At 38.0% G+C, this 57,671-nt stretch carries 53 protein-coding genes and 1 other annotated feature (1 of these 54 running past the window's edge); of the genes, 16 read left to right on the forward strand and 37 right to left on the reverse strand.

Features of this window, described 5'->3' with window-relative positions; genetic code table 11:
• Positions 1-322: 322 nt before the first annotated feature.
• From IGI58_RS01660 to IGI58_RS01680, 5 genes are all read right to left on the reverse strand, one after another.
• The gene (locus IGI58_RS01660; RefSeq protein ID WP_429954810.1) at positions 323-751 is read right to left on the reverse strand and encodes a hypothetical protein; all 429 of its coding nucleotides are present in this window, start codon (positions 749-751) and stop codon (positions 323-325) included.
• Between the two features lie 120 nt (positions 752-871).
• A complete protein-coding gene (locus tag IGI58_RS01665; RefSeq protein ID WP_429954808.1) occupies positions 872-1,645 on the reverse strand; it encodes a PA2928 family protein in 774 nt (257 codons plus the stop codon).
• A 19-nt stretch (positions 1,646-1,664) separates the two neighbouring features.
• Complete coding sequence (locus IGI58_RS01670; RefSeq protein ID WP_429954806.1) at positions 1,665-2,771, reverse strand: DUF7278 family profilin-like fold-containing protein; 1,107 nt, start codon at positions 2,769-2,771, stop codon at positions 1,665-1,667.
• A 225-nt stretch (positions 2,772-2,996) separates the two neighbouring features.
• Complete coding sequence (locus IGI58_RS01675) at positions 2,997-4,349, reverse strand: DEAD/DEAH box helicase (protein WP_429954804.1); 1,353 nt, start codon at positions 4,347-4,349, stop codon at positions 2,997-2,999.
• A gap of 66 nt (positions 4,350-4,415) precedes the next feature.
• Entirely contained in the window at positions 4,416-5,591 is a 1,176-nt protein-coding gene (locus IGI58_RS01680) for a VanZ family protein (RefSeq protein ID WP_429954802.1), read from the reverse strand.
• 177 nt (positions 5,592-5,768) lie between these two features.
• Between IGI58_RS01680 and IGI58_RS01685 the strand changes: the two genes are divergently transcribed.
• Positions 5,769-6,095, forward strand: a complete 327-nt coding sequence (locus tag IGI58_RS01685; protein WP_429954800.1) for a hypothetical protein — start codon at positions 5,769-5,771, stop codon at positions 6,093-6,095.
• A 212-nt stretch (positions 6,096-6,307) separates the two neighbouring features.
• On the forward strand, positions 6,308-6,442 hold the full coding sequence (locus IGI58_RS01690; protein WP_429954798.1) for a putative holin-like toxin: 135 nt from the start codon (positions 6,308-6,310) through the stop codon (positions 6,440-6,442).
• A gap of 217 nt (positions 6,443-6,659) precedes the next feature.
• Here IGI58_RS01690 and IGI58_RS01695 read toward each other — a convergent pair whose 3' ends face one another.
• From IGI58_RS01695 to IGI58_RS01710, 4 genes are all read right to left on the reverse strand, one after another.
• Entirely contained in the window at positions 6,660-7,004 is a 345-nt protein-coding gene (locus IGI58_RS01695; RefSeq protein WP_429954796.1) for a zinc ribbon domain-containing protein YjdM, read from the reverse strand.
• Between the two features lie 129 nt (positions 7,005-7,133).
• A complete protein-coding gene (locus IGI58_RS01700) occupies positions 7,134-7,976 on the reverse strand; it encodes a histidine phosphatase family protein (RefSeq protein WP_429954794.1) in 843 nt (280 codons plus the stop codon).
• Positions 7,977-8,179: 203 nt separating this feature from the next.
• Positions 8,180-9,130: a DHH family phosphoesterase gene (locus IGI58_RS01705; RefSeq protein WP_429954792.1), complete on the reverse strand. Its 951-nt coding sequence runs from the start codon at positions 9,128-9,130 to the stop codon at positions 8,180-8,182.
• Between the two features lie 11 nt (positions 9,131-9,141).
• A complete protein-coding gene (locus IGI58_RS01710) occupies positions 9,142-10,464 on the reverse strand; it encodes a DRTGG domain-containing protein (protein WP_087641362.1) in 1,323 nt (440 codons plus the stop codon).
• 388 nt (positions 10,465-10,852) lie between these two features.
• On the opposite strand from IGI58_RS01710, the gene IGI58_RS01715 reads away from it, so the two are divergent.
• The gene (locus IGI58_RS01715; protein WP_429954790.1) at positions 10,853-12,292 is read left to right on the forward strand and encodes an MFS transporter; all 1,440 of its coding nucleotides are present in this window, start codon (positions 10,853-10,855) and stop codon (positions 12,290-12,292) included.
• A gap of 45 nt (positions 12,293-12,337) precedes the next feature.
• Here IGI58_RS01715 and IGI58_RS01720 read toward each other — a convergent pair whose 3' ends face one another.
• The 3 genes from IGI58_RS01720 to IGI58_RS01730 form a co-directional block, all read right to left on the reverse strand.
• Entirely contained in the window at positions 12,338-12,721 is a 384-nt protein-coding gene (locus IGI58_RS01720; RefSeq protein ID WP_087641560.1) for a phage holin family protein, read from the reverse strand.
• Positions 12,722-12,875: 154 nt separating this feature from the next.
• Positions 12,876-13,295 (reverse strand): ArpU family phage packaging/lysis transcriptional regulator, encoded by a 420-nt coding sequence (locus IGI58_RS01725; protein ID WP_225534374.1) that lies wholly within the window; start codon positions 13,293-13,295, stop codon positions 12,876-12,878.
• Positions 13,296-13,316: 21 nt separating this feature from the next.
• Entirely contained in the window at positions 13,317-13,493 is a 177-nt protein-coding gene (locus tag IGI58_RS01730) for a hypothetical protein (protein ID WP_225534373.1), read from the reverse strand.
• 299 nt (positions 13,494-13,792) lie between these two features.
• Between IGI58_RS01730 and IGI58_RS01735 the strand changes: the two genes are divergently transcribed.
• Together IGI58_RS01735 and IGI58_RS01740 are read left to right on the forward strand one after the other, a co-directional pair.
• Positions 13,793-14,170: a helix-turn-helix domain-containing protein gene (locus IGI58_RS01735; protein WP_087641359.1), complete on the forward strand. Its 378-nt coding sequence runs from the start codon at positions 13,793-13,795 to the stop codon at positions 14,168-14,170.
• A gap of 4 nt (positions 14,171-14,174) precedes the next feature.
• Positions 14,175-14,852: an ImmA/IrrE family metallo-endopeptidase gene (locus IGI58_RS01740; protein ID WP_225534372.1), complete on the forward strand. Its 678-nt coding sequence runs from the start codon at positions 14,175-14,177 to the stop codon at positions 14,850-14,852.
• Positions 14,853-14,927: 75 nt separating this feature from the next.
• Here the strand turns inward: IGI58_RS01740 and IGI58_RS01745 are convergent, their stop codons facing one another.
• Positions 14,928-16,175 (reverse strand): acyltransferase family protein, encoded by a 1,248-nt coding sequence (locus IGI58_RS01745; protein WP_429954787.1) that lies wholly within the window; start codon positions 16,173-16,175, stop codon positions 14,928-14,930.
• Between the two features lie 522 nt (positions 16,176-16,697).
• Here IGI58_RS01745 and IGI58_RS01750 point away from each other — a divergent pair.
• Positions 16,698-17,828 (forward strand): hypothetical protein, encoded by a 1,131-nt coding sequence (locus IGI58_RS01750; protein ID WP_429954785.1) that lies wholly within the window; start codon positions 16,698-16,700, stop codon positions 17,826-17,828.
• 470 nt (positions 17,829-18,298) lie between these two features.
• On the forward strand, positions 18,299-18,499 hold the full coding sequence (locus IGI58_RS01755; protein WP_010760878.1) for a cold-shock protein: 201 nt from the start codon (positions 18,299-18,301) through the stop codon (positions 18,497-18,499).
• Positions 18,500-18,545: 46 nt separating this feature from the next.
• Here the strand turns inward: IGI58_RS01755 and icd are convergent, their stop codons facing one another.
• From icd to IGI58_RS01820, 13 genes are all read right to left on the reverse strand, one after another.
• Positions 18,546-19,823: an NADP-dependent isocitrate dehydrogenase gene (icd, locus tag IGI58_RS01760; protein WP_429954783.1), complete on the reverse strand. Its 1,278-nt coding sequence runs from the start codon at positions 19,821-19,823 to the stop codon at positions 18,546-18,548.
• Positions 19,820-20,965, reverse strand: a complete 1,146-nt coding sequence (locus IGI58_RS01765) for a citrate synthase (RefSeq protein ID WP_429954781.1) — start codon at positions 20,963-20,965, stop codon at positions 19,820-19,822. Before IGI58_RS01765 ends, icd begins: the two co-directional genes overlap by 4 nt.
• 583 nt (positions 20,966-21,548) lie before the next feature.
• The gene (gene acnA, locus IGI58_RS01770; protein ID WP_429955392.1) at positions 21,549-24,260 is read right to left on the reverse strand and encodes an aconitate hydratase AcnA; all 2,712 of its coding nucleotides are present in this window, start codon (positions 24,258-24,260) and stop codon (positions 21,549-21,551) included.
• A gap of 610 nt (positions 24,261-24,870) precedes the next feature.
• Positions 24,871-26,262 carry an oxaloacetate decarboxylase subunit alpha gene (locus IGI58_RS01775; protein ID WP_429954779.1) on the reverse strand — a complete coding sequence of 464 codons (1,392 nt, stop codon included), beginning with the start codon at positions 26,260-26,262 and terminating at the stop codon, positions 24,871-24,873.
• Positions 26,259-26,801 (reverse strand): citrate lyase holo-[acyl-carrier protein] synthase, encoded by a 543-nt coding sequence (citX, locus tag IGI58_RS01780; protein WP_429954777.1) that lies wholly within the window; start codon positions 26,799-26,801, stop codon positions 26,259-26,261. Before citX ends, IGI58_RS01775 begins: the two co-directional genes overlap by 4 nt.
• Entirely contained in the window at positions 26,794-28,323 is a 1,530-nt protein-coding gene (gene citF, locus IGI58_RS01785; RefSeq protein WP_087641351.1) for a citrate lyase subunit alpha, read from the reverse strand. The genes citX and citF overlap by 8 nt, the downstream gene beginning before the upstream one ends.
• A 1-nt stretch (position 28,324) precedes the next feature.
• Complete coding sequence (gene citE, locus IGI58_RS01790; RefSeq protein ID WP_087641350.1) at positions 28,325-29,212, reverse strand: citrate (pro-3S)-lyase subunit beta; 888 nt, start codon at positions 29,210-29,212, stop codon at positions 28,325-28,327.
• Positions 29,200-29,508, reverse strand: a complete 309-nt coding sequence (gene citD, locus IGI58_RS01795) for a citrate lyase acyl carrier protein (RefSeq protein ID WP_087641349.1) — start codon at positions 29,506-29,508, stop codon at positions 29,200-29,202. The genes citE and citD overlap by 13 nt, the downstream gene beginning before the upstream one ends.
• A 13-nt stretch (positions 29,509-29,521) precedes the next feature.
• On the reverse strand, positions 29,522-30,517 hold the full coding sequence (citC, locus tag IGI58_RS01800) for a [citrate (pro-3S)-lyase] ligase (protein WP_225534364.1): 996 nt from the start codon (positions 30,515-30,517) through the stop codon (positions 29,522-29,524).
• 13 nt (positions 30,518-30,530) lie between these two features.
• Positions 30,531-30,656, reverse strand: a complete 126-nt coding sequence (locus tag IGI58_RS01805) for an OadG-related small transporter subunit (protein WP_087641347.1) — start codon at positions 30,654-30,656, stop codon at positions 30,531-30,533.
• 33 nt (positions 30,657-30,689) lie between these two features.
• A complete protein-coding gene (locus IGI58_RS01810) occupies positions 30,690-31,805 on the reverse strand; it encodes a sodium ion-translocating decarboxylase subunit beta (RefSeq protein ID WP_087641346.1) in 1,116 nt (371 codons plus the stop codon).
• A gap of 43 nt (positions 31,806-31,848) precedes the next feature.
• Positions 31,849-32,253: an acetyl-CoA carboxylase biotin carboxyl carrier protein subunit gene (locus tag IGI58_RS01815; RefSeq protein ID WP_429954773.1), complete on the reverse strand. Its 405-nt coding sequence runs from the start codon at positions 32,251-32,253 to the stop codon at positions 31,849-31,851.
• 524 nt (positions 32,254-32,777) lie between these two features.
• Positions 32,778-33,098 (reverse strand): hypothetical protein, encoded by a 321-nt coding sequence (locus tag IGI58_RS01820; RefSeq protein ID WP_429954771.1) that lies wholly within the window; start codon positions 33,096-33,098, stop codon positions 32,778-32,780.
• Between the two features lie 394 nt (positions 33,099-33,492).
• Here IGI58_RS01820 and IGI58_RS01825 point away from each other — a divergent pair, with 394 nt between their 5' ends.
• The 3 genes from IGI58_RS01825 (at position 33,493) to citG (ending at position 36,521) form a co-directional block, all read left to right on the forward strand.
• Positions 33,493-34,836 (forward strand): CitMHS family transporter, encoded by a 1,344-nt coding sequence (locus tag IGI58_RS01825; protein ID WP_087641343.1) that lies wholly within the window; start codon positions 33,493-33,495, stop codon positions 34,834-34,836.
• Positions 34,837-34,945: 109 nt separating this feature from the next.
• Positions 34,946-35,650: a GntR family transcriptional regulator gene (locus tag IGI58_RS01830; RefSeq protein ID WP_429954769.1), complete on the forward strand. Its 705-nt coding sequence runs from the start codon at positions 34,946-34,948 to the stop codon at positions 35,648-35,650.
• On the forward strand, positions 35,634-36,521 hold the full coding sequence (gene citG / locus IGI58_RS01835) for a triphosphoribosyl-dephospho-CoA synthase CitG (protein ID WP_429954767.1): 888 nt from the start codon (positions 35,634-35,636) through the stop codon (positions 36,519-36,521). Before IGI58_RS01830 ends, citG begins: the two co-directional genes overlap by 17 nt.
• 95 nt (positions 36,522-36,616) lie before the next feature.
• Here the strand turns inward: citG and IGI58_RS01840 are convergent, their stop codons facing one another.
• Entirely contained in the window at positions 36,617-37,354 is a 738-nt protein-coding gene (locus IGI58_RS01840) for a response regulator transcription factor (RefSeq protein WP_087641340.1), read from the reverse strand.
• A 109-nt stretch (positions 37,355-37,463) separates the two neighbouring features.
• Here IGI58_RS01840 and IGI58_RS01845 point away from each other — a divergent pair, with 109 nt between their 5' ends.
• On the forward strand, positions 37,464-39,311 hold the full coding sequence (locus IGI58_RS01845) for an ATP-binding protein (RefSeq protein ID WP_429954765.1): 1,848 nt from the start codon (positions 37,464-37,466) through the stop codon (positions 39,309-39,311).
• 127 nt (positions 39,312-39,438) lie between these two features.
• Complete coding sequence (locus IGI58_RS01850) at positions 39,439-40,656, forward strand: YdcF family protein (RefSeq protein ID WP_429954763.1); 1,218 nt, start codon at positions 39,439-39,441, stop codon at positions 40,654-40,656.
• A gap of 87 nt (positions 40,657-40,743) precedes the next feature.
• Here IGI58_RS01850 and IGI58_RS01855 read toward each other — a convergent pair whose 3' ends face one another.
• From IGI58_RS01855 to IGI58_RS01865, 3 genes are all read right to left on the reverse strand, one after another.
• A complete protein-coding gene (locus tag IGI58_RS01855) occupies positions 40,744-41,085 on the reverse strand; it encodes a hypothetical protein (RefSeq protein ID WP_429954761.1) in 342 nt (113 codons plus the stop codon).
• On the reverse strand, positions 41,082-42,380 hold the full coding sequence (locus IGI58_RS01860; RefSeq protein ID WP_429954759.1) for a Y-family DNA polymerase: 1,299 nt from the start codon (positions 42,378-42,380) through the stop codon (positions 41,082-41,084). Before IGI58_RS01860 ends, IGI58_RS01855 begins: the two co-directional genes overlap by 4 nt.
• Positions 42,381-42,475: 95 nt before the next feature.
• Entirely contained in the window at positions 42,476-42,925 is a 450-nt protein-coding gene (locus IGI58_RS01865) for a MepB family protein (RefSeq protein WP_429954757.1), read from the reverse strand.
• Between the two features lie 194 nt (positions 42,926-43,119).
• Between IGI58_RS01865 and IGI58_RS01870 the strand changes: the two genes are divergently transcribed.
• Positions 43,120-44,157 (forward strand): AI-2E family transporter, encoded by a 1,038-nt coding sequence (locus tag IGI58_RS01870; RefSeq protein ID WP_087641334.1) that lies wholly within the window; start codon positions 43,120-43,122, stop codon positions 44,155-44,157.
• Between the two features lie 435 nt (positions 44,158-44,592).
• On the opposite strand, the gene IGI58_RS01875 is transcribed toward IGI58_RS01870, so the two are convergent.
• Both IGI58_RS01875 and IGI58_RS01880 read right to left on the reverse strand, forming a co-directional pair.
• Positions 44,593-45,108: a DUF5067 domain-containing protein gene (locus IGI58_RS01875; protein WP_087641333.1), complete on the reverse strand. Its 516-nt coding sequence runs from the start codon at positions 45,106-45,108 to the stop codon at positions 44,593-44,595.
• A gap of 98 nt (positions 45,109-45,206) precedes the next feature.
• Positions 45,207-46,400 carry a serine/threonine-protein kinase gene (locus tag IGI58_RS01880; RefSeq protein WP_429954755.1) on the reverse strand — a complete coding sequence of 398 codons (1,194 nt, stop codon included), beginning with the start codon at positions 46,398-46,400 and terminating at the stop codon, positions 45,207-45,209.
• Positions 46,401-46,524: 124 nt separating this feature from the next.
• On the opposite strand from IGI58_RS01880, the gene IGI58_RS01885 reads away from it, so the two are divergent.
• Entirely contained in the window at positions 46,525-46,953 is a 429-nt protein-coding gene (locus IGI58_RS01885; protein ID WP_429954753.1) for a helix-turn-helix domain-containing protein, read from the forward strand.
• 88 nt (positions 46,954-47,041) lie between these two features.
• On the opposite strand, the gene nhaC is transcribed toward IGI58_RS01885, so the two are convergent.
• The 3 genes from nhaC to tyrP form a co-directional block, all read right to left on the reverse strand.
• Complete coding sequence (gene nhaC, locus IGI58_RS01890) at positions 47,042-48,415, reverse strand: Na+/H+ antiporter NhaC (protein WP_429954751.1); 1,374 nt, start codon at positions 48,413-48,415, stop codon at positions 47,042-47,044.
• Between the two features lie 86 nt (positions 48,416-48,501).
• Positions 48,502-50,355, reverse strand: coding sequence for a tyrosine decarboxylase (gene tdc, locus IGI58_RS01895; RefSeq protein WP_429954749.1), 1,854 nt, complete (start codon positions 50,353-50,355; stop codon positions 48,502-48,504).
• 68 nt (positions 50,356-50,423) lie between these two features.
• Positions 50,424-51,827 (reverse strand): tyrosine-tyramine antiporter, encoded by a 1,404-nt coding sequence (gene tyrP / locus IGI58_RS01900; RefSeq protein ID WP_429954747.1) that lies wholly within the window; start codon positions 51,825-51,827, stop codon positions 50,424-50,426.
• Between the two features lie 365 nt (positions 51,828-52,192).
• Positions 52,193-52,395, forward strand: a binding site (T-box leader).
• 51 nt (positions 52,396-52,446) lie between these two features.
• Between tyrP and tyrS the strand changes: the two genes are divergently transcribed.
• Positions 52,447-53,715: a tyrosine--tRNA ligase gene (gene tyrS / locus IGI58_RS01905; RefSeq protein WP_429954745.1), complete on the forward strand. Its 1,269-nt coding sequence runs from the start codon at positions 52,447-52,449 to the stop codon at positions 53,713-53,715.
• 623 nt (positions 53,716-54,338) lie between these two features.
• Positions 54,339-54,653, forward strand: coding sequence for a YerC/YecD family TrpR-related protein (locus IGI58_RS01910; protein ID WP_087641326.1), 315 nt, complete (start codon positions 54,339-54,341; stop codon positions 54,651-54,653).
• A 124-nt stretch (positions 54,654-54,777) separates the two neighbouring features.
• Here the strand turns inward: IGI58_RS01910 and lpdA are convergent, their stop codons facing one another.
• Positions 54,778-56,184: a dihydrolipoyl dehydrogenase gene (gene lpdA / locus IGI58_RS01915; RefSeq protein ID WP_087641325.1), complete on the reverse strand. Its 1,407-nt coding sequence runs from the start codon at positions 56,182-56,184 to the stop codon at positions 54,778-54,780.
• A 7-nt stretch (positions 56,185-56,191) separates the two neighbouring features.
• Positions 56,192-57,671 carry the 3' portion of a dihydrolipoyllysine-residue acetyltransferase gene (locus IGI58_RS01920; protein ID WP_429954742.1) on the reverse strand. It continues 161 nt past the right edge of the window, so only the last 1,480 of its 1,641 coding nucleotides appear in the window; the start codon falls outside the window, past its right edge; its stop codon occupies positions 56,192-56,194.

Genomic DNA, 57,671 nt, shown 5'->3' on the forward strand with positions numbered 1-57,671 from the left:
AATAAAAAAGGCGCTCTCCATTGCAACACAAGGACGATAATTCGCGGTACCACCTTGTTTGCAATGAAGCCGCCTGACATTCATTACCTCTTAAACGATCCGATAACGCAGGATCTGCGGCACTGTTTCCAGCACGATTATTAAAAGAGAGCAAAATCAACACATACGGGCATTTCTTTTCAGCCAGGAGAAATGTCTCTACATCCACGTACTTTTGGTCAATCCATTCTTTTAGACACTTGAAATTATAAGGATTTTTGACTGTTTTGTCAATAAGCAGCCGGAATTATCCTTTTGCCTTTGTCTTTGCTCAAAAAAACAGCTATTTTTGTCTTTCATTATATTGATAATCATAAAGATAGAGCAGTTGCCCATTCTGTTCATCTATCTTATATTGCTTGCGTCCGGTTACAGCATAGACCGCATTATTCTCCTTGAAAAGCATCACCGGCTCTTCATCGTCGGCCTCCTGCTCCAACACAGTCCGCCAGAAAATTTGTGCTTTCTTTAAGGATACCTTAGCTACGATTTTTTTCTTTGAATTCCGCTTTGCTTTATAAACAACAAAAGCCATATCTTGTTCGTTCATGCTAGGTTCAACTTCAAGGTCAAGAAACTCAGGGTATAATTCCCCAAGTGCGGCCAACTCCTTTTGAGTATCTAATGAATTCCGATGCTCTTTCATGAAACCATTATACTGATCTACAATTTTTTCACAGTCAGGATTTTGGACGACCTCTTTCGTTTTCAAATCAACTTTATAATATCGACCATCTAGACCATAAAAATAAATCGAAGATTCATCGATGATCGCATAGTCTGTTTGCTGATAGCTTAAATTATCCTTTAGTTCTGGGATTTTTTCTATCCATTATTGTTCAGTCAGACTGACTTTTCCCGTTGTTTCATCAATAAAATAGACTCGTTCTTTTTTACTATCGACTGTAAATAGCCCTTCCTTTGTGCTGCCGATGAGATATTCCTGCCATTTAGAATGTTTTGTCCACGTCGTTTCACCCGTTTTTAAATCCACTGCGCTAATCAAAAAGTAAGTCATACTCGTAGAAATTCCAGAGCTGGATCTGCCGTTAGGAATTCGTTGTCTGATTTTATTGATGGATATCGTGTTACCTGCCTTATTTTTTGTCACGATCGTTTGAGCATCTTGTTCAAAAACGATCCCCGAAAAAGCGCCAGCAAAAACAGCCATCACAAATGTTGCTACTAGAAATTCAACAATAAAAACCATAGTATAAATTTGTATGCTTTTTTTGACCCCTGCTTTATTCTTTTTAAACAAAGAACGCAGCATGAATATAAATGTTACAACTATCACCCCATAAATGATCCCCAGCATGACATCATTAAATAACCAGCCGTTAAACTGCCACTTTTTGAAAAACGAAGGCTGTAACAAGGCTAATAGAAACGAGCCCAATAATACATTTATAATGAAAACACTGATCAGCTGAGGAATCCGCCTCTTTAAACTGACCCGTTTTAGCTTGAGATCTTTTCCTAGATCGATGAATAAACGAGTAAAATAGAAGATCGACCATCCATAAAAAAGGGTCAACAAGCCATTGTGAACGACGCTGTCGGTATATCTAAATAAATTCATCCAACTGGTCAAAAATGCCTGCATAATTTTTCCTGCCTTTCACCTATAAGTCAACGATAATACTTTTACGATAAAGGTATTTTTCCGGCTCTACTATTTGTTCCGGCAACACTAAATGTTTGGAACAATAATAAGTGGACAATGGCAGCATCTGCTCGATCAAATGACGATCATTTTTTTCTTGGATGCTCAGTTTTGAAACAGCAGGATCCTGAGTCAGTTCGTAGCGATTTCTTTGTGTATCGATCACTAGACCAAACATATTGGCCCCGCTCATTTTTTCCTTGATCTGTCTGCCTGATTCATTATTTTGTAAGAGTAATTCGTTGCCCCAGCGAAATAACCTTCTAGTCCCTGCACCGACAGCAAACTCCCATTGATCTTCTGTTAAAAGATCAAATCCTTGTTGCTGTATAGCCTCTCTTAATTGTGTATGGGTACACGTCTTATGACTATAAACAAAATAACACTCTGCATTGGGAACAAATTCCAAGTAAAAGTGGTTCTCTTCCAAGACTGTTTTGGGAAAAGACCAGATCAAGCTCTCTTGTGCTGTCAGCTTAGGAAATAGTTGTGCACAAATATCTGCTTCAAATACTGCAAATTTTTCAACTTCCCCTTCAAATGCACCTGTGATCGTATCAACGATTCCTAAAAATTCAGTTCCGGCGGGCAAAGCATATTTTTGAACAAACATTGCCGGGATCTCAGCTTTTCTTAAGGGTGACGTATGGTCATTGATATAATTCGAAATTCCTTCTAATGTACACAAATCATGTGCTGCTTCTTCCTCCAGCTGTTGAAACGCGGGATCGATCATTTCATTTGTCAAAGTTGTTTTGAACGTTTTCTTTCCAAGGTCAGCAACATCAAAATCCAGAAGCTCGTGAGGTCGTAATCCCTCAGCTCCCAGATCCCAACCGAGGATCGCTTCACTATTTTTAGGGATAAAAACAAATAATTCCCCGTCTAATTCGATCTCAAATGTTCGACACTTGATTCCGTAAAGCTCAAAATCAACCAGCTCGATCATAGTGATCTCCATTCTGGGTGGAATAAAATACATCAATAATTGCTGCAAACACGCTGTCTTTTCAGTATCATTCAATTTTTTCCATTGTGCCCATTCAATTTGTTCAAATAGCTCCAAAACGGCCCCTCCTCAGAAATAGAAAAATATCTGCTCCATCAAGTATACCATTGAAACCGATTTTCATTAACAAAAATCGACAATCCCTTACACTCGTATTTGCTCCAACAAAAAAACTGGGCCATAACTCATAGAGTTATGGCCCAGTCCTTTTAAAAAAGAATAAGCGGTAGTTTCAGAAGTAGATCCCTCTTCTTGAATACTTCTATCTCAACCTCAGTTTAACTATTTATAACTGTTTTTCTTTGCTTTTTTTGCTGTTCTCGTTTGTTGACGACGTTCAACTTTACGTTTTTGTTTATTGCTGGCAGAAATCGCACGGTCGATTTTTTTCTTGTAGCCTGGCTTGATTTTTTTCTTTTTCTTCTTGACTAAGCCAATCAACGTAGGATCTTCAAGTGCATCTTTGCTTTTCTCACGTTTTGTTCGACGGTTACGGTCATATGTTGCAACAACTTCACCATCTTTGATTTCTTTTGGATGAAATTCAATACCTAATTGCTCAACTTCGGAAATCGCTTCTTCATCTGCTGGCGAGTAAAGTGTGATCGCAGTGCCATCTAAGCCATTTCGACCTGTTCTTCCAACACGATGGATAAAGAAATCTAAATCGCTTGGTACTTCTGCATTGATTACATGAGAAACCCCTTCAATATCGATTCCGCGAGCTGCTAAATCAGTAGCAACTACATATTGAAATTCTAAGTCCTGCACTTGACGCATCACTCGTTTACGTTCTCTTGGAGAAATATCGCCGTGGATCTTCGCCACTTTTAGGCCTTGGCCTTTCAAATACTCCGTGATTTCATCCACACGCTGTTTTGTATTCGCAAAGACGATCGCTAAATAGGGATGACCTATTGTCAATAATTGATAAATCAAACGGTTCTTATCTTTGCCTTTCGTTGAAATCAACCAATTATCGATCGTTTCAGAAATGATGTTCTTCGGCTGAATATGCTCCACAACAGGATTTTCCATATACTTTTTAAGGAATGGTTTCAGTTTTTCAGGAATCGTTGCAGAAAAAACCAGCATCTGTAAATGGCTCGGCAGACGGCCGGCAATTTGATCTACATCTTCTAAAAAGCCCATATCCAATGTCATATCCGCTTCATCCACAACGAAAGCAAATGCCGTGTGTGCTTTCAAAGCCTGTTCATTAATCAAATCCAAGATTCTTCCTGGTGTTCCGATCACAACATGAGGCTGCTGATTTTTTAGTTTAGCAATCTGACGCTGTTTGTCTGTTCCCCCAACAAAATTCGTCACACGAATTTCCGGCTGGCTGAATTTTCCGATCTGGCTTGCTTCTTGATAAATCTGATTCGCCAGCTCTCGACTTGGCGCCGTGATCAAGATTTGCACCTCATCTAATTGAGGATTTATCTTATTCATCAATGGGAGTAAAAAAGTATGTGTCTTCCCGCTCCCTGTTTGAGATTGACCGATCACACTTTTGCCTTTTTTTATTACAGGGATCAACTTTTCCTGTACTTCTGTTGGCTGTTCAAACCCTTTATCTGCTAATGCTTCCATAATAAAATCATTGAGTTGAAATTGTTTAAATGAACTCATTTTCTCACCACTTTCTATCCTTGTTGTCTAAGTCCTCATGCATTATACCACAAAAATGGCAGGGCCTTAGTCATTTTCGATTTTTTTCTCTCTTTTTATCGTACTGACCGTATAGGTGTGGCTAGCCTTCTCATAAAACAAGCGCCGTTTCTTACGTAAAAGCACGTAGGTAACATTAAGAACAAATAGCAGCAACAACAGCATACAAAATAAAAAGATCATCAAGGTGACTAGTTGGAGCATCTGGTTGGTAGAATTAAGTAATTCAGCTGGTCCAGCAATGAACAAGCTGATCAAGCCATAGACAAAATATAGATATCCATAACGGATAAATAACGCATTAAAACTGATCCTCTCACGTCCTTCTTGGACGATTTTGATACGTACGATTTTTTTACCGATCGTTTCACCATTCGTAAACGTTGGCAGCACCATAAATACTAAGAAAACCATAACAAAAAACCAGCCGCGTGTTTCGATCAAAGGATAGGCTGACACTAGTTTACGATATTCTGGAATTAGCTTAAGCGAAAATATCACTATAGCTTGCACGATCGAAATAACAAACCAGTCGATCAAAAATGCTGCAAAACGTCGAAACAAGCTAACGGACTGTCCTTTTTCATACGCAGCTTCATCCAGCTCATCTCTTGTCGGAAATAAAAAGGTCAGCATCGGGGTGATCACATAGCCGATGATTCCGCCGAAGGTATTGTTGATCAAGTCATTCACATCAGCTAAGCGGTATGGTCTAGGATAAATAAAATACAAGCCACTCAATTGCGTCAACTCGAAGAATAAGGATAATAAAAAACTAGCTATCACAACTTTTTTAAACGTAAATTTATAATAGTAGCGTAAATAAACCCCAAAAGGCACCAAAAGTAACATATTAAATATTGGCTCTAAAACGACACTTTGCTTTAAGGCAGGCACAAATGTACTAGGGTCATGTATATTCAATACCGTTCCATTTAAGAAGCGTTCCACAAAATAAAAAGGTCGTAACTCCAAATATTGCCCCGTATACTGAGCAACTTCTGCTCTTGGCGGTAAGGGTAAAATAACTAAAAAATAAGCACAAAGTAGATAGAAAACAAATGAATAGAGAATAATCGCCCGCCATAATAAAAACGTCCCATATTTACGATACTCTCGAATCACCAAAACAAATGAAATGGCAAAAGCTAAAAAAGGAAAAACGATCAACGCGGTTTTGATCGGTACTGTATAAGCTGACATATTGGTTCACTTCCTCCTATTTAGTGTAGTAAAAAACGGTTCCGTTGTCATTCATAACAAGTTAATTTAATAAAAAATATATTTTGCAAATCAAAAAATTTGCAGTATGATTGAAATAAATAGTCAGCTACACTTACTTAGCTAATTCTACAAACTTTTATTTTAGGAGGTTATTGTATGTTAAATGCTTATTTTGCTTTTGGCGTTCCTGCGTTTTTAGTCTTTTTATATATCATTTTTGCTATTATTCGGAAAAAAAGCAAGATCCATTATATTGGTTTTGTCCTTTTATTGATAGCGGCTTTTATGATGGCGTTTAGTTTTCAAGTGCTTCAAGGATTGTGGACACTAGAAGACAATCATTCAGCTCAATTGGATCAATTAAACTATGCACCAGAAATGTTATGGTTACCATTAGTATTCGGCGCAATCTTAGCGATCATCAACCTATGGCGTGGAATCAAAAGGATTCTATCATTTCGAGAAGAATCAATCAATAAATAAGGAGAGAATATATGGATATACAGATTCGTGTTATTACTGAGAAACAGTCGATTTTTATATAATATAATACCAACAAAAAGAATGAAATACGCACGCATTCTTAATGTTTAGTCTGATACAATAAAAGAACAGAGAAGTTAGGGTGACTGCTTATGAAAGGTGATAGTGCTTATGGATGTAAGTGCTGAGATCTTTAGAGAGGGGAATACCTTTTGTCCGCATTAGAAGCATTTCAGCTAATTTTAAGCTTTGGCATGTTTACCATCGCCTTGATCAAACTGATCGTGGAATTGCTTAAAGACAAAAAACCGTCAGCTTTAGCTAAGCAACGGTTATTCTTAAAATAAACTGGTTACCGTCTTAAACGGTTCTGTCGAAGAGGATATGTTAGCGCCTATCCTCTTTGCGGGGTTTATTATAGAATAGAAGCGATCAATAATTATAGTTAAGCCCCTATTTACACTTATTATTAAAACATAAACTAACTTATTAAAATATCAAAAAAGAGTAACCAGATAGATATCTAATTACTCAATGAAATCTTATAAACAAATTATCCTATTTCTAATTCTTCTTCACAAATTCCGATTTCAACTTCATCGGACCAAAGCCTTCCACTTTACAATCAATATTATGTCCATCGGCTGCATCCGCAACTAAACGAATTCCTTTGACCTTCGTTCCCTGTTTGATTGCACCACTGGCACCTTTGACTTTCAGATCTTTGATGACTGTGACATTATCACCGTCTGCCAATACATTTCCATTAGCATCTTTTATTACAGCTGCGGCATCTTCAGCCGTCTCTTCTGTCGACCATTCATGCCCACATTCTGGACAAATCATCATTCCGCGATCCTCGTAAGTGTAAGTAGAGCCGCATTCAGGGCAACTTGGTAAATTTTCCATTTCATTTCTCCTTTAACTAATCAGTCAGAAAGCAATCTGTTAGCATCACCGATTGCTTTCAATCTACTTCATTCTATCGTACTTTCTAGTGAAAGGAAAGCCCTGCTAGAAGGAGGATGGACATACACCTTATTTTGTTTCTTGACCTTTTTCTACATATGAAAGATCATTCACGCTGTCGACTGTATATTTGCCATCTTTATAGGTGACTTTTGATACACTTGCATTTTTCAATCCGCCATCCGGCAAGTCAGCATTCGAATCCAGTTCACCCAATAATGTGATGATACTCATCCCGTGAGAAACGACTAAAACATTATTCGCTCCTTCTTTTTGAGCATCTTTGACTAGATCATCCAACGCATTGGTCAGTCGAGTAATGATCGTTTGGCTATCTTCTGCCGGCCAGTTGACGCCTTCTTCAACATTTTTCTTATCTAACTCAGATAATACATCTGCAAAGTCAAGAATTCCCTTATAAAAACCAACTTCCTTCATCCATTCATTGTATTCTTCAAAGGTTTTTCCTTGCTCTTTCGCAACAGCTGTCAGCATTTCCTCATTCATTAACCCTTCATAGGTACCAAAATTATATTCTCTCAAACGTTTGTCTTTCGTCATCTCTTTGATCATATCTTCTTGTCCATTATTCTGCAGAACTAACTCAGCCGTTTCGATCGCACGCCCACTATCACTGGTTACGACTTTATCAAAGCTTACATCTGATAATCCTTTACCTAAATGCTCTGCTACTTCAACTCCTGCTGGCGTCAATGGAGCATCGATCCAGCCTTGGGAACGATCGACCGTATTCAACATCGTTTTTCCATGACGAGCAAGATAGATCACGACCTCAGAATTTTCATCTTTTTTCGTATCCGCTTTCTTCTCTTCTGTTGCTGTTCCATTACTACAACCTGCTAAAACCATCGCTACTAATGCTGCTCCAACAAACAATTTTCTCAATTTCATTTTCCTGTCTCCTTTATCCTAAGCATTATTTTTTGTTGAATAGAAATAATAGTAATCCTCCCTTTAAAAAAAGAAAAAACCTAACTATGCCAAATAAAAACACTTGGTATAATCAGGTTTAGCTTGTCTACGACAATCACTATCCACTCTTCAACTAGCTTTAGTATAATGGATTAGCATCAAATTGTAAATGCTTTCATACATTATTTTTTGAATTCTTTGCACAATTGTTGGATTTCATCATAAATAACTGTCACTTCTGCTTTATCTTTAGCATTAGCACCGCTAGCTAAAGGGTGCCCACCACCATGATGTTTTTTCGCTAACTCATTGATCACAGGTCCTTTTGATCTTAAACGTACACGATAATAGCCTTCCGGCTGTTGTACAAAAATCCCCCAGGCTAGCACTTCATCGATCATCCCTGGTAAAGAGACGATAGCAGCTGTTTCTGAATCAAGGATGCCATATTCATCCAGCAAACTTTGCGGTAGAATGACCTTTCCAGCACCATTTTCGTCAACCTCAATATTTTGATATACATAGCCTGCTAATTTCGCCACTTTCATTGGCATCTGCTCCAGTTCACGATTTAAATCAACTGGTTCAAAATCATAGGTCATTAATTCCGCTGCTACCTCTAAGGTATGAGAGGTAGTCGCAGGATATAAAAAACGGCCAGTATCGCCAATGATTCCTGCATATAGTAGTCTTGCTGCTTCGTCATTCATCGTTAGCTCTGATTGATTATGATGATAGAAATCAACAATGATTTCACTACAGCTGCTCGCATTAGTATTGACCCAAACCAAATCACCATAAGGCTCGTCATTAGGATGATGGTCGATTTTGATCAATTGTTTTCCCAGCTTATAACGATCATCACTGATTCTAGGAGAATTGGCTGTATCCGTGACGATCACAAGTGCATCTTCATAATATTCGTCAGGAACTTCGTCCATTGTCGCTAAAAAATCTAGCCCTTCAACAGGTCCGCCGACTTGATAGATCTTTTTTTCCGGAAAACTGGTACGTAAAAGTTCAGCCAACCCAACTTGTGAACCAATTGCATCTGGATCAGGTCGCTGGTGGCGATGTATAATAATTGTTTCATATGCTTTGATCGTTGTTAAAATGTCTTTTAAAACATCCATCTTCATTCCTCCTATGTCCGTTCCATGACTTGGCAAACCACGATTGCTTTGGCCACTAATGCGTTTTCTAAATACACCTCGATATCAAGTTTTGCTGAACGTCGTCCAATTTCCAGTACACGTGGTCTTATATCAAGTTCACTTTCCAGTTGGATCAGACGTAGATAGTGCAGACTCATTTGTTCAATCAAAACATTTCTTCTTTGATTGGTGATCATGGTTCGCTGTGTCACATTCGAAATGATCTCGCTTAGAACACCAAAGGAAATCGTTCCTACGCTATTAACCATTTGCGGTGTCACTGTAAATCTAAATTGGCCCTCTTCATTCCTGTCAGTATCATCGACCGGCATCACTTCTCCTGAAATTTGATCTGAGATCGTGTCTGCGATTTGAGGCTGTCTTTGAACAAGCTGCATGGCTTTCATCACGTCTTGTCTGGAAACGAATCCAACCAGTGATAGGTCATCTTCAACAACCGGCATCACCTCTAGTCCATCCCAAATCATTTGATGACTAACACTTGCAACACTCATCATTTTTTTGACGATGATTGGATCTTTAGTCATCACCTTGTCCATTGTCAAAGTCTCCGCTTTTCCAAGAACATCTTTAGCTGTGACTATTCCCACTAAGCGCAGGCTCTTATTCACGACAGGAAAGCGTGAATGATGTGTTTTTTCAGATAGTTTTTGATAATCTGCGATCGTATTTGTTGAAAACAAATAATTCGTTTTTTCCAGACTTGTATAGATATCACTGACCAGCATGATATCTTTTTTGATGAGTTGATCACTCAACGCTCGATTGATCATGGTAGCCACCGTAAATGTATCATACGTCGTTCTGAGTACAGGCATTTCCAGTTCATCTGCCAGTTCAGCAATTTCTTTTTCTGTATCAAAGCCACCCGTGATCAACACTGCTGCGCCATTTTCCAACGCCAGTTTTTGCACTCCCTGGCGGTTCCCCACGATCATCAGTGAACCAGGCGTGATATAACGAGTCATCGCCTTTTCTGTCATCGCACCGATGACAAATTTATTCAGAACTTTGTCTAAGCCGGAAGATCCGCCCAGCACATCTCCTTCAATGATTCGAACTACTTCACCAAAGGTCAATTTTTCAATATGCTTTTTTAATTTCCGTTCGATCCGAATCGTTCCAACACGCTGAATGGTCGAAACTAATCCAATGTTTTCAGCATCTTTGATAGCACGATACGCGGTTCCTTCACTAACACCAAGATTTTTTGCGATACTTCGGACTGAGATTCGATCGCCGATCGGCAATCCTTCAATATATTTTAATATTTGATCGTGTTTTGTCGCCATAATATCCTCCTAAAAATCTATGTTCTTAAGCATCTATCTACTTTTCTATTTCTTCAACTCCACTTGATTGGTTCTGATAAAAAGATCCTGTTTTATTTCTTCCAAGCTCTATACTAAAACAGTCCCGACTCCTTATTTATCGACTTCTTAAAAAAAGTATAACAAAAAATGAGACTTTTTAGTACAGTTTTTCCTCATTTATTATAACAGATAACATAAATAGATAGACAAAGTGCGATCGAGCAAGTGATTTTCTTCGTTCTAATTTAAGATAGATGTTTTTTTGTTTCTCATACTTATTTATTTTTTCATTTTTACTGACATTTTTCTGAAAAAAGGAGTACTATAGTAACGGACTGTTTACAGTGTTGTTTAAGGAGATGAAGAAATGGAATCAGTGAATAGTTTTCAAGAAAATCCGATCGTTCAAAAAAATCGGTGGTGGATTTTGGTTTCGGTTGCCATGTTTACTTTCATGTCGACTTTAGACGCCAGTATTGTGAATATTGCTTTGCCTACAATATCCAAGGACATGGGCGTACCGATGAACCAGTCCGAATGGATCGTTTCGATCTATTTAATCATCGTCTGTGCTTGCTTACTGCTATTTGGCAAGATAGGCGACAGTTTCGGTAAAATCAAAGTCTACCGCATTGGAACGATCGTCTTTACAATCGGTTCTTTGTTGTGTGGATTTAATCATTCACTAGGCTTTCTTTTATTTGCTCGAATGGTTCAGGGGATCGGATCAAGTATGACGATGGCGACAAATTCAGGGATCATCACAGAAGTGTTCCCTTTGAAAGAGCGCGGCCGAGCGCTGGGTTCGATCGGTGCATTCGTTTCATTAGGTTCAATTGCAGGGCCGGGAATCGGCGGTCTGATTTTATCACAGTTTTCTTGGCCGTATATTTTTTGGATCAATGTTCCAGTAGGAATCATCACTATTTTGATTTGTGAAAAATTCTTACCAAAAGATATTACAAAAAGCGGAAAGAAAGTGGATATGCCAGGTTTTGGTTTATTCGCTGCATTTATCATGACTTTTTTTGGCGCAATCTTTATTGGGCAAGAACTTGGGTTCACCGCTATCTTGCCGATCGTCTTATTTATATTAGCATTAGTTGCTTTCATAGCTTTTTTGCGTATTGAAAAAAGAATCGAACAGCCGCTTATTTCATTTACGATTTTTCAAAATAAAGTGTTTACTATGAGTTTGATCACAGCTGTTTTGATTTTTTCTTCAAACTTCTTTGTGAATGTCGTCATTCCTTTTTATCTACAGAATGCACGAGGATTACCCGCCAGTAAAGCAGGACTTTTGATGATGGTCTTTCCTTTATTGATGGTCGTCGGCTCTCCGATCAGCGGTTATTTGACCGATAAAATCGGAACGAAATTATTGACCTTCGCCGGATTGGTCTTATTGTCCATTACTTCTTTGATGTACATGTTCCTAAATCAAGGGACACCGCTCTGGTACTATATTTTAGCAACAGGAATCATGGGTCTAGGGAACGCCTTATTTCAATCACCAAACAATACTACTGTGATGAGCAGCGTTGCTAAAGAAGATCTTGGGGTAGCCGGAAGTATGAATTCATTTGCTCGAAATCTAGGAATGGTGTTGGGGATCGCTTTAGCAACAACTATTTTGTATCATTCGATGAGCGTTGCCTACGGCTCTCGAGTCACAACTTATATCAATGAACGACCTGATATTTTTATTTTCGGTATGCGGATAACCTTTTTAGGTTCATTTATCCTCTGCTTATCAGCACTTGGATTAACATTCTATCGATCATTAAAACTAAAAAAAGGAAACTGATTGCAGAAGTTCTGCTTCAGTTTCCTTTTTTTAGTTTGTTCTCGATCATTTTTCATCTTTATCATCTTTGAAATTTTTAAGAAACTCTTCAAATAGTTCTGTACCAATCCCCATTTTTTTGTAGTTTTCCAAAATGGACTTCAATTCCATCAACAGATAGCCGATATATAACACATAGATCAAGCCTACACCTGTTCCACCTGGAATCAAGGGTGCCAACGGAACAAAAAACATGAGTAGTACCATACTCGCAATTTTCCTTAAAATTCCATTGATCCCCACTTTGCTTAAAAAATGAATATCTGGATTGATTTTTGCTGCTAAACTACCGCTTAAAAAATCAATGATCATTGCAACACAAATCAAAGCCAATACGTAAATTGCTTTGTGATCAGCATCTACTAGAAAACGATCTAAATACTCAAACATTTTCATAATTACCACCTTTTCTTTATTTTATAGGAGTACCCAATAGTCTAACGAATGTCTTATTTTTAGTCTCTTTGTCTTCATTTACTAATGAGTATCATTAGTTTACCTGTTTTTCATTTACTTCAGCTGCCGTTTTTCTCCCAAAATCATGTCACTTTTCTATCAATAATTCACCACTTTCATAAGACTCTGCAAAACGAATCATTGCTTTATCCAATTCACGATAAAACTTACTTTCGCTCATATGGTAGTTCATATATAATGCAATATTAGTGGTAAAATGGCGGTCCATATATTTGTCATAAAGTAATTGCCGATCATATCGATCTAATTGATTCATCGCATTGATGATTTTGGTCAACTCATTTGCTGCCAATTTCTTACGATCAATGATCGTTTCCGTTCGTTGTCCTGTTTTGTTCGTGCTTGGATGCACTTCAAAAACGTATGCTGCGGTGATTTTAGGAACATGCTTATCTCCAGCAATTCTCAATAAAGAGCGATAGGTGCTCAATAGCTCATGAACCTTTTTTTTCGTTTTCTTTCGATCGATTTCGGGAAACAATATCATTATTTATCCTCTCCTTTATAATTAGTCTTCAATTGCTTGTTGACTCGCTAAACTTTTCTCTGTCAGTTTTACTTCTTGCTCTTCTTTAAAAATTTCTTTTGCCAATTCTTTTGCCTGAGCTTCTGCCTGTCTATCACCTGATTCTGCCAAATTTAAAAAATGAACAAGCAACTTGCTTTTTGCTTTACGTCTTTTCATATCGTTCCTCCTCCTCTTAAAGCTTCTTAATACTTTCCCTCTTAGTAAATTTGCTAATATAAAGTAATAAATTGACAAACAATAGCTTTTACGCTATTATATAGGTATAGTTAAACAAGCTTCTCTCTACTTTGATCACTGCTTTCATTATGTTGATCGCGTAAAGAAATTGCTTGAGTAGCTGTTTACTTATAAATTAGCTTATAAGAATAGTATAATAGCTTAAAAGCTAATTGTCAATTAAAAATAGCTTAAAAGATAATTTATTTTTCATTTAAGTTTATGAAAGGTTGAAAAACATGAGTTTAACTTACAGAATCAAAGAGCTGGCTGATCAAAAGAAAGTTACTTTTGCTGAGATTGAACGAAATACAGGAATTTCTAATGGCCAAATCCGCCGTTGGGACACTTCTTCTCCTAAAATAGAAAACATTCAAAAAGTCGCTGATTATTTTGATGTTTCTACAGACTATCTGTTGGGGAGAACAAATACTCCGGCACGGGAAGAAAATCTTCCTGAAGAAGCTCTTTCTTCACAGATCATGTTTCGAATGAATACTGAAGGGCTCTCAGAAGCTGAAGTAGATGAATTGAAAGATGAAGTGGACCGTTTTCTTCGATTCAGAAGATCTGAAATCGAGCGTGAACGCGAACTAAAACAAGACGACAAGGCGTGATTGGATGACAGAGCAAATTGATGAATACCTTAGTTTTTCAGATCAAATCAACGATTATATCTCCGCTGTAATGGTTGCTAATAATATCGGCTATGAACACTATAACTGTTCCTATCTTTGGGATTATGTTAAATCAAAAGGGGTCTTCATGCGAGGATTTCCTTTCGATGGTGTAGCAAAAGACCGCATTTCCGGCATGATCGTCCAAGATGCTTTAGAGACAACTATTGGGTATAATCAAAATATGAGTGAGAAGAGAAAGAATTTTACGATCAGTCATGAAATCACTCATTATTTATTTCATATGAGTGATGGTAAAACGATTTTTACAGATACTGAACGTAGTTTACACTATTCTTATAACGAAGAGCTTCATGAATTTCAAGCAAATATAGGTGCTTCAGCCATTCTTATTCCTGATGTGGTCTTATTTCGCTTTTTAAAAGAAGGCTGGAATTTAGTTCAGTTGTCACAGCATTTCGGCATTTCTGAGAGTGCTTTATATGTCCGCTTGATCCAAACCATGCAAGCAAATTTCGGGGTCTCTTTTGTAGCGGCAAAAATGAACGCTGATACGATCCGTTATAAATTTAGTGGAAAAGGGCAACGGGCAGCAATAGAACTTGGCACCAATCTGGAAACAAGACTATTCAAAACAAATCGGTTTATTGAGGCTTTATAGCAAAATGAGGTCAAAGTAAAAGTAAGCAATACTTTTACTTTGACCTCATTTCTATTTGTGTATGATGAATTGATTTTATCTTAAACTTCTTTTTAACGCGTTTAAATCTTTAGAGAAAATCAATCTGAATCCCCTATTGATCATTTGCAATAAGAACTCGAAAAACACTCCTACAATAAAAATAGTAATGGTCAATAGAATCATATACATAAGACCAATTTTAACTCCTCTTTCTTGAAAAACCTGACTAATATTCAGAAAATCCTTCAATGACTGCCAACTTTCCGGATCATCTAAAGGAACAATGATCTCTTTCGTTGGATCTTCGGCAATGACCTTAGTTGAAACAGTTCTCAGCAACCTTAAACGATTAGGCAATGGATTACCTTTAAATTGGAGTGATTTAAAAAAATGAGACTCATGGAAAAGATAGACTGTAAATGTTGCTGCAGATAATGTATTGATCACACGAATGTTTCCTATTTTGATCCGTCTAAATAATTCAAAGATCGACACGCTGCAAATTAAAAACAAAATGCTTGGTGATCTTAGAACATTGTTGAACGGTGAATTAACATACATACTATTACCATTTTGGTAAAACTGACGAATATTTACATTCAAATTTAATTTATATTGAATTACCTGAATCAACATAAAAATTATGATAAACAATAGTAACGTCAATGTCTTAACATTTTTTAAAGGATTATATAACCGAATAAAACCACCAATTGCGTATACAGAAATTCCAATAGCAAAATTTTGAATTTTTAAGTTAGTAAGTATGTTAAATATTTCCGAAAAACTCAACAATACAAGCATGATCACAATAAAATTCAAATATCCTTGTTTATCCAGTTTATTCAAATACTCATTAAGAAAAAATTTTGCAAAAACAATAATAAAGATATAGTACCCAATAAACCACCAACCATTAAGTGGCATATGCATATTTGCACTTGTAGAAACTGGCATATGAAATCTGCCCAATAGATAAGCAACACATAATAATACAATACTTAATAAATAAGAGCGGTTTAGTAACTTACCCCCTGGTTTTACAACGTTTACAGTGGATTTTTTAATTAAAAAGTATCCTGTAATCAAAATAAACAACGTATTTCCAATTTGACCAAATGTGTAAATAATCTGAATTGTTTCTAAATGATAATAGTTAGAACCTTTATCCAAATTTACTAAAGCAAAGCGACTATAATCAATATAGTGCAAAACCAAGTGATACATGATTATTCCAAGCATCGCAACTATTCTCAAAAGTTCGAAATTGGATTCACGCTGTGTAACTCCCTTTGTTTTCATATGTTTCCTCCCTTTTAAAAAAACAAACCCGCTTGCTATTTTAGCACATAAGAAGTAAAACATCTATCTCTTATTGGTTTTCATCTTACTCATCTAAAAACAAAAAAAACCACCACGACCGTCGTCTGTGGTGGAAATGAAGGTTGTTATTTACTCTTGGTAGGAGTAAGTATGAAAAACCAATTCGGGATAATTGGCATGAAGGTATATTAACATCTTCACCTAAAAAAATTATGAATAGCTATTTTGTATTTCATAAAAAAACTATTAGTAAATACTCATATAAAACATTTCTTAACTTTTGCTTTCATTTATGTTTGGCAAACCATATTAGTTCCAACATTTTTAAGGCTGTGCTACACTTTTAATAGAAGTAGTTACGGGTTTCAATGTCACTAGCTCCATGAACCAGTTTTGCTGAAAATGTAAATGATTACGCGGAGATCCGCTTTTTATTTTACTTTTAAGCCAGCTTAAACTGAACTAGCTCATTCAGCTTTTAAATTTTAGGAGGAATGTATTATGGTAGATCAAGAAAAAGACACACTTTCTGTTTTATTCTCTGATGATGTTCACGGTCCCTTTGTAACGTTTATTTTAAACACACACGTTGCACATCAAGATGTTGAAAAAGATTCTTTAGCGTTCAAAAACTTTGGAAAAGCTGCAAAAGTCCGCTTTGAAAAAAAATACAAGACACTTTCATGGGCACCGTTCCAAGATAAGATCGATGCTTTACTTGCGGATGCCTCATTTTGGCGTAACGCAACGAAAAGTGTCTCAATCATTTTCACTGAAAATGATGTTTTTATCCATCGTTTAGATGTTCCTGTTAACGACCAATATTATATTGACGATCGCCCTTATCTTTTAGGGATCATCAAAAACAATCAATTCAATTATCGTTATTATCTAATGGCGCTAAATCGTGATTCTATGCAACTTTACCTAGTTGAAAATAGTCGTGTGACAAAAGTTGATTTGCCTGACGATGCTCCGACAGACTTGGTTGGCACATTAGGTGATGAATTGACAGGTGGAAATTTAAATTACTCAACAAAAGCAGGCTCAGGTTATAATGGCTCTTCTAAAGAAGGAGTTGCTTATCACGGTGTCAACACAAAAGATCAAGAGGTGCAGATCGACTGGACAAACTATTATCAAGCTATCGATAATTACTTAAAAGATACCTTTGTTAACCCTGATCAGCTGCCGATTCGTTTGTATGCATTGCCTGAAAATCAAACATTATTCAAAAAAATTGCCAAAAATACTTGTTTAAAAACAGATACAGCTGTCTCTTCTTCTCCAGCCCAAGTTTCAATCAGTGAAATTGAAAAAGCAGCGGAAAAAATCAATCAAGAATTGGAGAAAAATGAAACAGCGACCTATAATCTTTTATTGGATAAAAAATACGTAGATCAGCTTGCTGACATCGCTCCTGCTGCAGAAGAGGGAAAAATCTCACACTTCTTTATTTCAACAGCAAACCTCGTTGATGAAACGACAGAAATGTCCAATGAAGAATTTGACCGTAGAAAAGTCTTGAATCAAGTGACAAATAAAATTCTAAACACCGGCGGTAAAGTGTTCATCCTAGATCAACAAGCTTCACCCGATGAAAAATCCTTAGTCGCCATTTTACGCTATTAACGGATAAATGGACAAGAGCCGCTCAACTAATCAGTTGAGCGGCTCTTTAATTAAGTTGATTAAATACTTTGTTAGCTATAAACCAAGTGAAACTATCTATTAGTAAGGATAACCTTATTCTCATCTAAACAATTTGAACCCTTCCTACTTTCAAATCTATGCAGTTCCAAGACTGCGCCTTCGGAATAGATTTCTGCGATATAACTCTATCATTACTTTCATATTTAACGCTTAATACCTCTATACTATAACAGAACTAAGTTTTTTTTGACAATTAATCTTTATTTCTTAACAAATTTTTACAATTTAAAAGAGATATCACTAGTCAAGAACAAGGAAATATGCTATTATAAGAGTGTAGTTTTTGGTCGGTAATATATGTGTAGCTGTTTCAAATAAACATCTTCCACATTTTCACCTTTCAAGTAATTGCAAAATACGTGTATACACACATAGGAGGATTTTTTATTATGGAAACAGGTACAGTAAAATGGTTTAACTCAGACAAAGGTTTTGGATTTATCACTGCAGAAAACGGTAACGATGTATTCGTACATTTCTCAGCTATCCAAGGCGATGGATTCAAAACTTTAGAAGAAGGTCAAGCAGTGACTTTCGACGTTGAAGAAGGCCAACGTGGACCTCAAGCTACTAACGTTAACAAAGCATAATTAACCTTAGTAAACTCAAAAGCTGACGAGTAATCGTCAGCTTTTTTTATGTTGTCTGAATGAACCGAACCAATTCTTCGCCAAATGCGGAGCAGCTCAACAGCGTTGCTTGATCCATTTGATCAGCGAAATCTTTTGTTACAGTTTTGTTCACCAGTGCCTGTTCAATGCTTTCAGTGATCAATCGACTGACCTCATCCCAGCCAAGATATTCAAACATCAACGCACCTGATAATAGTAACGAAGAAGGATTTAACTGATTCAAACCAGCAAATTCAGGTGCTGTCCCATGGGTTGCTTCGAAAATGCCATGACCTGTCTGCAAGTTTAAGTTTGCACCAGGTGCGATCCCAATTCCGCCAACCTGAGCAGCCAAAGCATCCGAGATGTAATCTCCGTTTAAATTCAAGGTAGCGATCACGTCATATTTATCTGGATGCAATAAAATATCTTGTAAGAAAATATCTGCGATCCGATCTTTAATAATCAATTTTCCTGCCTTTTCAGCTTCCAACAATTGATGGTCAGCTTCTGTCTTTCCCAGTTCTTTTTTGACTTTCTCATATGTCTGCCAAGTAAAAACTTGATTGCCGAACTCCCTTTCAGCTAACGTATAGCCCCATTTTTTAAATCCACCCTCAGTAAATTTCATGATGTTGCCTTTATGCACAAGTGTTACTGATTTGCGTTGATGTTTCAACGCGTGCTCAATGGCACCCCGAACCAAACGTTCTGTTCCTTCTTTGGAAACAGGTTTGATTCCAATCGCTGATGTTTTAGGGAAACGAATCTTTTCGACTCCAAATTCTGTTCTTAAATAGCTAATCAATTTTTTCACATCTGAACTTTCAGCAGGAAATTCAATTCCTGCATAAATATCCTCCGTATTTTCTCTAAAAATCATCATATCTGTAAGTTCCGGATGCTTTAGTGGAGAAGGCACACCAGTAAAGTAACGTACAGGCCTGTAGCATATATACAGATCCAATTCTTGTCTTAGTGTGACATTCAAAGAACGAAAACCACCGCCAATCGGTGTTGTAAGTGGACCTTTGATCGCAACTAAATGTGTTTTGATCGTCTCTAACGTTTCTTCCGGCAGCCAATCTCCCGTCTGATCAAACGCTTTTTCTCCAGCCAATACCTCTTGCCAAACAACTTTCCTTTTCCCTTGATATGCCTTATCTACTGCGGCATCAAATACAGTTTTAGCCGCCTGCCAGATTTCAGGTCCAATGCCGTCCCCTTCTATAAATGGAATGATTGGATAATTTGAAACGACAAGTTGGCCGTTACTGAAAACAAGTTTTTCTCCTTTGGTCATGCTTCAATTCCTCCTGAACGTAATTCTTCATCAAATGCCCGATAAGTCAAATGCTTTGGTCCTACATAGTGAGAGCGCGGACGGATCAAACAATCCTCTTGCTTTTGCTCGTAAATATGACCTAACCAACCAGATACTCGGCTCATCGCAAAAATCAATGTGAACAGATCACTTTCAATATCTAAACAATGATAAACGGTTGCTGAGTAAAAATCGACATTAGGGATCAACCCCTTTGTTTCTTTTAAATAGCGCTCAACCTGACAAGATAAAAAGTACCACTGTTCTTTTTGCGTCAATGCCGTTAGTTCTTTTGCGAGCTTTTTCAAATGTTTTTTTCTTGGATCTTCTGTTTTGTAGACACGGTGCCCAAAGCCCATCACTTTTTCTTTACGATCTAATTTTTGATTCAAATACTCTTTAACACTCAAACTACCAGAATCAATTTCCATCAACATATCAAATACTCGTTCATTTGCTCCACCATGAAGCGGTCCTTTTAAAGAACCGATCGCAGCAGTAATACAGGAGTAGACGTCGGATAATGTCGATGCACAGACTCGCGCAGTAAAAGTGCTAGCATTCAAATCATGATCTGCATGCAACACCAATGCTTGATTCATTGCGGATACCTGTACAGCATTCGCTTCTTCGCCAGTGAGCATATAAAGAAAATTCGCCGCGATCGATAAATCACTTCTAGGTGCGATTGGATCCAAGCCTTTTCTTAACCGAGCATATGCCGCAATGATCGTTGGCATTTTAGCCTGCAAAGCGATACTTTGTTGATAAGATGAAGATTCATCTGTTTCTTCTGCATTTGGATCAAACACCCCTAAAAGTGAAATAGTCGATCTAAGAACACTCATCGGATGAAGATTTTGCCGAGTCTGGATTTTCAAACACGTCACTATTGTGTCTGAGATCGGCATGGCAGCAGCTAAATCCTGTTTAAACTTGAACAGTTCTTGAGCATTTGGCACCTTAAGATACCATAAAAGATAAATCACTTCTTCAAACTGAACATTTTCAGCAACCAGATCATCAATATTAAAACCAGCAAATAACAACTGATTTTCGACGATCGAACTGATCTTTGTTTCAGAAACCACGACACCATCTAAACCTCTATGGATCTCCATCTAAATCCCTCCTTATTTTAAAGCGGAATAAATCGCTTAATCCTGTAGAAAATTAGGAAATTGGCATTGAGACGCTTTTCGTCTCACTGACAATTTATCTATTTTCCTAAGGATTGATTTATGTAGCTGGATAACAGTAAAAGCGAAACAAATCGTCTGCAGAAAATTAGGAAATTGACTTTGAGGCGCTTTTTGCCTCACAGACAATTTATCTATTTTCCTAAGGATTGATTTGTGTAGCTAGATAACGATAAAAGCGGAATAGGCTTGTTCAGCTCTGACTGAAAAATAGGAAATATTGATTGAGATGCTCTTTATCTCACTCAATATTTATCTTTTTTCCGAAGAGCTAGCCTATGCAGCTGGATAACGATAATAGCGGAACAGGCTCGTCAAGCTCTGACTGAAAAATAGGAAAAATCGATTGAGACGCTTTTTGTCTCACTCTATTTTTATCTTTTTTCCGAAGAGCTAGCCTGTGCAGCTGGATAACATCAATGATCAACACTTTCTTACAAAAATCTTGTACTGTTCATCATCAACTCAAATTCATTCTTTTACCATGAAACTAGCTATATATTTTTCAAGCCATTTGTTCCAACTTTTTACGAATGACCATCGGTAATATACCACCATGCTGATAGTACGTGATATCAACCGCAGAATCGAAACGCAATAGCGTCTCAAATTCAATCGTTTCACCCGAATCTTTTTTCGCTGTGACCTTTACTGTATCTAAAATCCCTTTGGTTTCATCGATCTCGATATCGAATTGTTCAGTTCCTGTTAAACCTAAACTCTCCGCATCTTGACCTTTTAAAAATTGTAGCGGCAACACACCCATCATCACTAAATTCGAACGATGGATTCGCTCATAGCTTTTGGCGATCACAGCCTCTACACCCAATAACTGCACACCTTTTGCTGCCCAGTCTCTAGAAGAGCCCATTCCGTAATCATCTCCAGCTAAGATCACGAGCTTGGTTCCTTCCTGCTGATATTTCATCGCTGCATCATAAATCGGCATTGTCTCTCTTGTGGGATGGAATATGGTGTATCCGCCTTCTATCTCTGGTACTAACTGATTACGAATTCGAATATTGGCTAACGTTCCCCGCATCATTACTTCGTGATGACCTCTTCTTGCGCCATAAGAATTAAATGCGCGGATGTCAACACCTTGTTCAGTCAAATACTGTCCTGCCGGGCTATTTTTTTGAATACTTCCAGCTGGTGAAATGTGATCAGTTGTCACCGAGTCTCCAAATTTAGCTAAAACTGCTAGATTCTTTAATGGTTCTCGTACGGTTCTTTCCTGAGACATTCCTTCAAAATAAGGAGGATTCGCTATATATGTTGACGCTTGATCCCAAGCATACAAGGGCTCTGCAGTCGTTTGAATTTTATTCCATTCTTCATTGTCATTGAATACTCCTGCATATTCTTGTTTATATAATTCAGGAGTGACACACTGATCGATCAAATGCTGAACTTCTTCTCTAGAAGGCCATAAATCATTGAAATAGATTGGTATGCCATTTTTATCGATCCCTATTGGTTCATTAAACACATCAATAGCTACAGTTCCTGCTAATGCATATAGTACAACAAGCGGTGGTGATGCAAGATAGTTTGCTTTGACTAAAGGATGGATCCGTCCTTCAAAGTTACGATTCCCGCTTAATACTCCAGCAGTCAATAAGTCATTTTCTTTGATTACTTCTTCCACTTCTGGTTTTAATGCTCCTGAATTCCCTATACAGGTAGTACAGCCATAGCCGACAAGATGAAATCCTAATGTCTCTAAATAAGGGAGCAGCCCAGCTTTTTCAAGGTAAGCAGTCACAACTTTAGACCCTGGCGCCAATGACGTTTTTACATAATTAGGCACTGTCAATCCCAGTTCGGCAGCTTTTTTAGCAACCAAACCAGCGCTTAACATCACAAAAGGGTTAGATGTATTCGTACAGGAAGTAATCGCTGCAATCGCCAGCGCACCTGATTTTAATTCGTGGTGTTCTCCTTCTAGATCTAAAGGAATAGATTGTTCTTGCTGCTCCTTGGACAGACCAAATCCTTGAAGTCCACTTGGTGCATTGATTGCTTCTTCAAAACTGTTTTTCATTTCTGTTAAGGGAATCAGATCTTGTGGTCGTTTTGGACCAGCTAAATTTGCTACTATCTTACTTAAGTCGATTTCGATCACTTTAGTGTAACTGGGCTCTTGATCAGTTGATGGCTCGTAAAATAGCTGATTTTCTTTTAAATAATGTTCTGCGACTTTTACGGCATGCTCTTCTCTTCCTGTCAAACGTAAATAACGAATCGTCTCGTCATCTACAGGAAAAAAGCCACAAGTAGCACCATATTCAGGTGCCATATTCGCAACAGTTGCTCGGTCTGCTAAACTCAAATTTACCAATCCGGGACCAAAGAATTCTACAAATTTACCAACGACTTTTTGTTCACGTAACACCTGTGTTACTTTTAAAGCTAAATCTGTCGCAGTCGCTCCTTGAGAAAGCTCATTGACAAACCGTACGCCGATAACCTCTGGAATCGGAAAATAAGAAGGTTCGCCTAACATACTCGCTTCGGCTTCGATACCGCCAACTCCCCAGCCTAAAACACCTAAAGCATTGACCATCGTCGTATGTGAATCTGTCCCAACAAGTGTATCAGGATATAAAAGAGTGGATTGATCCTCCATTTTCTTTTGAATCACGACAGAAGCAAGATACTCCACATTGACTTGATGAACGATCCCTGTTGCTGGTGGTACGACACGGTAGTTATCAAAAACTTTTTGCGCCCAGCTCAAAAAGCGATAACGCTCCTGATTGCGTTGAAATTCCATGCTCATATTAAGCTGCAAAGCTTGTTTTACACCTGCCACATCTACCTGGACAGAATGATCGATCACTAGATCAACAGGTACTTCTGGATTGATCGTAGTCGGATCACCGCCAAAATCTGCAATTGTTTTTCTTAATGAAGCAAGATCGACGACTGCTGGAACGCCAGTGAAATCTTGAAGAATCACACGTGCTGGTTTAAAAGGAACCTCTCCTACATTTTTTTCTTTTGCAGTCCAATTTGCTAATTGATCGATATGTTGCTGAGTGATGCCTGTCCCATTTTTCTGCCGCAGTAAAGATTCTAATAATACCCGAATACTAAAAGGTAACTTTGAAACAAAAAGATTTTGTTCTGTTTCAAGTGACGCTAACTCATAGTAATGATATTTTTGGTTGTCATAGTAAAAAAATGTTTCTGCCGATCGTTGTTTAGAAATCAAAACCATCCCTCCTAAATTTGAGCGTTGCACAATACCTCTACTTTTAAACAAAGTAAAAACTCACACTTTTTATTAATCTTTGATTAGAAGTATTTATGCATTATCTAATTTTAGCTATTATAACGGCATTATAACGGAATGTAAACCCTTAAACAAATGAGAAAAGTTAGGTTAATTAACTTTATCATGTCAGATTTACGTAATATAAAAAGATGTGTAAAACCGCTAAAAATAGATGATCTCCTTTTATTACTCCTTTTAAAATTAGCTATTTTACATGTTTTTCACATTTAATTTTAACCTTATATACATTTTATGTATCTCAGACATTTGTTTGGTTTAGTTTACATCATTTGGAATGTATTTCAGTAAGTCTTATGTATTTTTATCAATTTCATGTAAGATGGATTTTTTTTATTTTTGCAGTAAAAATAAGAGTGCATGACAAAACTAATGATCAGTTTTGTTTCGCACTCTAAAGCTTAATAAACGGCAGAAACAGAAGCAACTCCTGGTTATTTCTCGGAGTTGCTTCTGTTTCAACTTCTAAATACAAGTATCCGTTTCATATATCAAAACCAAGCACTTCTGAGCCTTGCTGGATTTTTTAAATATCCAATGTCACAGTGACTTCTTGAATCGGAATATCATAAAAACGGTCTTCTCTTCTACCTAAAAAGTCTTTTCCTTGTTGTGGGAATAAAGCATACATCAAGACATCTTCTGTTGATTTTGCATACTCCTTGATTTCTGCTTCATACGTCGACATCTCAGGTGTTAGTAAATCCGCAGGACGAACAGTAATAACTTCCTCGTCTCCAATAATCAATTTAGTCATTTCTTCAGAGATCGCTACAGGTGGTTTTCCATATAATCCTTTGACATAGTCTTTGATTTCTTTTGGTACTATTTTATAGCGTTCCCCACTAATAACATTCATCACCGCTTGCGTTCCCACCATTTGTGACAATGGCGTTACCAGTGGCGGATATCCAAGATCAGCTCGGACTTTCGGTACTTCTTTCAATACTTCCTCATATTTATCAACAAGTCCTTGCTCCGTTAACTGGCTCAACAGATTAGACAACATACCACCAGGTACTTTATAAAGTAATGTTTTAGGTTCCGTATCTTTGACCTTCGGATTTAAAAGACCTTCTTCTCTAAAGCTATCACGAATCGGATTAAAGTAATCTGCGATTTCTGCAACTTTATCCATATTTAAGTGTGTATCATAGCCTAGGTTTTCTAAAGCCAAAGCCATAGATTCTGTTGCGGGTTGGCTAGTCCCTCCTGAGAAAGAGGAAATTGCTGTATCGATAATGTCTGCACCCGCTTCAACTGCTTTCAAGTACGTCATTTCAGCGATCCCGCTTGTCGCGTGTGTATGGACTTCTAAAGGCACTTGAATGTTGCTTTTGATTTCCGTCACTAAACGGTACGCATCATTTGGTGTTAGGATTCCTGCCATGTCTTTGATGCAAATTGAGTCCGCACCCATTTTTTCAAGTTCCGTCGTTAAATTCACAAAATAATCGATTGTATGAAACTCACTTGTCGTATAAGAAATTGCAGGTTGACAATGACCACCGTATTTCTTTGTGGCTTCAATCGATGTTTGCAGATTTCTAGTATCATTCAACGCGTCAAAAACGCGAATGATATCAATACCGTTCTCGATCGATTTTTGTACGAAAGCTTCAACGACATCATCTGCATAGTTTTTATAACCTAATAAATTTTGTCCTCTTAACAACATTTGTAATTTGGTATGTTTTACGGCCTTTCTAATTGCTCGTAATCGTTCCCACGGATCTTCGTTCAAGAAGCGTATACACGCATCAAAAGTCGCGCCGCCCCACATCTCTAGTGCATGAAAACCAGCCTCATCCAAAGTTTGGATAATTGGCAACATATCACTTGTTGGCATACGTGTAGCGATTTGACTTTGTTGTCCGTCACGCAGAACGGTTTCTGTAAAAAGTACTTCTTTTGTCATTTCATCTTTCCTTTCTCAATGAGTTGACTAATTGCTTGCTGCATTTCTTCTATACTATGACGTCGTTGGCGCCCGCAAATCTTTGCTTCATCTTCACAGATAAAACAATGACGCACGGGATAACCCAACTCTGTCCGACTAATAGAAAGTAGTTGTTGCTCTTTTGGATAAAGAACATCTAAGTCCAGCAAGCGACCATAAGGATGGCTCTCTTCCAAATCGATCAGTTGTTTTTTTAATACTTCAGGTGTCTCTCTAATGACTAAATAATATTCAGGTCCTGTTTTTACGTCACGGTATTTACGTGCAACTCTTTTTTCAGGAGGAATCAGCCGATCGATTGCTTCAATGACAGTTAAAAAAGCGGCTTTGAGTTGCTCATTCGTTTTTACAGGACCAGGAATATTCATGGTTGCGCTCAACAATGTTTCATGCGGATGCTTCCCTAAAAGTTCATGCTGAATCGATACACGTTTTTCCCTTGCATTCATCATATCGATCAGTTCAACTTCTTCACCTTGAAAATAGGCTCTACACATTTCTGACCACATCGATGATCGAACCGTCACGGTATTCAATCAAAGCAACGACTTTTTCTCCATATTGAATAGCTTCTGGACGATCAACGATACTGTATGCTTTTTCCTGCAGTTCTTTTATTGTAAATTTAGGCACATCAAGTCCTTCAAAATGCTTCATTAAATCTTCCCGTTCCGGATTGATAGCAATACCGATCTCTGTTACAACAACATCAATACTGCTGCCTGGTGTAACAACCGTGTTGACTTCCTCAACAATTGTTGGGATTCTGCCGCGGATCAACGGAGCAATGACTAAGCTCATTTTACAAGCAGCACTTGTATCTGAGTGTCCGCCAGATGCCCCGCGAATCACACCGTCAGAGCCGGTGATGACATTGACATTAAAATTCGTATCGATTTCAAGCGCTGAAAGAATCGCTGTATCAAGTTGATTGATCACAGATCCTTTACTTAATGGCGATGCGTACATGTTCGCATCGATCTCATAATGATTGTCATTAGCACCCAATGAGACTGCTGATGGATGATCGAAATCTTGGACATCAATGATTTTTTCTACTAATCCGTCTTCTAACAACTCGACCATCGCATTCGTTATACCGCCTAAAGCAAAGCTTGCAGTGATCCCATCTTTGATCATCGCTTCTTTTAAAAATCTAGATACGGCCAAAGCCGCTCCACCTGTTCCTGTTTGGAATGAAAAACCATTTTTATAATAAGGTGAGTGAGTGATCACTTTAGCTGCATACTCTGCAATCAAAAGTTCTTTAGGATTCTTAGTAAAACGAGTAGCTCCTTTGGCAATCCCAGCTGGATCACCGATCGCATCAACTTCAACAACAAAATCGACATCTGTTTGCGGAATACTGATTGGTGTATTCGGATATGGCATCAAGCTATCTGTAATAATCACTACTTGATCAGCATACTTCGCATCGATCATCGCGTAACCTAAAGAACCACAAGTTGCTTTTCCTTTTGTTCCATTGACATTGCCATAAGCATCCGAGCTTGGTGCTCCTAAAAAGGCAACATCGATGTGAATGTCTCCTGCAGCAATTGCGCGGGCTCTACCACCATGAGAGCGAATAACAACTGGATTTTCCATAATACCTTCTGAAATCGCTGCTCCGACTTTATCACGTAGACCGCTTGAGGTGATATTTGTAACGACTCCATTTTTAATATGCTCGATCAATGGTTCATGAACATTGGCGATAGAGCTTGGGGCGATCGATAAGTTCTTGATCCCCATTGCTGCGATTTCCTCTAAAACCATATTCATGACAAAATCACCTTCACGGAAATGGTGATGGAATGAAATCGTCATTCCGTCTTTTAATCCTGTTTTTTCAATCGCTTCTCTTAAGCTCCCCAATAATTTTGTATCACGTGGTCTAACCGGCTGGATCGTTCGGCTGGATTCTTTATATTCATGGATATTCGTGAACTCACCGGAAAACACGCCATAATTTTCAGCATAATTATCTGGAATTTCTTTGCCTACATTATTTTTCATTCTAGACTTCCTCCTCAGAAATCAATTTTGCTGCGATCGCTAAAGCAATGACACGTTCTGCTCGTTCAACGATCGGTTTATCGACCATTTTTCCGTTGACTGAGATAACACCAGAGCCTTTTGCTTCGGCTTCGCGGATTCCCCAGATCACTTCTTTTGCTTGTTGAATCTCTTTAGCAGTTGGTTCATAAACACTATTTACTAAAGGAATTTGACGAGGGTTGATCACTGATTTTCCATCAAAGCCTAGTTGTTTGATCTGCTCAACCTCAGCTAAGAAGCCTTCTGTATTATCGACATCTGAGTAAACCGTATCGATTGCAGCGATTCCTGCAGCTCTAGCAGAATGTAAAATAAAGCTGCGGGCAAAAAAGAGCTCTTGTCCATTGGGATAGCGGTGTGTTTTCATATTCGTCACATAATCTTCTGCACCTAATGCGATACCGATCAGCCGTTCGCTAGCCTTAGCGATTTCACGCGCATTCAGCACACCTTCCGCTGATTCGATCGCTGCCATCATTTTCGTCGTACCCACTTCGATCGTGTATTTCTTTTCCATTTCAGTGATAACGTTATCTACATCTACGATATCTTGAGCCGTTTCTGTTTTAGGTAAACGAATGACATCTACGCCAGCTAAAACCATCGCCTCGATATCCTGATGCCCAACTGTATCTAATCCATTGATTCGAACCACTGTTTCCACCATTGAATAATCAAATGTTCGTAAAGCATTGTAGACAAGCAGGCGTGCACTGTCTTTTTCTTTTAACGAAACAGCATCTTCCAAATCAAACATCACAGAGTCTGCGCCGTATAATGTTGCATCCCGCAACATCGATGCGTTCGCTCCGGGTACAAACATCATTGTTCTTCTTAAGCGTTCCATGAGTGAATCACCTGCCAATCAATCGTTTCTTCATTAGCAGCTCGGTATACGGCTGCGACTGTTCTTGCTTGAATCGTACAGTCCAATGCACCTTTATCAATTGCTTGAACCTTTGCGTCAGTGACGGATAAATTAGTCAAGGTTTCCTGTATTTTTTCACGAATTTGACGGCCAAATTGTTTTTCGACACTGCTGTCCAGTTCAATTAGAATTCCGTTTCCACTATTTTTTCCAATTGTAATCATGATATCGCTTGATTCAGTTGTTCCAGCAGATGCGTTTTGTTTGATTTCCAAAGTGTACACCTCATTACTTATTATTTTGTTTGGTTATTGCTTCAAAAGTTGTAGGCGGAACAAGTGCCTTGATCGCTGCATAATTTTTCTCATCCATTAAAGCACGAACTCTAGAGGCACTGATCACTTCTTCACCACTTTTTTTTCTTGGTAAAATAACTAGCTTTAGTGCAGATCCGAAGGTCTTTTTCATCGCCTGATTATAAATTTCTGTTACTTCAGAAAATGGCTCTTCTCCAACAAATCTAGTAGAAATCGACAGAGCAGAAGCAATTTTTTCTTTAAATAGCGTGGCATCCAAAACAGCCTGTACTTGTGCAATACTAGCTTTTGCCTGATCCTTCAAAAAATAAGATGGAAAGGTCGCACTGGATACCATGTACTCTCGCGTCGGTAAAACAACAACATTTTCTAAATGCTTCGTTCCTTTTTTTACAAGTTCAAAACGTGTTTTTGCATCAAACAGCGAACGTTCCTCAGACAAAACAAACAGATAAACCGTTTCTACACTTTTAGCAGCTTCTGTAACTAAATATAAATGACCATTTGTAAATGGATTGGCATTCATTACGATTGCTGCATTATTCTTTGTCTTTCGTTGCTGCTTTTTGAGCTCCGTCAAATAGTCATTAAAATCTGGAAAGCCTTGCTCCATAAAAACTAGATCTGACGTTGCCGCGATTTCAGTAAATCCTAAAGAATGAAACAATTGACTCGTTTTTGGCTTTGTATATAAAAAATAATGTTGATAGCCGATATCCCGCAGTCGCTCTCGTAACGCCTGAACAATCTGAGTAAGCAGGTTTTCATTTTGATAAGAAGCGTCAATCGCCACACATTTTAAAATATTCCTAAAAATCGATCCTGTTCCAATCAGTTTTTCCTGATCGTAGATACCAATCGTATAATCCAACTGCTCATCAGGAAATAGTCCGGCAGTTATCAAAAAATCTGACCACTGCTGTTTGCCTAATGGATCTCGATCAAGCCAAATTCTTCTGATAGTCATTATTCATCACTTCCTACTTTTTTGGCGGAAATAATTTATTCAACATCGAAGACGCAAAGTAAATCACAAAAATGACAACAAACACGCCGCCCCAACCAAAAATCAGTAGCTCTAATGATTTTAGTAAATCAGCTGACATAAACAAACTCCTCTCCCTTTTTTCTATAAACTACTACGCAAGCAATGCTAATAATAAGCCGCCGGCGATAACAGACGCAATTTGCCCAGATACATTTGCACCTGCTGCATGCATTAAAATAAAATTCTGAGGATCTTCATCTGTTGCCATTTTTTGAATCACGCGACTTGACATTGGAAATGCTGAAATACCAGCGGCACCGATCATTGGATTGATTTTTTCTTTTCTAAACAGATTCAATAATTTTGCAAATAAAACACCGCCAACTGAATCCATCACAAAGGCCACTAAGCCAAGACCAATAACCATCAAGGTATCAACTTGTAAGAATTCCTCGTACTGCATTTTCACTGAAATTGCCAGTCCCAATACAATACTGATGATATTTACCAGCTCATTTTGCGCTGTAACAGATAAACGATCTAAAACGCCACATTCACGTAGTAAATTCCCGAACATCAAGAACCCAACTAGTGGTAGAGAAACTGGTGCTACTAAACCAGCGACGATCGTAATCACGATCGGGAATAAAATTTTCGCTGTCTGTGATACTTCACCAGCACGGTAAGTCATACGAATTTTACGTTCCTTTTTCGTTGTAACAGCTTTAATCGCTACAGGTTGAATGATTGGTACCAAGGCCATATATGAATAAGCAGCTACCATGATCGCGCCCATATATTTTGAATTCAATGTATTCGCAACAAAGATAGATGTTGGCCCATCTGCTGCTCCGATGATCCCAATAGAAGCGGCATCATTTAAATCAAACCCTAATAGTACTGCAGCAATGATCGTAAAGAAAATCCCAAATTGAGCGGCTGCACCGAACAATAATAAAAATGGATTTTGTAATAATGGTCCGAAATCGATCATAGCGCCTATTCCGATAAATAGTAACAATGGAAATAATTCCGTTGAAATCCCCATATCAAACAACACTTGAAATGGACCAGCTTCGCCACCAGCACTTAATACCCCAGTGTTGGGAAAGTTAACTAACATCGTTCCTAATCCCATTGGTACTAGCAAGGTAGGTTCGTACTCTTTTTTGATCCCTAAGTACATCAAGATGCCTCCGATCAGCATCATGACAATACGACCAGGTTCCTGTCCCATCCCTACTACACCTTCAATTAATGTTTCCACAAACGTCACTTCCTCTTTTAAAATTAAACTCTTTTTTCTCTATTTATTTGATTGTAATCAACGGCTCTCCTGGGTTGACCATATCGCCTTGTTGAACGTGGATGCCTGTGACTGTACCAGCTTTTCCAGCAACGATTTCGTTTTCCATTTTCATTGCTTCAAGAATCATCAGCGGTTGATTTTCCTGTACAGTATCTCCAACATTCACCAAAATCTTTAAGATCGTTCCCGGCATAGGTGATGGCATTGCATCACTGCCAGCTGGTGAACTTGTTGTTGGTGCAGTTTGCTCAGCAGATGCGGGTGCAGGCGTTGGTGTTGCTTCTGCTACAGGCGCAGCAGCCGGAGCTGTTGGTGCAACAACTGGCGCTTGCGGCACTCCACCAACTTCTTCCATTTCAACTAAATACTCTTTTCCATCAATAGAAATTTTAAACTTACGTAACATGTAAACTCCTCCTTAAATTTAAAGCGGAATGAGCCGTTTAGTCTCGACTAGAAAATAGGAAAACATAGCTAAGGTGTTCTTTGCCTTATTCAGGTTTTATCTTTTTCTCGAGAGACTGGCTCATGCAGCTAGATAACAATAATAGCGGAACAGGCTCATTCAGCCTTGACTGGAAAATAGGAAAAATCGATTGAGGTGCTCTTTACCTCATTCTATTTTTATCTTTTTCTCGAAAGGCTAGCCTGTGCAGCTAGATAACAATAATGGCGGAACAAGCCGTTCAGTTTTGACAGAAAAATAGGAAAAATAAAATGTGGTGCTTTTTGCCACAATTTATTTTTATCTTTTTTCCGAAAAACAGGCTTGTGCAGCTAGATAAAATAAATGATCAACACTTTCTAACGAAAGTCTTGTACTGTTCATCATCAGCTCAATTTCTTTCGCTGTGATTCCCAGCAAAAAGCGGAACAGGCTCGTTCAGCCTTGAATATAAACCTATTTTTCAAACATCCACATCAGCACAACTATTTTTTCTCTTGAATCGATCGAACAACAAATTGACTCTCTGGTTGGTCTGCTGAGGCAATACTAGAAGCAATCACTGAAACAAGTTCTGCCTCCGGATTTCTTTTCATGATGCGTTTGATCGTAAAACTACTATCTGGCTGATCACCAGCTGCAATAGCAGTAGCGATGACTGAAATGCGTTCATATTCTTCACGTTCAACAGGAATATACCCCGCTATTTTTTGCCATTCAGAATCTTCTTCAATCGGTTGAATCTGATTATGCTCTGTTTTTATTTCCTCACTTTCTTTAGTAAAAAGACGGCTAAATAACCCCATGGATTCACATCCTTTCTGCTTATGATTTCATTATAGGTAAAATCTTCGACAAAAAAACAATATCAGTGTTTTCAAATTGTTCTTTTGTTGTTTCTTAGTAGACATTTCCGTACAAACTTACAGGAAACATTGATATATAAGCGTTTCCAAGCATTTAATATTTTATTAATATCTTATTAACATCTCTTTAAGAAACCGTTATCATTCCTGTTTTTTTGGTGTTCTTTTTCTCATTGCTAACTATTTATCTCAACAGACTTGCTTTACACTAAGCTTGTTAAACGAAACAAGAAAGGGTTTTCATAATCAGTTATATTGTTATCTTATTTCAATTGCTATTCTAATTCTCTGATTGTTTCAGACAACAATTTTATTATCAAAGGAGAGAGAAAAAATGTTACTTACTGTTTTGTCTTACGTCATGATCATCGTCTTTATGTTTGTGATCATGAAAAAGAAAATGTCACCGTTTACAGCACTAGTTTTGATTCCACTGATCTTTGCACTGATCGCCATCTTCACTGGTGTTTCAAACAAAGGATCCATCGGAGACTTTGTAATGGAAGGAATCAAGACAACTTCTACTACAGGTATTATGCTCTTGTTCGCGATTCTTTATTTTTCAATCATGCTGGATGCCGGTCTATTTGATCCGATCACCAAAAAGATGATCCACATTGCCAAAGGTGATCCAATGAAAGTATTGATCGCAACCGCGGTTGTTGCTGCTGCTGTTTCTCTTAACGGAGACGGAACAACGACTACATTGATTTGCTGTTCAGCTTTTATTCCTATTTATAAAAAACTGGACATGAAATTGATGAATTTGGGTGTTTTGGTTATTTTACAAAATACGATCATGAACTTACTACCATGGGGCGGACCGACTGCTCGTGCAATGAGTGTTTTAAATGTTGGAGCAGAAATTTTAGCTTATCTGATTCCTGGTATGATCATTGCTCTTTTATATGTCATCTTCATCGTTGCTCCTTCAATGGGTCGAAAAGAACGTGCCCGCTTAGGTGTCAAACAGCTAACAGATGCTGAAATCGATGAAATGACAACTGTAACAGATGAAGAAACATTAGCGATTCGTCGTCCAAAAAATTGGCTATTCAATGCTATTATGACAATTGGCTTGATTGCTTTATTAGTAACAGATTCATTTGTTGGACTTGGTTTACCACCGTTATTCTTATTCTTGACCGGTACGGTTATTGCTTTGATGGTCAACTATCCTGTTTTAAAAGATCAGTCATCACGGATCGGTGCTAACGGCGGAGATGCTGTTCAAGTAGTTATATTAGTCTTTGCAGCTGGCGTCTTCATGGGCTTGTTCCAAGGAACTGGTATGGCAGATGCTTTAGCTCAAAGTTTCACAAAAATCATTCCGGATCAATTAGCTGGCTTCTGGGGCTTAGTGATCGCTTTGATTTCAGCACCAGGTACATTCTTTATATCAAATGATGGTTTTTACTTCGGCGTACTGCCTGTGTTAGCAGAAGCTGGACGTGCGTATGGATTTACAGATATGCAAATGGCGTTAGCATCATTGATGGGTCAAGCGTTCCACTTATTGAGTCCATTGGTTGCCTTCATTTACTTGTTGCTTCGTTTAACTGGTTTAGATATGGGACAATGGCAAAAAGAAGCAGCGAAATGGGCATTGGGAATTTTCATTATCTTTGTTGTAACAATTGTTCTAACTGGACATATGCCGTTATACATTCCTCAGTAAGGACACTGCATGCACAAAACTTTCTTAGATTTCTTAGCACTTTTTAAGGAATCTAAAGGAAAAGAAGTGTATATTTTTCCTACTATATCAGCAAAAGGAGTACTGGAAAATGAGTACAATATCAGAGGCTGTCGGAAAAAATCTAGATTTAAGTCTTAATGAGCCGCTAAAAGAGTTGGTTTACAAAGCATTTCGCAAAACAATCATTTTAGGAGAAATTCAAGCTGGACAGCGGATCAACGAAAAAGAATTTTCAGAAGTCATGAATATCAGCCGCACACCGATCCGCTATGCTCTGCAAAAACTGGTTGAAGAAGATTTAGTCGATCATGTTCCCGGTGTTGGTATCATCGTTAAAGGAATATCTATCAATGATGCACATGAAATTTATGCCATCAGAAAATCATTAGATGTATTAGCTACCTTGACTGCGATGGATGAAATGAATGAAGCGGACTTTGAAGAGCTGAGAGAATTGTTAGAGGAAACTGAACGGTTGAATGAAGCAAATGAAATCGATCAAGTGCTGCAAAAATTTTCAGACTTCAATGAATTGATCTATGAAAAAAGCCAAATGCGCCGACTCAAATCGATCGTAATGAAACTTAGAGAATATTTGATCTATTTCCGCGACATCTCTATTCGCTCAAAAGAACGTCGGGATAAAGCTTTGAAAGAACATTGGTTGATTTACTATTGTATGCTGAATCAAGAAAAAGAGCAGTTGGAATTGCTAATTACGGAGCACCTAACCTATTCACAGTCCTTTATCATCAAAGAAATGGAAAAACATTTAAATGACTCAGATAACTAATCAGGAACTCCTTAAAAAAATTAGTAATTTCGCTTTACAGTCTTTGCTTTTTGAAGCTGCTTTATATCCTAAACCTGGCCTAGTTGATCCTATCAGTTCTGGGGCTCATAAGGATATGGATTACGGAACTTTTCTTGACAGCAGCCGAGCTCTGGCACCCTTTTTCACTGATTATCTTGAACTAGGTCTAGCACATCATGGAACACCTGAAGCTTTGTTTCAAAAGGTTCGTTCAACCGGTCAGTTGGCCGAAAAAGAGATGCTCAAAAAAACCGAAGGAGTCAATACTCATAAAGGAGCTAATTTTTCTTTCGCATTGATTTTAGCCAGCATTGGAAAGCTGCTTCAAAAGGAACAACTGTCGCTCCCTTTTTCCGAAGCTGATACCAAAGCTATTTTTGACTATACGAAACAAATGACAAATAAACTTGTTGCTCAAGATTTTTCAAACCTAACAAAGAAAAAGGAACTGACGAATGGTGAAAAATTATACCTCGATCATGGTTTTACCGGTATAAGAGGCGAAGCGGCTGCTGGCTATCCTTCACTTCAGGAAACTGCTTTGCCCTTCTTGAGACAAAGGCAGTCGCTAAATGATAGAAAAACATTTCTGCTTTTACTCTTGTCTTTAATGGCAAGTGTCGAGGATTCTAACTTGATCAACCGCGGAGGGATCAATGCCTGGCAGCAGGTCAAAAAAATGGCCGCACAACAGGCACGATCTCTTTCAGAAGACTCTTCTATCGATGAATTAGAACGTAAGCTGGTCGCCTTTGATCAAGCATTGATCCGTGATCATCTGAGTCCGGGAGGCTCTGCTGATTTACTTGCATTAAGCTACTTTTTCGGTCAGCTGGAAGGACTTGTTTAAACGTTAATTAGAGGCTAAGAAAAAGGCAGACACTAAAAAAATAAAGCAGCATTCACAAAAGTGATTCGTTCATTTTTGTGAATGCTGCTTTATTCTCAAGAGTCAAAAGCTTTTGTCTCAGCCTCTTTTCCTTCTGGATTGAATAGATAACCGATACCCCACACAGTTTGGAGATACTTCGGCTTTTTAGGATCATCTTCAATTTTATTGCGTAAATAGTTAATATACACCGTGATCAAGTTCTTATCGATTTCACCATCATTCCATACATTAGCATAGATCTGCTCCTTACTGAACACTTGCTGGGGATTTTCCATAAAGAACAAAATCATCATGATCTCCTTAGAGGTCATATTGACTACTTCACCATTTTTACTAAACTGATATTGATGTTTATTGAAGGAAAAAATACCTTCCGTCAACGTTGCTTCTTCACTATGTTCTCTTAGCGTCAGTAGTTGCTCCGTTCGATTCAATGTGCTAATAACTTGAGCTCTCAACACATTTGGTGCAAACGGCTTTGAAAGGTAGACATCGCCTCCAGATTCTAAGCCGCTGATAATATCTTGTTCGCTTTTCTTCCCGCTGACAAAAATGATCGGTGTCAACGGTTGATGCTCTCGAATCAATTGAGCTAAATGATAGCCATCATTTTCGTGCTCCAAACTAACATCTAAAAGAAACAACTGGAAATCGACCCGCTTCATGATCTCGATAGTTTTTTCGATCGTATCACTTTGATAAACCAGTAATCCCGTCGACTGTAGTGATTTCCAGATCAAACGGCGAATTGCCGGATCATCATCGACCACTAAGATTTTTTCGTTTCGCACGATATACACCCCATTGTCCATTTTACATACCTATACAATAGCCGAATTGTCTTCAAATTTCAACTTGAACTTGTTATGATATGAACATACTATGAAAGGAGTTATCCAAATGAAACGTACAAATAAGATCGTGAACCTTATGATCATAGCAATGACGCTTTTTATCATCGTCTCCGTATTCTTTGCGATCCGCGGCTTCTCAGTCATTCGTAAAACAACGACTGCCAGCGGCCAAGATTTTCTTTTACAATCAACTGAGTATGTCGGCAAAGTGATCCAGCTCTCTATGAAAAACCGTCATCAAGCATTGAACTATTTGGCTATTGACGGAAATTTAAAAAATAGTGATGATCCTGCCGCCTATTTAAAAAACAGCCAATCCACCCTAACGACGTTTTTCGATTCATTGAACGGAGAAGCTGATGCTCTTTTTTACATCGATCCTAACGGAACACCGATTTACGCCTTTCATTGGGACTCAGAAAAAAAGACTGTAACGATCGCAGATACTCAAACTATTCAACCTTATATCAATCATGATTTATCTTTGAGACAGTTGTTAGATAAGCCAACAGCGCAAAATAGTGCTTCTTATTTTATTGATAAAAAAGCGTATCTTAATTTTTATCAGGAAATTAAAACAGCAGATGACAAAATCGACGGCTATCTGATTTTACCGCTGCATTTACAAACGTTCTATCAGAATTTTCTACAAGATTTTGAACTAGATTACAAAGGTTATCCGATGATCAAAGATCAGTCGATGACAGTCGTTATGCATCCTGTTGCCGAGCAGGTTGGTTTGGATATCGTCACAGACCGTGAAAAAATTTATCCTGATCTTGACTACTCTGACTTAAAAAAATTAGAAAAATACCAACTAAGTCATTCTTCTGGAAAATTGACCTATAAATCTTATTGGTGGGATGAAGACGTTCCTAAAGAAGTTTTGAAAATCAGCGCATTTGAGTGGATCGATGTCGGCTTAGCTCATTGGGTCGTCGCAATCAATGCTGATTATAATGAACGAAACGATGATATCATCAATTTTGTCATCATGCTCTCCTTGCTTTTAGTCGTCCTGCTTTTACTTGTGGGTATCTTTTCTCTATTTATTCATAATTTTAGAAAAAAAGAACGCATCGAAGAAGAAAACAAACAGCTGATCGAAAAGCAGCAACAGCAAAAATTACAGCATCAATTAGAATTAGAGCTTTATCAGCGGAATAAGATGGAAACAGTCGGTTTACTGACGACTTCTATTGTTCATGACATGAATAATTTCTTGACACCGATCATTGGAAATACGCAACTACTTTTAGAAGAATATTCAGATGATCCGGTACTAGAAGAAGATTTAGAAGATATTCTCCATTCTGCACAAAAAGGCCAACAATTGTCGGCCAATGTCCTGCGCTTTTCTAAAACACAACAAAGCGTACAAGAGTGGCTGGATGTTTCTGCTGCGATCGGTGTTGCGACACATTTGATCAAAGAGATCATCCCTAAAAATGTTCAATTATCGATCTCGATCCAAGAAAATCTTGGTACAGCTAAATTTGAAGAAATCGATGTCCAAAATCTGATCTATAACTTGATCACAAATGCATACCAAGCGACCAAAGAGCAGTCAACGATCCCTAAAATCCAGGTCACTGTTGCTCCAACGCCTAAAAAAGTTGCAGAAGAAATCAAGAAAGACAATATACGAATTCAATCAGAAGAACATTTCGTCACTCTGGAAATTACTGATAATGGTCCAGGAATTCCTTCTGACATTAGAGAAAAAATCTTCGAACCGTTCTTCACGACAAAATCAGCTGATGAAGGAACAGGTCTTGGTTTATTCGCAGTAGCTTCTATCATCGCCAAATATGAATGGTACTTGGATGTTCAGTCAGAAACAAATCAAGGAACAACTTTTTTGATCATTCTTCCTGTCCGTCCACCACAATAAAAACTATTTTTATCGCTAAAACGTTGGATCAGTTTCTTTATGCAGCTGATTCAACGTTTTTTAGTATTGTTTTTACCTGATTTTCGTTATACTAAAGAAGATATCAGTTATTAAAGGAGTTTTTATTATGGGGACTTATTTTACGATCATACTTGGCCTGATTTATTTGATCGGCGTATTCATTATTCCAAAATGGCGCAAAAACAAAGTAGACAAAGACTGGAAGTTTTTTGAAGTCCTTTGGTTTTCAATTTGTTTCATTTGTTACGTCATCTTTTTAGAGGCCCAACTGCACTCTTTTTATTTTTTGATTCCATCGCTCTTTCTTACGATCTTTCTATTTAGTTACTTTAAAGAAAAGCGACGTTTGGTCAATGGATTGTTGTTCAATTTATTTTTAGTCGTCGGGATGAGCTACTTAGGGTTCTTAGTTCTCCGAACAATTAATCCACTGCTAGTTGTCATGGCGGTAGTTACCTGGGTCTTTCTATTTTTACTATTGTTGATTGGGCTGTACGCATTGCTTGTCTTTTTATATTGGAATGCGATCATAGTCATGAAAAAAGAGGGTCGGTCGCTGGCAAATCTGCTGACTTTACTACTAGCTATCGGCTTGACTGTTTTCTTGATCTTTAGTTACTTCTCTACAAGTATTTTACCGCAATGGGCAGTCACCTTATTTGGTATTTTACCAGCTATATTGCTCTATTTTTCAGTTGTTTTTTACAACTTTTTAACGATTTCGGTCATCTATCAATTTAATCAACCTAGGTATAATCAAGATTTTATCATCGTACTTGGTTCTGGCTTGATCGATGGGAAAACAGTGCCTCCTCTTTTAGGAAATAGGATCAATAAAGCGATTCAATTTTACCAAGCTCAAAAGGCAGCAACACAACGAGCACCTAAAATCATCATGTCTGGTGGAAAAGGAGACGATGAGCATTTGGCTGAAGGAGCTGCCATGAAGGCATATGCTTTAGAAAAAGGAATACCAGAACAAGATATTCTCGTTGAAGCAAATTCTAAAAATACTTTGGAAAATATGAAATTTTCTAAAGAAATCATCGAGCAGTCTGTTGGTTCGGCCGCCTATCGAGCAATTTTTACAACGAATAATTTTCATTTATTCCGTGCAGGTATGTTTGCTAAAATGGCTAACCTAAAGGCGAATGGTGTCGGTGCTAAAACAGCCTTCTATTTTTTACCTAATGCCTTTTTACGAGAATTTATCGCAATCGTTGTCATGAGAAAACGTCGGCATATGATTATTTGCGGATTGATTGTATTGGCGATGATCGTATTGACTCTATTTGATTATTTTTATGTAGGCCCTGTTTCTTAAAAACTAGACTAAAACAAGGCTAAGGAAAAAAGCAGCTCCGAGAATCAGAAGGAGCTGCTTTTTTCTTGTGTTTATTCGCTCGCGTTTTCAACTGATCTCTACATGCCTGATTTCATCGTATCCAACTTTTTGATCAGAAATGTAGATGCCCAGTTCATCATGTCCTTTTATCAACCCTTTAATGTCTTCACCATAGTTTCCTTCACTGTCTAATTCTTCTTTTTGAATAGCTACAAGAAGCTGCTCTTGAAAAGCTTTAGCTAATACAGCATCAATTTCGATCCAGCTCATTTGTACTTTTTGTTCGGGTGGTCGTTTGTTTTGTTCTTTAGCAATAATTGCTGTGTGCTCAGATAAATAAAAGCCTGCCCACTTCTTCATTTTTCGATCTTGGTATTGTTCAAAATAATAATCTCTTTCCTTGCTCATTCTAATCCCTCCAATCCTCCAGCGTGACCGCCAACCAATGACGCTCTAGAAATTGCTGTACCACCTTTTGTCATTGAACTTGCATGAACTAAAGAAACATAGCCAAAGCGTTGACGGATATCATCGATCACATGATCCAGCTCCAACTCTTTTAACTGCTCTGTTGGTTCGTGAAATAAATCCAGTTGAACATAAGTATTGTAGTTTAGTTTGGAATAAGTGATTCCAATATGTCGGACTTCCTCACCTCTCCAATACTGCCTAAAAAGCATCAAACAGTATTCAGTCAAAAGCTTACTGCTATTGGTCAATGGTACTTTCATTTGTCTAGAGAATCCAGTATGAGGCTGTCTGGTTCCTCTAGAGGCACCGACAGATAGATGGACACATTCAGTTTGGCAATGTGCTTTTCTAAGCCTCGCTGCAACTTGATCGGCCATTTCACGAATCACCACCTCGATTTCTTCCTGTTTCAAGTAATCCCGCATCAAAATTTGAGAATTATTAAATGATCGTTCTTCTGGTATGTATTTTTCAGAGAGGCGGCTGCGGTCGATTCCATGCGCATGCGCGTAAAGCTGTTCGCCAATGATCCCCAAATTTCTTTTTAGCTTATTGATATCTGTGTGAGCAAGCTCATAGACTGAACGAATACCCAAATTATTCAAGCGTTTTTCCAGTCGATGACCTATTCCCCACATTTCTGTCATTGGTTCGATTGTCCAAACTTTTTTACGAACATCTTCATAATGCCATTCAGCTAACCGCTCATTAGTATGTTTCGCTTCGATATCCATGGCCAATTTGGCCAACAACGGATTATCTCCAATTCCGATCGTGATGTAAAGCCCGGTTTCTTTTTTGACTCGTTTTTGAATGGCTCTTGCTAATTCGACCGGCGATTGGCCAAATAATTTCCAACTGGCAGTTACATCTAAAAAAGATTCGTCGATCGAGTAGATATGCAAATCTTCATCTGCTACATATTCAGAATAAATCTCATTGATTTTCATATTTTCCTTAATGTATTCATTCATTCTAGGAGGAACAATTTCAAGCGCAGGATGATTGGGAACATCGTATTTTCTCGTTACGTTTGTAATTCCTAAGACCTCTTTCGCTTTTGGAGAAGAAGCTAGTACTAAGCCCCCAGAATTTTCAGCATGACTCATCACTACGAGCATTTTTTCAAGAGGATCATACCCACGCGCAACACATTCCACAGAAGCATAAAATGACTTGACATCTATACAAAAAATCGTTCTTCGAGGTTCTTTCTCATACTCAAAAAACATTATGATCCACTCCTTGTTTCAGTTCATCCTCTTTAGTTGACTGATTCCTTTTAGTAAATAATCGGCTGCATTTTTGTTTTTCCTTTACCTTTTTTCTATAAGTCAGTGTCTGAATAGTCTTTAAAATAATTCAATTGCCATTTTTGTGTACTCTGAGCTGTTCGATTTAATCCTGAACACCAAGGCGGATAAAACCGCATAGCCATCTTTCCAACCTGATCTTTCGTTGATAAAATTTGCCTTTCAACTGCCGCATCTTTAGGGATGATAAATAGTCCTTTTTTATTAAAATCGCGTATGACGATCACTAATTTTTCTGGGCTATTTTTAGCTTGAAAAGGTCTGTTTTTTTGTGTTTCATCCTTTTCCCAAAAGGCAACAAAATACCCAGTTTTCTTAGGTGTCTTTTTTCCTAATCTACTTCTGATCCTGATATTTGGCTCACTAATAGTAAATACTGCTCCTTCATATTCCTCATTCTGTTCTTCGTGATCACATCGTTCAAAATGGGCAAATTCTCTTTTTAAAATATCCATTGACTGCATGACGGCATCCTTCTCCTATTTAAATTGTACTACCAAACTAATTATACGAACGTACGTTCTTTTTGTAAAGGGGAACGATTCTTTAAATTTACTAATCTTATTATTTTTTTCAAATTATCGATAAAATTGCTATCTTAAAAAGAAAAAAAGCTTTATAGTTATCTTACAAAGTAGTTGCTTAAGGAGTGAAGTGTGTGTCTTTTTATGAAAAATTTGTTCAAAATATCCGTTTAAGACGTTTTTTTGTTTTAGCAGTCGTTATTTTTATTTTATTTTTAGCTAGAAGTATGATCACAATGATTTTGTTGACATTTATTTTTACTTTTTTAGCGCTTCACCTAGTGAAATGTATACAGCATTTTCTTAAAATACCATCGCTTATTCTGGTTTTGATCATCTATTCTTTGATTGTTTTTTTCGTTTATCTGATAATAACCAACTATGTGCCAATCTTAGCGAAACAAACGGTTCAAATGTACAATTCTGTTGTTCATTTTTATCAAAATCCTGATAATAATGATAATCAGTTGCTTATGATCATCGATGATTATCTGGAAAAGTCAAACCTTACTGCACAGATCCAAAATGGTGCTAGTATGCTCTTACGTTATGTTCAGGATATTGGTTCACTTGGACTGTCCGTCGTTCTTTCTTTTATCTTGAGTTTCTTTTTCATGATCGAAAAAAAACAGATGGCTGATTTTTCTAAATTATTTCTTAAAAGTGATTTTGATTGGTTCTTTCAGGACATTTACTATTTTGCAGATAAGTTCGTCAATACCTTTGGTGTGGTAATGGAAGCTCAATTCTTTATTGCCGTCGTCAATACTGTCATTACGACGATTTGTTTGGCACTGATCGGATTTTCTCAGCTTCCTAGTTTGGCGATCATGATCTTTATTTTAAGTCTGATTCCTGTAGCAGGTGTGATCGTTTCTTGTATTCCCTTGAGCTTTATCGCCTATTCTCAAGGCGGGATCAATGATGTGATTTATATTTTAGCAGTCATTCTTATCGTCCATCTATTTGAATCTTATGTCTTGAATCCAAAATTCATGTCCAGTAAAACTGATTTGCCGATTTTTTATACATTTGTCATCTTATTGATCAGTGAACGGCTTTTTGGTGTTTGGGGACTGATTGTTGGTATTCCGATTTTTACTTTCTTTTTAGATATCTTAAAGGTCAAACCGATCCATTCAGCGAATGAACAACTAGACGATTCTATATAAAAAGGGGTTGGAACAAAACTCTGTGAGTCAAATCCTAGACACCTGGAATCCGGATAAACGGTGAGATCAGAAGCAATCCCACTACGTTGCACTCCGATCTCATCAAATGCTAAGGGCTAAAGCCCTAAGCTTTGAAGGTCGGAAATAAGAAAGAATTCACAAAAATTTGGAAAACAATTTTCGTGAATTCTTTCTTATTTCTCGGGATTAGACACTTCTGTCTCAACCTCTTTTGTGGCTTTAGCAGGTTTTTGTACTTGGAAAATCAGTCAGGAAGCAAAGACTAATTGATTTCGGACTAAATAACTAGCTTGTTTCAGCTACCTGTCCAATATCCCAATACACTGCCATATATAAGGAAAATCGATCCCTTTGCTTCCTCTGAAGCGAAAACTAGACTGTTCCTTTTCAAGAACGCTAGCTGAACCACCCTTTTTATTGTAAAATAAATTCTTTAGACAACTTTTCTTTATTACTGAATAATTTCGTTGCCTCTACAGAAACAGGCGCACTTAAATCACTTAACTTATAAGGTACTTTTAAATTCAATGTTGCTCCCGGCTGAATTTCTGTCATGGAATCTACATATCCCTCTTCAGCCATGATTGCCAATTGCAATGCCGCGCCATTTTGGAAAGCTTTCGTCGTGATCGAGGTCAAAAACATTGCATTTGTATCGCTATTATTCGTAAATTCATACTCCACGACACCAACATCTGCGCCACTGTAATCTTTAGCAAAAGTAAATTCCTTGATTGCTACGTGATAATCACCTAAATCACCAGCATCCGTCACTGCAGGCGCTTCTGACTCTTTGTTTTTGACAACCGTACTTGTCGTTTCTTCTTTTTTTGCAGGCGTCTCTTTTTTTTCATCAGACCCCATATTGACTAACACTCCACCCACAACTAATACACCAATACCTATCAAAACGATTTTCTTCATGTTCATGCTTTTTGTCTCCTTTGTTATTTAGTCCGTTGATACATCTTGATCATACGGAATAACCAAAAGAAAATCTTATGCATCGAGCATAGTTAAAAAATAATTTATTGTGTTTTCAGCATATTTACAGCGACTACACACAAGAAAATCCATACAAACGAAAGCAAAACATAACCTAAAATTCTAGATGTGAGTTTCTCTGATTTGAGTAAAGGAAGTTTCGCATGGAAATTCATAAAATTAGTAAATAAAAAAATCGGCAGAATAAAAACTATAATGTCTTCAAGCGTTACTGCTAATTGAGCATTAAAGCTCTGCTTTTCACTAATATCCTGTGGTACAAAAATCACAATAAATAGATAATACACCACCGCAATCACTTTTTTCCATACAATATCCGTTCGAAATCCCGGCACATATTTTCTTACTATAGAAGAAGGATATGTTTTGGCAACTTTCTGTGGGTTATTTTGTTGCTGCTCTTTGTTCGCCGCATTTTTTGCAAGGATTTCTCTTATGCGATCTTCCTGACTCGCTTTATTTTCTACTTTTTCATCCGATAACTGATTGAATTTCAGTTTTTTCCACTGTTCTTCAACTTCCCACTTCATTTCTAAGGCTGATTGATAGCGATCGTTAGGATCTAGCTTAGTTGCTTTTAGAATCAATGGCCGTAAAAATTTATTCGTGCTTAGCTGCTCTTTCGGATATTTTTTCGTAGCGCAAACATTCATCACAACCCCTACAGAATATAGATCACTGCGCCTATCTGATTCGGCAAAACCGAACTGCTCTGGAGAGGCGAAACCAACTGTTCCCAACTGGACAGTATCCGTTTCTTTTCCGCCGTCAAAAGTCCGAACCGCATCGAAGTCGATCAATTTTAATACACCATCATTCGTCATCATGATATTTCCTGGCTTGACATCACGATGGATGATCCCTTTGCTATGTAAGGCAATTAGAGCATCCAACAATTCCAATGTCATTTTTAAGAGTGCTTCTATTTCGATCATTTCAGACCGCTGGATGATTTGCGTCAACGTCTTGCCATGAATAAATTCTTCATATAAAAAAAGCTTCCCATCTTCAACCAATACTTCTTGGATTTTTGGTAAATGGGTATGATCAAGTGCCTGAAGGGTGAGCAAATTTTCTTTTAGAAACAGCGGATAGCATTTTTTGACAAAGAATTCTTTTGTTTCCCTATTTCTAACCAGAACAGGACCATTGGGCTTGTCTGTCAAAGGCTCGATTTCTTTATATAGACTAACTCGTTCTTCTGTTACATTTTCCATCATCATTCTCCATTATTTGTTTGCTTGTTTCATTATAGCAAAGAAATCTTCTAAATGCGTTCTCACTTTGCCGAAATCGAGGTATAATAAAGAAAAAGATTTTAAGAACTGGGAGACTCACATCATGCAGGAAATAGATACAGAAAAACTGCTTCATTCGTTAAAGCAAGCAGAAAATTTTCAAACGGCTCTTGCAAAAACATCACCGCACACGATCGATCAAACAGCTAAAAAATTCCTAAACCAATGGCTTCAGGTCAAACAAACGACAAAAAGTGCCGTCTTAAAAAAAGCAGGGATCACTGAAGCTACAGGCTACCAGTACTTTGATGGCAAACGAAATCCTTCTAGAGAAAAAATGATCGCTTTAGCGATTGGTTTCTCCTTAACACTAGAAGAAACCAATGAATTATTGAAAAAAACTGGTCATGCTCAGCTCTACCCAAAACATCCTTGGGATGCTGTAGTCATCTACGGGCTCTCCCATCGACTGACGATTTTAGAAATCGATGATTATTTATATGAGGCCGGACTTAAAACATTTGGTGAATAACTGATAAAAAGTACTTAGATTTAAGTAATGATCGACGTAAAAGAGACCAAACAAAACTAAAAATCAGTTTTGTTTGGTCTCTTTTTAATTACTTTTCCTGACTCTTACTGTTTAACGCAATAAAGCAAGATAAAATTGGAAGTAAATAACAGAAAACAGCATAAGGTAAATACTCGATCGTCGAAATGCCTAATGTTCCTGAAATAAAAACACCACTTACTCCCCATGGAATCAACGGATTTACTACAGAGCCAGCATCATTCAAACCTCTTGATAGCGATGTAAGAGGAACCTTCTTTTCTTTAAATTTATTGATAAACGACTTTCCTGGTAAAATGATCGATAGATACTGCTCACCGATCAATACATTGATTCCAATAGAACTCAACATTGTAATCAATATCAATTTTTGGCGAGAATCGATGACTTTTTCAAACCGTTGCAGCAAACAATCGATAATTTCCATTTTCACTAATAATCCACCTAATGATAACGCTAAAATGATCAGTGAAACCGACCACATCATGCTCTGGATCCCTCCTCGGGTCAACAATTCATCCACCTGAATATTTCCCGTCTCAGAAACAAAACCATTTTGTAGCATCATAGCTGTTTCAACTAAAGATACATGCGGCGTTGTAAAAAACATCAGCAATAATGATGTTCCGATACTTGCTAATAAGGTGGGAATCGCTGGAATTTTTTTCCAGGCACAAATAAAGAGCAAAGCTAATGGAATCAGTGAAACAAAAGAAATGTTGAAATGCTCATTCAATGTACTGACGATTTCATGAATACTATGACTATCCAGAGCACCATCGTAGCGTAAACCTGTCACAAAAAAATAAATGGCAGATATCACAGCCGCTGGTAGTGCTGTTTTGTATGTATTTTTTAAATGATCAAATAAATCTACTTCAGCAATAGCTGCCGCTAGATTCACCGTATCTGAAAGTGGTGAAATCGAATTCCCTAAAAAAGCACCCGAAACAATTGCCCCTGCTGTCAACGCTGGATCAACACCAATCAAACTGCCCATCCCTAGAAAAGCAATGCCAATCGTTGAAACCGTCGTGAACGAACTGCCCACAGCGCCGCCTACGATACCGCAAACGAAAAAGACCGTCGGCACAAAATACTTCACAGACAGAAAAGAAAAACCTAAAACCATGATCGTTGGAATCGTTCCTCCTGCGATCCACACACTGATCAAAGCGCCGATCAAAATAAAAATCACGATTGGAATAATACCAGATGATACTCCTTCAACAAGCGCCTCATGAATAAAATCCCAAGAAAATTTCTTATAAACAGCAAACACCATCAAATAACCAATTGCAAGCAACAAAGCGACATGGGCAGGAATATTAAAACCAATAATACTAACTCCGATCATTATAACCAGTGTGATCAAAAGAAACGCTGCTTCATTAAAATTTACCCGATATTTTTTCATATACATTCCTCACATCTTATAAAGTCCTTCCAGCTGACAAAACAAGAAATGCCTGCGGCAAAAATTCGCCGCAGACTTTCTTTGATAAACGACTATTCTGCGTAGATCGCTTCTAATTTTTCTTGGATCGCTTGTTTGATTTTTACTGCATATTCATCAAACGTTTCTTTATCGTTCATATATGGTGACATTGCAGCGGCGCGTAAAATCGTTACTTTATCTGCGCGTTCCCATTCAGCACGAGAGAAGCCTAAGCCGTTCACAAATTCAAACGGGCTGTTGCCATATTCTTCGATCGCAAAATCAGTATGTGACGTAATAAATTCATTATTGTATAATCCGCCTTTAGCATAAGAAGCGTAATCATAGAAATCGTGGTTCAATTTATTCATTTTCACAAGATCTGTATTGCCTTTTTCATTGAAGACATAATCCACCATATTAAAGTCTGGTTTTGTTAGGGCATGGATCTCAATTGTTTTATCGCCAACTTGGAGCTCTAAGCCATCGATAAAGTGATAGAAATGATACGCGCCTTCAATACTTGCGCCCATCAATTTACCGTAACCCGTTACGTTTAACGGCAATACTTTATGAGCAGTCCAAACAGCAGCAGCAGTTGCACCAGCTTTTGATCCTTCTAAAATATAAGCACCAAGCAACGCTGGAATATCTGCTCCTTTTTCAAAGACATATGTGGCAAAGTAAGAAATCACGTCACGCATGCGGATATCTTTGATCACAACACCACCAGCTGAATAAGGAATATAGCCCATTTTATGCGGATCGATCGTTACAGATTCTGCTTGTTCGATCGCTTTGAAAGAGTCATAGATATCTTGTGTCAACCAATCATTCTTTTCTTGGAAGATATTATGTTTGGCGTACACTTCATCAATTTTGTCCCATTCGATAAATTGATCATTTTCATCTAAGAAAATCGAACGACCATAACCGCCATAAGCTGCATCTACGTGGACATAGAAGTAGATTCCTTCTTGGGCTAACTTCTCACGTAACGCAATGATTTGATCGATACGGTCAACTTGTCCTTCTTCTGTAGAACCAACTACGCCTACTACGCCTAGTGTTGGGATTCCTTGCGCTGCTAGCTCACGAATTTGCGCTTCTAGTTTTTCGATGTCCATACGATATTCACTGTTCACTTCTCCAGCAATTACTTGATCTAAACCAATACCGATGATGTCAGCTGCTTTCAACCAAGAATAGTGTTTCGTTTGAGGGACGATCCATTTTCCTAATTTGTCTAAATTTTTACCGCTACGAGCTGAATGAGCTTTGATGTCATCCATTTTGTCTTGGAGTTTATCTAAGATATCCAGTACTTCAGTCGTTGGCATATTCAATAATTCCCAATCTGTTTTTCCAGCGACCATTTCTGGTGCCACAGCTTGGATCGCAAATGGCAATGATTTCATATTGCGGGCATACCATAACCCCTCTAAGTTTGCGATCGAACCATCTGCTGCGATATGTCCCCAGCCGTTTGGATAGCTCATCAAGCTGGCAAATTCCATCCCAACTTCTTCTTCCATTTGTGAAGTTGCTGGTGAAGATTCATACGCTACGTTATTTCCATTCCAAAGCATCGCTGCTGAATAGGCAATGATTGAAGGCATCAATGTTTCAGCGTTCATATGCCCCCAGAAACGACCTGCTGAATGCCATGGTAATGATTCTGTACGTAAACGTGAAGACAAGGTATTGAAGACAGTCCGCATGTTGTCTGCTGTTTCTTGGAAGCTTTTAGAGCTTCTATCTTGTGGAGTGATGACAGGCATATCTTGCGGCATGTAGTTTTGTCTCCAGCCGATGTGCTCATCGATCATTTTATTCAATAATTCTTTGAATAGATCAACGTTTTCACCTTTGTCACCGATAAATAGTGCTTTTAAATTTGTATCATCTGTATTGAAATTTTTCATGAATATTTCCTCCAATAGTTTCAAAATAAGTCAGACTAATCAGCCTCTTGATAAACTGTTTGTGCTGTTTACTTCGTTTTTTTCCATTCTGGTTTTTTTCTTTTATAAATGAGCAAAGCAATGCCGATCATGATCAATGTGGCAGCAACTTGGAAAATCACGTATGCAACATGACCGCTTTGGGGAACAGAGGTTGGTGGTATCAAACTGACCAACATTGTAACGATCACACTTACGACTGCCAATGAAGCCACAGCCCACATCAAACCATTGCCTTTACTTCCTAATCTAAACGGACGCTCAACAGACGGCATGCTGTAACGCAGTTTAACTGCGGATAAAGAAATCAATAGATAAACGACGCAATATAAAATCGTTGTGGTAATTGTAATAATCAAAAATGCTTCACTTATATCTGGTACGACAACATATAAGAATGAAACAAGAGAAATAACGATCGCTTGGATCATCACGAAAGTGATTGGAATTCCTTTTGCGTTACGTTTTTGGAAAAATGACGGTAAGTTTCCTTCATCGGCTACTTTGATCATTGATTTACTTGGACCTAACACCCAGGCACTCAATTGAACTAACACACCGATCAAAATCATCAATGAAACAATATTATTAAAAATGGCAGGAATTCCCAGATCTTCTGTCATGATCACGAATGGTTGTGTAATATTGGCTAATTCCATTTGACCAGCTGGTACGCTGTCAGCAACACTTAAGCCAGCAACTAAATTAAACACCACAAGTAATAAAACAGATGCAATAACGGCGATAGGATAATTCCGTTTAGGATTATCGATATTGTTAGCATGAACTGATGAAATCTCAACACCAGCAAAAATAAAAATGATCCCTGTCAATGTTGGCAGACTTCCTAAATCACTAAAATCCGGTAATAGTTTTGCAGCTTCGAAATGACCTAAATAGCTATCTTGATTGATTCCATGTTTTGCCATGTACATCATTCCTAAAACAACTAAGGCTACAAATGGAATATAAACACCGATCACAGCACCCCAGTCACCAGCGATTTTGACCATATCAAATTTTAAATTCAATAATGTAATGCCCCAATAGGAAAGCAAAATCATAATGAAGATAAATAGATTGTTATGTCCTAAATCTGGACGATCGATGACATAGCCAAGCAACACACCGACGGTCGAAGCAACCATGACCATCCCAAAGAACATTTGAACCCATAATAGCCATGATGTAACAAAGCCCCATTTTTCACCGAATGCGTTGCGCACCCATACTTGAGGACCGCCTTCTTCCGGCCAGCCGGTTGACAATTCAGCTGAAATCAATGCAATTGGTAATGCAAAACAACAAGCCGCGATCAGCATATAAAAAATCTGTGCCCAGCCTGTTGAAGCTAATGTTGGAACACTACGAACCGTTCCAAAAAAGGCCATGGTAATTCCAATCAATCCAAATAATGATAATTTCTTATTCATGTTTGACCTCCTGATTAAATTTATTTGTTTGTTCCCACATGTGAAATCACATTCAAAGTATAGGTACCATAGAGACCCAAGTCAAAAAGAGCAGAATTAAAAAAAAAGCTCGTTATTTAACATTTTTATCTTCTGTTCGGCGCGTCAGCGCTTTACTACGTTAAAGTATTTCTGCTTAAAAAAAGCAATTAGTCACCTCGTTTATTAAATTTGTCACAAATGATTTTAGCTTTTGTTCTTTTAAAAAAACTTAAATTAAAGTAATTTATACCAATATGAGAATCCTTTCATTTAAAAATAATAAAAGTAAACAAGTTGGATTTGACAAGTCGACCGATTTGTCGTAGAATTACCACAAAATAACATATCAAACTTTGATAAAGCGAAGTAGCAAAGATGTCCCTATTTCAGAGAGTCAGCATTTAGTGAGAGTTGGCATATACATTTTTTGTGAATTACACTTTTAGTTTCCTACCGTAAGTGGGCGTCTATCTACGATACAGATTTGAGAGGTATATGTTTTTACATATACAATTTGGGTGGTAACACGGCGAAGTTCGTCCCATAGGCTAATAGCCTATGGGGCGTTTTTTATTTATATAGGAAAGGATGAAGAAACATGACAAACATTATTGATGAATTAGAATGGCGCGGCGCCATCAACCAACAAACAGATAGCGAAGGTTTACGTGAGTACGTTGAAACCAACAGCATTTCACTATATTGCGGTGTGGACCCTACAGGAGACAGTATGCATATCGGACATTTGATCCCATTTATGATGCTAAAAAGATTCCAAGCTTTTGGACATCACCCTTTTATTTTGATTGGTGGAGCTACTGGTACGATCGGAGATCCAAGCGGTCGAACAACAGAACGTCAATTACAAACAATGGAAACTGTTCAGCACAACGTCGATTCTTTGACACGTCAAATGGAAAAACTGTTTGCCGTTGATACAGACAACACATTGACTTTGGTAAACAACTACGACTGGACGCACAATTTAACACTTTTAGATTTCTTGAGAGATTTTGGTAAGTTTTTCAATATCAACACTATGCTTGCTAAAGATATCGTAGCAAGTCGTTTAGAAACAGGAATCTCATTTACAGAGTTCACATACCAAATCCTACAATCAATGGACTTTTTACACCTATTCCAAAATAATAATGTACGTATGCAAATCGGTGGTGCCGATCAATGGGGCAATATCACTGCTGGATTAGACTTGATTCGTAAAAAAGAAGGTGCAGATGCGAAAGCCTTTGGTTTAACGATTCCATTGATGCTAAAAGCAGACGGTACAAAATTCGGGAAAACGGCTGGTGGTGCGGTTTGGCTCGATCCAGAAAAAACAACGCCTTACGAATTCTACCAATTCTGGGTCAATCAAGATGACCGTGATGTCATCAAATACCTAAAATTCTTTACCTTCTTAACAAAAGAAGAAATCGAAGCGCTAGAAGTCAAAGTAGAAACTGAGCCACATTTACGTGAAGCACAACATGTATTAGCGGCGGAAATGACAAAATTTGTGCATAGCGAAGAAGATTTGAATGATGCGTTAGCTATTTCAGAAGCCTTATTCTCTGGTAATGTTAAAAACTTAACATCAAAACAAATCGAAGAAGGATTCAAAAATATGCCGACAGTCGAAACCGATGCTATCAATCAAAATATTGTTGATTGGCTGATCGAATTAGGGATCGAACCTTCAAAACGCCAAGCACGTGAAGACGTAACAAATGGCGCCATTTCAATCAACGGCGATCGGATCCGTGAGGTAGACTTTGAAGTGACAGCCGATCAATCATTCGATGGGAAATTCATCATTGTTCGAAAAGGCAAAAAACAATACACTTTGGTAAAATTAGGCACAAAATAATCGCTACAACAACTTAAAAAAGCACGAAACAAGACTAAAAACTCTTGTTTCGTGCTTTTTTCTCTTGGTACTGGACAAAAGAAAAAAAAGTTTTATAATAGGAAAATGGTTGCGATATTTATAACATACGATTTATGAATATGAAGTTCAATGGTCAATTTGTTCCGCTTTTGCTGAGAATCACAGTGAATAAAATGAACTGATGTTGAACAGTACAAGACTTTCAAAGAAAGTGTTGACCATTTATGTTATCTAGCTGCACAAATCAATCCTTAGGAAAATAGATAAATTGTCAGTGAGACAAAAAGCGACTCCATGTCAATTTCCTAATTTTCTACAGGATCAAACGATTTGTTCCGCTTTTAATGCTATCCAGCTACATGAGCCAATCTCTCGAGAAAAAGATAAAACCTGAATGAGGCAAAAAACGCCTCAGTCATGTTTTCCTATTTTCTAGTCGAGACTAAATGGGCTCATTCCGCTTTTAATGTTATCCAGCTGCACAAATCAATCCTTAGGAAAATAGATAAATTGTCAGTGAGACAAAAAACGTCTCAATGTCAATTTCCTAATTTTCTACAGGATTAAACGATTTGTTCCGCTTTTAAATTTAGGAGGGACTTATGAAAATCGATAAAATTCAAGACGGTCATGGTGATGAGTTTTTCCGTTCTCTACTTGCGTTAGAAACTTTAGAGGATTGTTATAATTATTTTGATGATTTGATGACATTGAAAGAACTTGATTCAATGATCCAGCGTTTTGAAGTGGCGAAGCTGCTTCTATTGAATAAAACGTATACCGATATCGCAGAAGCAACCGGCAGCAGTACCACGACGATTTCTAGAGTAAAACGAATTTTAGATGAAGGAAACGGTGGCTTACTGGAGATGGTTCATAGAATCGATGAAGAGGACGATAGCGAGCTTCATCACTAGATCAGATAATCTTTCCCCTGAAACGTAATGATACTCTTAAATTACTTTTTAGGGTCTTTTATTTAAAAGCAAAACAAAAGACCGAGCCTGGCCAGCTCGGTCTTTCTTTGTGTGACAATCTATGCTAAATATGAATTGGCAAACCTAAAGCCAACTCAGAAGCATCCATAGTAATTTCCCCTAAAGATGGGTGTGGATGGATCGTTAATGCGATATCTTCTGCATTCATGCCAGATTCAACAGCTAATGATAATTCAGAAATCATATCACTTGCGCCAACTCCGCCAATTTGTGCTCCGATAATTACATTATCTTCATTTGTCGTAACTAAACGAACAAATCCTTCTGTTTTACCTAAAGAAATCGCACGTCCATTACCAGCAAATGGGAATTTGTAAGCAGTTGCTTCTAAGCCCGCTTCTTTTGCTTCAGCAATCGTCATACCAACGCTTGCTAATTCAGGATCAGTAAAGGCTACAGCAGGCATTGCTTTGTAGTCAACTTCTACTTTTTTACCAGAGATTGCTTCAGCAGCAATTTTCGCTTCATAGCTTGCTTTATGGGCAAGAGCAGCGCCTGGTACGATATCTCCGATCGCAAAAATGTTTGAGACATTTGTTCTGCCTTGTTTGTCTACAGGAACTAAACCGCGTTCGCCAACTTCAACGCCCGCTTGTTCAAGACCAAGATCATCTGTATTTGGACGACGTCCAACTGTTACCATTACGTAATCAGCAGTTACAGATTCTTCTTTACCGTCTACTTCATATTTAACAGTCACGCTGTCGCCGTTGTCGATCGCTTCTTTAGCCATCGCTTTTGTGACAACTGTAACGTTTTTCTTCTTGAAGTCATCCGTCACAAGTTTAACCATATCTTTTTCATAGGTTGGTAAAATCGAAGGACTGCCTTCTAAGATCGTTACTTCAGAACCTAGGTTAGCGTATGCTCCGCCAAGTTCTGCACCGATGACACCGCCGCCGATGATCACGAATTTTTTAGGAACTTCTTTCAAGTTCAATCCGCCAGTAGAATCTAAGACACGTCCGCCAAATTTAAATCCTGGGATTTCGATTGGACGAGAACCTGTTGCCACGATCGCATTGTTGAAAGAATAAGTTTGCGCTGAATCTGGATGGATCACACGTAAGGTGTTTTCATCAACGAAAAATGCCTCTCCTTCAATGATCTCTACTTTATGTTTTTTAAGCAGCATGCCTACGCCGCCAGTAAGTGTTTTAACGACTTTGTTATCTTTCCACTCTTGTGTTTTTGTAAAGTCTAGTTCAACGTCTTTCGTTGTTACACCAAACATTGTTGAATCTAATGATTCTTGATAGTGATGTCCTGCTGCGATCAATGCTTTAGAAGGAATACATCCAACGTTCAAACATACACCGCCGATAAACTCACGTTCAATGATCGCAACTTTTTGACCCATTTCAGCAGCACGAATCGCTGCAACATATCCTCCAGGGCCTGAACCAATTACGACTGTATCTAATTCAATGGCGAAATCTCCTACTACCATCTGATAATCATCCTTCCATTAATAGTAATTCTGGATCAGCTAATAAACGCTTGATGTTGTTCATTGCTTTTTGAGCAGTTGCTCCGTCAACAATACGATGGTCAAAGCTTAATGAAAGTTTCATTACACGACCAACTACGATTTCTCCATCTGAATTTACAACCGGTTGTTGTGCGATCGTACCTACACCTAAAATAGCTACTTCAGGGTAGTTGATAACTGGTGTGAACCAGCCGCCGCCAACAGAACCAATATTACTGATCGTGATAGAACCATCACGCATATCTTGAGCCGTTAATTTACCGTCGATCGCTAATGCTGCTTTTTCATTGATTTCATCTGCAATTGCAAACATGCTCTTCGTATTCGCATTTTTAACGTTTGGTACATATAAACCATGATCAGTATCTGTTGCGATACCGATGTTATAGTAGTTTTTATAAACGATTTCTTGTGCTGCATCGTCAATAGATGCATTCAAGATCGGGAATTTTTGAACAGTTGCTGTCAATGCTTTTACAACGTATGGTAAGAATGTTAATTTCGTACCGTTAGCTGCTGCCACATCTTTGAATTTCTTACGGTGATCCCATAATTTAGACACTTCAACTTCATCATGTAAAGTAACGTGTGGTGCAGTGTGTTTGCTGTTTACCATCGCTTTTGCAATTGCTTTACGTGTTGGAGTCATTTTTTCGCGTGTTTCAGCTTCACCTAGGTCAGAAACAAATGGTTTAGCTGGTGCTTTTGGAGCTGCTGTTTCAGTTGCCGCTGGTGCTGATACAGTTTGTTCAGCTTGTGCAGGAGCTGCTGCTTGTCCGCCGCCTGAAATGAAGGCTTCGATATCTGCTTTTGTTACACGACCGCCTTTTCCAGTTGGTGCAACTTGTGTGATATCAACATCTTTTTCACGAGCAAACTGACGTACAGATGGCATAGCCAAGACGCGTTTATTAGGATCTGCTGCTGCCACAACACCTGTTGATGCTGCTGGTGCAGGTGCTGCTTGTTCTGTTTGAGCAGGTGCACTTGCTGCAGGAGCAGATGCACTTGGTGCTGAATTATGTCCTGGTGCATCGATTTCGATCAAGACATCTCCAACGTTTGCTACAGTTCCTTCTGGTACAACGATATTTTTAACTGTCCCAGTCACAGGTGATGGGATTTCTTCTACTGATTTGTCATTTTGAACTTCCAATAAAGTATCATCTTCGTTGATTGTATCACCTGATTTAACGAACCATTTTACGATTTCGCCTTCTGCAATACCTTCACCGATATCCGGTAATTTAAATTGGAATACGCCGCCGCCATTGTCAGCTGCAGATGCTTCTGGAGTCGCTGCTGGTTGTGCAGGAGTTTGTTCTTGAGCTGGAGCTGCTGCAGGTGCTGCATCATTTTCTGGATGTCCTGGTGCATCGATTTCGATCAAAACATCTCCAACATTTGCTACAGTTCCTTCTGGTACAACGATTGCTTTTACTGTT

Origin of the sequence: Enterococcus sp. AZ020 (assembly GCF_050499205.1) — a bacterium.
In the GTDB taxonomy this organism is placed as follows: Bacteria; Bacillota; Bacilli; order Lactobacillales; family Enterococcaceae; genus Enterococcus_L; species Enterococcus_L dunnyi.

Coding starts and splice junctions, on each gene's coding strand:
- IGI58_RS01665 (WP_429954808.1), bottom strand. CDS start 1,645: ATGCAGGCATTTTTGACCAGTTGGATGAATTTATTTAGATATACCGAC.
- citC (WP_225534364.1), bottom strand. CDS start 30,517: ATGACTATCAGAAGAATTTGGCTTGATCGAGATCCATTAGGCAAACAG.
- IGI58_RS01910 (WP_087641326.1), top strand. CDS start 54,339: ATGAAAATCGATAAAATTCAAGACGGTCATGGTGATGAGTTTTTCCGT.
- IGI58_RS01745 (WP_429954787.1), bottom strand. CDS start 16,175: ATGAAAACAAAGGGAGTTACACAGCGTGAATCCAATTTCGAACTTTTG.
- IGI58_RS01775 (WP_429954779.1), bottom strand. CDS start 26,262: ATGACAAAAGAAGTACTTTTTACAGAAACCGTTCTGCGTGACGGACAA.
- IGI58_RS01680 (WP_429954802.1), bottom strand. CDS start 5,591: ATGTCAGCTTATACAGTACCGATCAAAACCGCGTTGATCGTTTTTCCT.
- IGI58_RS01825 (WP_087641343.1), top strand. CDS start 33,493: ATGTTACTTACTGTTTTGTCTTACGTCATGATCATCGTCTTTATGTTT.
- IGI58_RS01700 (WP_429954794.1), bottom strand. CDS start 7,976: ATGAAATTGAGAAAATTGTTTGTTGGAGCAGCATTAGTAGCGATGGTT.
- IGI58_RS01845 (WP_429954765.1), top strand. CDS start 37,464: ATGAAACGTACAAATAAGATCGTGAACCTTATGATCATAGCAATGACG.
- tdc (WP_429954749.1), bottom strand. CDS start 50,355: ATGAAAAATTTCAATACAGATGATACAAATTTAAAAGCACTATTTATC.
- IGI58_RS01685 (WP_429954800.1), top strand. CDS start 5,769: ATGTTAAATGCTTATTTTGCTTTTGGCGTTCCTGCGTTTTTAGTCTTT.
- citF (WP_087641351.1), bottom strand. CDS start 28,323: ATGAAAAATAATGTAGGCAAAGAAATTCCAGATAATTATGCTGAAAAT.
- IGI58_RS01765 (WP_429954781.1), bottom strand. CDS start 20,965: ATGGAGATCCATAGAGGTTTAGATGGTGTCGTGGTTTCTGAAACAAAG.
- IGI58_RS01880 (WP_429954755.1), bottom strand. CDS start 46,400: ATGGAAAATGTAACAGAAGAACGAGTTAGTCTATATAAAGAAATCGAG.
- tyrS (WP_429954745.1), top strand. CDS start 52,447: ATGACAAACATTATTGATGAATTAGAATGGCGCGGCGCCATCAACCAA.
- IGI58_RS01815 (WP_429954773.1), bottom strand. CDS start 32,253: ATGTTACGTAAGTTTAAAATTTCTATTGATGGAAAAGAGTATTTAGTT.
- IGI58_RS01885 (WP_429954753.1), top strand. CDS start 46,525: ATGCAGGAAATAGATACAGAAAAACTGCTTCATTCGTTAAAGCAAGCA.
- IGI58_RS01875 (WP_087641333.1), bottom strand. CDS start 45,108: ATGAACATGAAGAAAATCGTTTTGATAGGTATTGGTGTATTAGTTGTG.
- IGI58_RS01850 (WP_429954763.1), top strand. CDS start 39,439: ATGGGGACTTATTTTACGATCATACTTGGCCTGATTTATTTGATCGGC.
- IGI58_RS01705 (WP_429954792.1), bottom strand. CDS start 9,130: ATGGATGTTTTAAAAGACATTTTAACAACGATCAAAGCATATGAAACA.
- IGI58_RS01695 (WP_429954796.1), bottom strand. CDS start 7,004: ATGGAAAATTTACCAAGTTGCCCTGAATGCGGCTCTACTTACACTTAC.
- citX (WP_429954777.1), bottom strand. CDS start 26,801: ATGTGTAGAGCCTATTTTCAAGGTGAAGAAGTTGAACTGATCGATATG.
- IGI58_RS01730 (WP_225534373.1), bottom strand. CDS start 13,493: ATGAAAAGACGTAAAGCAAAAAGCAAGTTGCTTGTTCATTTTTTAAAT.
- IGI58_RS01855 (WP_429954761.1), bottom strand. CDS start 41,085: ATGAGCAAGGAAAGAGATTATTATTTTGAACAATACCAAGATCGAAAA.
- IGI58_RS01675 (WP_429954804.1), bottom strand. CDS start 4,349: ATGAGTTCATTTAAACAATTTCAACTCAATGATTTTATTATGGAAGCA.
- tyrP (WP_429954747.1), bottom strand. CDS start 51,827: ATGAATAAGAAATTATCATTATTTGGATTGATTGGAATTACCATGGCC.
- IGI58_RS01860 (WP_429954759.1), bottom strand. CDS start 42,380: ATGTTTTTTGAGTATGAGAAAGAACCTCGAAGAACGATTTTTTGTATA.
- IGI58_RS01720 (WP_087641560.1), bottom strand. CDS start 12,721: ATGTTTGAGTATTTAGATCGTTTTCTAGTAGATGCTGATCACAAAGCA.
- nhaC (WP_429954751.1), bottom strand. CDS start 48,415: ATGTATATGAAAAAATATCGGGTAAATTTTAATGAAGCAGCGTTTCTT.
- citG (WP_429954767.1), top strand. CDS start 35,634: ATGACTCAGATAACTAATCAGGAACTCCTTAAAAAAATTAGTAATTTC.
- IGI58_RS01735 (WP_087641359.1), top strand. CDS start 13,793: ATGAGTTTAACTTACAGAATCAAAGAGCTGGCTGATCAAAAGAAAGTT.
- IGI58_RS01755 (WP_010760878.1), top strand. CDS start 18,299: ATGGAAACAGGTACAGTAAAATGGTTTAACTCAGACAAAGGTTTTGGA.
- IGI58_RS01750 (WP_429954785.1), top strand. CDS start 16,698: ATGGTAGATCAAGAAAAAGACACACTTTCTGTTTTATTCTCTGATGAT.
- citE (WP_087641350.1), bottom strand. CDS start 29,212: ATGGAACGCTTAAGAAGAACAATGATGTTTGTACCCGGAGCGAACGCA.
- IGI58_RS01805 (WP_087641347.1), bottom strand. CDS start 30,656: ATGTCAGCTGATTTACTAAAATCATTAGAGCTACTGATTTTTGGTTGG.
- icd (WP_429954783.1), bottom strand. CDS start 19,823: ATGACCAAAGGAGAAAAACTTGTTTTCAGTAACGGCCAACTTGTCGTT.
- IGI58_RS01715 (WP_429954790.1), top strand. CDS start 10,853: ATGGAATCAGTGAATAGTTTTCAAGAAAATCCGATCGTTCAAAAAAAT.
- IGI58_RS01710 (WP_087641362.1), bottom strand. CDS start 10,464: ATGGCGACAAAACACGATCAAATATTAAAATATATTGAAGGATTGCCG.
- IGI58_RS01740 (WP_225534372.1), top strand. CDS start 14,175: ATGACAGAGCAAATTGATGAATACCTTAGTTTTTCAGATCAAATCAAC.
- IGI58_RS01725 (WP_225534374.1), bottom strand. CDS start 13,295: ATGATATTGTTTCCCGAAATCGATCGAAAGAAAACGAAAAAAAAGGTT.
- lpdA (WP_087641325.1), bottom strand. CDS start 56,184: ATGGTAGTAGGAGATTTCGCCATTGAATTAGATACAGTCGTAATTGGT.
- IGI58_RS01820 (WP_429954771.1), bottom strand. CDS start 33,098: ATGGGGTTATTTAGCCGTCTTTTTACTAAAGAAAGTGAGGAAATAAAA.
- IGI58_RS01865 (WP_429954757.1), bottom strand. CDS start 42,925: ATGCAGTCAATGGATATTTTAAAAAGAGAATTTGCCCATTTTGAACGA.
- IGI58_RS01830 (WP_429954769.1), top strand. CDS start 34,946: ATGAGTACAATATCAGAGGCTGTCGGAAAAAATCTAGATTTAAGTCTT.